The 45184-nt window shown below is 66.3% G+C and carries 42 protein-coding genes and 1 pseudogene (1 of these 43 cut by a window edge); 27 read left to right on the top strand and 16 right to left on the bottom strand.

The genetic code is table 11. From position 1 onward, the window contains the following. The 18 genes and pseudogenes from B3547_RS05475 to B3547_RS05390 all read left to right on the top strand — a co-directional run. Positions 1-141 (top strand): annotated as a pseudogene (locus B3547_RS05475) (NADH-quinone oxidoreductase subunit B); it begins 299 nt to the left of the window's first position. A gap of 10 nt (positions 142-151) precedes the next feature. Continuing rightward, the gene (locus B3547_RS05470) at positions 152-970 is read left to right on the top strand and encodes an NADH-quinone oxidoreductase subunit C (protein WP_292960989.1); all 819 of its coding nucleotides are present in this window, start codon (positions 152-154) and stop codon (positions 968-970) included. Beyond that, on the top strand, positions 967-2178 hold the full coding sequence (locus B3547_RS05465; protein WP_194920247.1) for an NADH-quinone oxidoreductase subunit D: 1212 nt from the start codon (positions 967-969) through the stop codon (positions 2176-2178). Before B3547_RS05470 ends, B3547_RS05465 begins: the two co-directional genes overlap by 4 nt. A gap of 38 nt (positions 2179-2216) precedes the next feature. Next, entirely contained in the window at positions 2217-2540 is a 324-nt protein-coding gene (locus B3547_RS05460) for a nuclear transport factor 2 family protein (protein WP_292961088.1), read from the top strand. Beyond that, positions 2540-3208 carry a complex I 24 kDa subunit family protein gene (locus B3547_RS05455; protein ID WP_124807921.1) on the top strand — a complete coding sequence of 223 codons (669 nt, stop codon included), beginning with the start codon at positions 2540-2542 and terminating at the stop codon, positions 3206-3208. The genes B3547_RS05460 and B3547_RS05455 overlap by 1 nt, the downstream gene beginning before the upstream one ends. Positions 3209-3211: 3 nt before the next feature. Continuing rightward, complete coding sequence (gene nuoF, locus B3547_RS05450) at positions 3212-4438, top strand: NADH-quinone oxidoreductase subunit NuoF (protein WP_292960985.1); 1227 nt, start codon at positions 3212-3214, stop codon at positions 4436-4438. Continuing rightward, on the top strand, positions 4438-6447 hold the full coding sequence (gene nuoG, locus B3547_RS05445) for an NADH-quinone oxidoreductase subunit NuoG (RefSeq protein ID WP_292960983.1): 2010 nt from the start codon (positions 4438-4440) through the stop codon (positions 6445-6447). The genes nuoF and nuoG overlap by 1 nt, the downstream gene beginning before the upstream one ends. A 118-nt stretch (positions 6448-6565) precedes the next feature. After that, positions 6566-7612 carry an NADH-quinone oxidoreductase subunit NuoH gene (gene nuoH / locus B3547_RS05440; RefSeq protein WP_292960981.1) on the top strand — a complete coding sequence of 349 codons (1047 nt, stop codon included), beginning with the start codon at positions 6566-6568 and terminating at the stop codon, positions 7610-7612. Continuing rightward, on the top strand, positions 7609-8094 hold the full coding sequence (nuoI, locus tag B3547_RS05435) for an NADH-quinone oxidoreductase subunit NuoI (protein ID WP_124807918.1): 486 nt from the start codon (positions 7609-7611) through the stop codon (positions 8092-8094). Before nuoH ends, nuoI begins: the two co-directional genes overlap by 4 nt. A gap of 12 nt (positions 8095-8106) precedes the next feature. Beyond that, entirely contained in the window at positions 8107-8724 is a 618-nt protein-coding gene (locus tag B3547_RS05430; protein WP_292960977.1) for an NADH-quinone oxidoreductase subunit J, read from the top strand. Further along, entirely contained in the window at positions 8724-9029 is a 306-nt protein-coding gene (gene nuoK, locus B3547_RS05425; protein WP_124807916.1) for an NADH-quinone oxidoreductase subunit NuoK, read from the top strand. Before B3547_RS05430 ends, nuoK begins: the two co-directional genes overlap by 1 nt. Before the next feature lie 10 nt (positions 9030-9039). Then, complete coding sequence (gene nuoL / locus B3547_RS05420; RefSeq protein ID WP_292960974.1) at positions 9040-11109, top strand: NADH-quinone oxidoreductase subunit L; 2070 nt, start codon at positions 9040-9042, stop codon at positions 11107-11109. Further along, a complete protein-coding gene (locus tag B3547_RS05415; protein WP_292960972.1) occupies positions 11106-12569 on the top strand; it encodes an NADH-quinone oxidoreductase subunit M in 1464 nt (487 codons plus the stop codon). The genes nuoL and B3547_RS05415 overlap by 4 nt, the downstream gene beginning before the upstream one ends. Continuing rightward, a complete protein-coding gene (gene nuoN / locus B3547_RS05410; protein ID WP_292960969.1) occupies positions 12569-14032 on the top strand; it encodes an NADH-quinone oxidoreductase subunit NuoN in 1464 nt (487 codons plus the stop codon). The genes B3547_RS05415 and nuoN overlap by 1 nt, the downstream gene beginning before the upstream one ends. 21 nt (positions 14033-14053) lie before the next feature. Beyond that, positions 14054-14785 (top strand): biotin--[acetyl-CoA-carboxylase] ligase, encoded by a 732-nt coding sequence (locus tag B3547_RS05405; RefSeq protein ID WP_292960967.1) that lies wholly within the window; start codon positions 14054-14056, stop codon positions 14783-14785. Next, positions 14769-15548, top strand: a complete 780-nt coding sequence (locus B3547_RS05400) for a type III pantothenate kinase (protein WP_125955072.1) — start codon at positions 14769-14771, stop codon at positions 15546-15548. The genes B3547_RS05405 and B3547_RS05400 overlap by 17 nt, the downstream gene beginning before the upstream one ends. Further along, on the top strand, positions 15545-17197 hold the full coding sequence (locus tag B3547_RS05395; protein WP_292960964.1) for a ribonuclease J: 1653 nt from the start codon (positions 15545-15547) through the stop codon (positions 17195-17197). The genes B3547_RS05400 and B3547_RS05395 overlap by 4 nt, the downstream gene beginning before the upstream one ends. A 7-nt stretch (positions 17198-17204) precedes the next feature. After that, positions 17205-17477, top strand: coding sequence for a DUF1467 family protein (locus tag B3547_RS05390; protein WP_124807909.1), 273 nt, complete (start codon positions 17205-17207; stop codon positions 17475-17477). 6 nt (positions 17478-17483) lie between these two features. On the opposite strand, the gene phoB is transcribed toward B3547_RS05390, so the two are convergent. From phoB to hpnI, 12 genes are all read right to left on the bottom strand, one after another. Next, positions 17484-18173, bottom strand: a complete 690-nt coding sequence (gene phoB / locus B3547_RS05385; protein WP_124807908.1) for a phosphate regulon transcriptional regulator PhoB — start codon at positions 18171-18173, stop codon at positions 17484-17486. A gap of 89 nt (positions 18174-18262) precedes the next feature. After that, positions 18263-18949 carry a phosphate signaling complex protein PhoU gene (phoU, locus tag B3547_RS05380; protein ID WP_124807907.1) on the bottom strand — a complete coding sequence of 229 codons (687 nt, stop codon included), beginning with the start codon at positions 18947-18949 and terminating at the stop codon, positions 18263-18265. Between the two features lie 4 nt (positions 18950-18953). Then, complete coding sequence (gene pstB, locus B3547_RS05375) at positions 18954-19772, bottom strand: phosphate ABC transporter ATP-binding protein PstB (RefSeq protein WP_124807906.1); 819 nt, start codon at positions 19770-19772, stop codon at positions 18954-18956. A 1-nt stretch (position 19773) separates the two neighbouring features. Then, the gene (gene pstA / locus B3547_RS05370; RefSeq protein ID WP_292960957.1) at positions 19774-21063 is read right to left on the bottom strand and encodes a phosphate ABC transporter permease PstA; all 1290 of its coding nucleotides are present in this window, start codon (positions 21061-21063) and stop codon (positions 19774-19776) included. A gap of 8 nt (positions 21064-21071) precedes the next feature. Beyond that, positions 21072-22454, bottom strand: a complete 1383-nt coding sequence (gene pstC, locus B3547_RS05365) for a phosphate ABC transporter permease subunit PstC (RefSeq protein ID WP_292960955.1) — start codon at positions 22452-22454, stop codon at positions 21072-21074. Between the two features lie 18 nt (positions 22455-22472). Then, entirely contained in the window at positions 22473-23504 is a 1032-nt protein-coding gene (locus B3547_RS05360) for a substrate-binding domain-containing protein (RefSeq protein ID WP_371432985.1), read from the bottom strand. A 122-nt stretch (positions 23505-23626) separates the two neighbouring features. Next, entirely contained in the window at positions 23627-24841 is a 1215-nt protein-coding gene (locus tag B3547_RS05355; protein WP_292960952.1) for a sensor histidine kinase, read from the bottom strand. Between the two features lie 152 nt (positions 24842-24993). Next, a complete protein-coding gene (locus tag B3547_RS05350; protein ID WP_292961083.1) occupies positions 24994-25941 on the bottom strand; it encodes a lysylphosphatidylglycerol synthase domain-containing protein in 948 nt (315 codons plus the stop codon). Between the two features lie 26 nt (positions 25942-25967). Beyond that, complete coding sequence (locus B3547_RS05345; RefSeq protein ID WP_124807900.1) at positions 25968-26882, bottom strand: ferritin-like domain-containing protein; 915 nt, start codon at positions 26880-26882, stop codon at positions 25968-25970. A 10-nt stretch (positions 26883-26892) separates the two neighbouring features. Continuing rightward, on the bottom strand, positions 26893-27723 hold the full coding sequence (gene hpnK / locus B3547_RS05340; protein WP_292960949.1) for a hopanoid biosynthesis-associated protein HpnK: 831 nt from the start codon (positions 27721-27723) through the stop codon (positions 26893-26895). 22 nt (positions 27724-27745) lie between these two features. Then, the gene (hpnJ, locus tag B3547_RS05335) at positions 27746-29191 is read right to left on the bottom strand and encodes a hopanoid biosynthesis associated radical SAM protein HpnJ (RefSeq protein WP_292960946.1); all 1446 of its coding nucleotides are present in this window, start codon (positions 29189-29191) and stop codon (positions 27746-27748) included. A gap of 2 nt (positions 29192-29193) precedes the next feature. Further along, entirely contained in the window at positions 29194-30351 is a 1158-nt protein-coding gene (hpnI, locus tag B3547_RS05330; protein ID WP_292960943.1) for a bacteriohopanetetrol glucosamine biosynthesis glycosyltransferase HpnI, read from the bottom strand. 180 nt (positions 30352-30531) lie between these two features. On the opposite strand from hpnI, the gene hpnA reads away from it, so the two are divergent. From hpnA to B3547_RS05295, 7 genes are read left to right on the top strand one after another with little or no spacing between them, the layout of a single operon-like run. Further along, entirely contained in the window at positions 30532-31536 is a 1005-nt protein-coding gene (hpnA, locus tag B3547_RS05325; protein ID WP_292960940.1) for a hopanoid-associated sugar epimerase, read from the top strand. Beyond that, complete coding sequence (locus B3547_RS05320; protein ID WP_292960937.1) at positions 31533-32663, top strand: glycosyltransferase; 1131 nt, start codon at positions 31533-31535, stop codon at positions 32661-32663. Before hpnA ends, B3547_RS05320 begins: the two co-directional genes overlap by 4 nt. Continuing rightward, entirely contained in the window at positions 32663-33484 is an 822-nt protein-coding gene (gene hpnC, locus B3547_RS05315) for a squalene synthase HpnC (RefSeq protein ID WP_292961081.1), read from the top strand. Before B3547_RS05320 ends, hpnC begins: the two co-directional genes overlap by 1 nt. Next, on the top strand, positions 33481-34323 hold the full coding sequence (gene hpnD, locus B3547_RS05310) for a presqualene diphosphate synthase HpnD (RefSeq protein ID WP_292960934.1): 843 nt from the start codon (positions 33481-33483) through the stop codon (positions 34321-34323). The genes hpnC and hpnD overlap by 4 nt, the downstream gene beginning before the upstream one ends. Then, positions 34320-35576, top strand: coding sequence for a hydroxysqualene dehydroxylase HpnE (gene hpnE / locus B3547_RS05305; protein ID WP_292960931.1), 1257 nt, complete (start codon positions 34320-34322; stop codon positions 35574-35576). The genes hpnD and hpnE overlap by 4 nt, the downstream gene beginning before the upstream one ends. 28 nt (positions 35577-35604) lie before the next feature. Further along, positions 35605-37524, top strand: a complete 1920-nt coding sequence (shc, locus tag B3547_RS05300) for a squalene--hopene cyclase (protein ID WP_292960928.1) — start codon at positions 35605-35607, stop codon at positions 37522-37524. A 10-nt stretch (positions 37525-37534) separates the two neighbouring features. Then, entirely contained in the window at positions 37535-38197 is a 663-nt protein-coding gene (locus tag B3547_RS05295) for a phosphorylase (RefSeq protein WP_292960926.1), read from the top strand. Here B3547_RS05295 and hpnH read toward each other — a convergent pair. Continuing rightward, positions 38117-39262, bottom strand: a complete 1146-nt coding sequence (gene hpnH, locus B3547_RS05290) for an adenosyl-hopene transferase HpnH (protein WP_194920278.1) — start codon at positions 39260-39262, stop codon at positions 38117-38119. The genes B3547_RS05295 and hpnH overlap by 81 nt on opposite strands. Positions 39263-39270: 8 nt before the next feature. Further along, entirely contained in the window at positions 39271-40245 is a 975-nt protein-coding gene (gene ispH / locus B3547_RS05285) for a 4-hydroxy-3-methylbut-2-enyl diphosphate reductase (protein ID WP_292960921.1), read from the bottom strand. Positions 40246-40432: 187 nt separating this feature from the next. On the opposite strand from ispH, the gene B3547_RS05280 reads away from it, so the two are divergent. Further along, the gene (locus tag B3547_RS05280; RefSeq protein ID WP_124807889.1) at positions 40433-41029 is read left to right on the top strand and encodes an ABC transporter substrate-binding protein; all 597 of its coding nucleotides are present in this window, start codon (positions 40433-40435) and stop codon (positions 41027-41029) included. Next, positions 41030-42028, top strand: coding sequence for an MlaA family lipoprotein (locus B3547_RS05275; RefSeq protein WP_292960917.1), 999 nt, complete (start codon positions 41030-41032; stop codon positions 42026-42028). Here the strand turns inward: B3547_RS05275 and B3547_RS05270 are convergent. Both B3547_RS05270 and B3547_RS05265 read right to left on the bottom strand, forming a co-directional pair. Next, on the bottom strand, positions 42025-44640 hold the full coding sequence (locus B3547_RS05270) for an MMPL family transporter (protein ID WP_292960915.1): 2616 nt from the start codon (positions 44638-44640) through the stop codon (positions 42025-42027). The two genes, B3547_RS05275 and B3547_RS05270, sit on opposite strands and share 4 nt — an antisense overlap. Positions 44641-44642: 2 nt before the next feature. Beyond that, positions 44643-45128, bottom strand: a complete 486-nt coding sequence (locus B3547_RS05265; protein ID WP_292960913.1) for a DUF2141 domain-containing protein — start codon at positions 45126-45128, stop codon at positions 44643-44645. Positions 45129-45184: the final 56 nt, after the last annotated feature.

Raw genomic sequence — 45184 nt, 5'->3', positions numbered from 1 at the left:
TATTCGGTGGTGCGCGGCTGCGATCGCATCGTGCCGGTCGATATCTACGTACCGGGCTGCCCCCCCACCGCCGAGGCGCTGCTTTACGGCGTGATGCAGCTGCAGCGGAAGATCCGCCGCGTCGGCACGCTCGAGCGTTGAGGAGAAGGGCATGACGGTCGTTCATTCCGCCCCGCGCTTCACCTCGAACGAAGGCGTACTGGACACGCTTTCGGCGGCGTTGGGCGCCATGCTGGTTTCGGCGAAGGAAGAGCATGGCGAAGTCCTGCTGACCGTCGTGCGCGACCGCGTGGAGGACGCGCTGCGCCTGCTGCGTGACGGGCACGAATACCAGCAGCTCATGGAAATCGCCGGCGTCGACTATCCGCAGCGGCCCGACCGTTTCGAGGTCTGCTACTGCCTGTTGTCGCTGACGAAGAACCATCGCGTGATCGTCAAGGTTTCGACGGACGAGGCAACGCCGGTGCCAACGGTGACGACGCTGTGGCCCGTTGCCGGCTGGTACGAGCGCGAGGTTTACGACATGTTCGGCGTGCTGTTCGCCGGCCATCCGGACTTGCGCCGCATCCTCACCGACTACGGCTTCCAGGGGCATCCGTTCCGCAAGGACTTCCCGCTGACCGGCTATGTCGAACTGCGCTATTCCGAAGAGGACAAGCGCGTGGTCTATGAACCCGTCGAGCTGGCGCAGGACCTGCGGCAGTTCGATTTCATGAGCCCGTGGGAAGGCGCGGAATACGTGCTGCCGGGCGATGAAAAGGCGGCGGCTTCGCCCGCGCCGGCGGCGCCCGCCCCTGCGCCCAAGGTCGATACGCCGAAGGTCACCGAAAAGCCCGCCGATACCGGCGCGGGCGACAAGGCCAATGCCGAAGCGGCGAAGCCGGTCGCAGGCGCGCCCAAGACGACGGCCAAGGACGAGCCCGGCGCTCCGGCAAAAGCAGACCGCAAGGTTGAAGGAGACGGCGCATGAGCTTCCAGCTCGAAGAATCGCCGACCACCGGCGACGAGGTCATCACCAACTACACGATCAACTTCGGCCCCCAGCACCCGGCGGCGCACGGCGTGCTGCGCATGGTCATGGAGCTGGACGGCGAGATCATCGAACGGATCGATCCGCACGTCGGCCTGCTTCACCGCGGCACCGAAAAGCTGATCGAGTACAAGACCTATACCCAGGCGCTGCCGTACTTCGACCGGCTCGACTACTGCTCGCCGCTGGGCATGGAGCACTCCTACGTGCTCGCGGTCGAAAAGCTGCTCAACCTCGAGGTGCCGCTGCGCGGTCAGTACCTGCGCGTGCTGTTCGCGGAACTGACGCGCATCTGCAATCACATGCTCAACATCGGGTCGCACGTCATGGACGTGGGCGCGATGACGCCGAACCTGTGGCTGTTCGAAATCCGCGAGGATTGCCTCAACTTCTTCGAGCGGGCTTCGGGCGCGCGGATGCATTCGGCCTGGTTCCGCCCCGGCGGCGTGCACCAGGACGTGCCGCTGAAGCTTCTGACCGACATCGGCGACTGGCTCGACACGCGCCTGCCGCAGCTGTTCGAGGACGCGATGAGCCTCCTCATCGACAACCGCATCTTCAAGCAGCGCAACGTCGATATCGCGGTGGTCAGCAAGGAAGACGCGATCCGCTGGGGCTTTTCCGGCCCGATGATCCGCGGCTCGGGCATCGCGTGGGATTTGCGCAAGGCGCAGCCCTATGACGTCTATGATCGCATGGACTTCGAAATTCCGGTCGGCACCAGCGGCGATTGCTATGATCGCTTCATGGTGCGCGTGGAGGAAGTCCGCCAGTCCGCGCGGATCATGAAGCAGTGCCTGGCCGAAATGCCCGAAGGCCCGGTCAGCTCGACCGACCGCAAGGTGGTCCCGCCCAAGCGTGGCGAGATGAAGAGCTCGATGGAATCGCTGATCCATCACTTCAAGCTCTATTCGGAAGGCTTCCACGTTCCGGCCGGCGAAGTCTATGTCGCCACCGAAAGCCCCAAGGGCGAATTCGGCGTCTATCTCGTCTCGGACGGCAGCAACAAGCCGTACCGCTGCAAGATCCGGCCGACGGCGTTCAGCCACCTTCAGGCGATGGACTTCATGTGCAAGGGCCACATGCTGCCCGACGCGACCGCGATCCTTGGCGCCATCGACGTGGTGTTCGGGGAGTGCGACCGGTGAGCAGCCCCGAAGAATCCAACCTGCGCACCGCGAAGGCAATGATCGCGGCCTACAACGCGCAGGATGTGGATACCTACGTCTCGCACATGACCGACGACGCCAGCGAGGCGAACTACCGTGGTGATGTGGTGCGCGAGGGCAAGGAAGGCACGCGTTCCGGCCTTGCCGCCGCGTTCGCCCGCTGGCCGCAGAACCATGCCGAGATCCGGGACGCGCAGGCGATCGGCGATTACGTGCTGATGCGCGAACACGTCACGCGCGGCCCCGCCACCGACGGATCGGCCCTGGTCGAACCGTTCGACGTGATCGCAGTCTATACTTTCGAGGGCGACAAGTGCTCTCGGGTGGAGTTTATTCGCTGATGGCTGACCGCTACATCGAACCGGATACCCCGGAACTGCGCGCCCGCTGGGGCGCCTTTGCCTGGACTGCCGAGAACGCGGAGAAGGCGAAAGAGATCGTGGCGCGCTATCCCGAAGGGCGGCAGCGCTCGGCGGTGATGCCGCTGCTCGATCTGGCCCAGCGGCAGGTCGGCGCGGAACTGAACACGCAAGGCTGGCTGCCGATCCCGGTGATGGAATACGTCGCCGCCTATCTCTCCATGCCGATCATCCGCGTGGTCGAGGTCGCGACGTTCTACACGATGTACAACATCGCGCCGATCGGCCGTTTCCACGTGCAGGTCTGCGGCACCACGCCGTGCATGTTGCGCGGATCGGACGACATCATCGCCGCCTGCAAGAAGCGCGGGATGAAGGCGGGGCACATCACCGATGACGGCCTCTGGTCGTTCACCGAGGTTGAATGCATGGGCAACTGCGCTTCGGCGCCGATGGTCCAGATCAACGACGACAACTACGAGGATCTGACCCCCGCCGACATGGAACGCATCCTCGACGAACTGGCCGCGGGCAAGCAGCCCAAGACCGGCACGCAGCTTCCCGGCCGCCACACGGTGGAACCGGCCGGCGCGCTCAGCAACCTGACCGCGATGGTCGGTGAAAACCACGATTATCGGGGGGAATGGTAAGCCATGGCTCTCGCCGACAAGGACCGCATCTTCACCAACGTCTACGGCTACCAGCCGTGGAACCTGCCTGCCGCGCAGGCGCGCGGGGACTGGGACAACACCAAGGCGCTGCTCGAACGTGGGCAGGACGGCATCATCGAGGAAATCAAGGCGTCCGGCCTGCGCGGCCGTGGCGGCGCGGGCTTCCCCACCGGCATGAAGTGGTCCTTCATGCCCAAGGAAAGCAAGGATGGGCGGCCCAGCTTCCTGGTGATCAACGCCGACGAATCCGAGCCGGGTTCGTGCAAGGACCGCGAGATCATCCGCCACGATCCGCACAAGCTGCTGGAAGGCGCGCTGGTCGCCGGCTTCGCGATGCGCGCGCGGGCGGCCTACATCTACATTCGCGGCGAATATATCCGCGAGGCCGAGACGCTGTTCGCCGCGCGGGACGAGGCCTATGCCGCCGGCCTGCTGGGCAAGAACGCCTGCGGTTCGGGCTATGACTTCGACGTCTTCGTCCATCGCGGCGCGGGCGCCTACATCTGCGGCGAAGAAACCGCGATGATCGAGAGNNGCCCGACCACGGTGAACAACGTCGAATCGATCGCGGTCGCGCCCACCATCCTGCGGCGTGGCGCTTCGTGGTTCTCGTCCTTCGGGCGCGAGAACAACAAGGGCACCAAGCTCTTCCAGATCAGCGGGCACGTCGAACGGCCCTGCGTGGTCGAGGAAGAGATGTCGATCCCGTTCAGCGAACTGATCGAGAAGCACTGCGGGGGCATTCGTGGCGGCAAGGACAATCTGCTGGCCGTGATCCCCGGCGGTTCCTCGGTCCCGCTGGTTCCGGCGGCGGAAATCTGGGACGCGCCGATGGATTTCGACGGGCTGCGCGCGCTAGGCTCGGGCCTTGGCACCGCCGCCGTGATCGTGATGGACAAGTCCACCGACATCGTCCGCGCGATCGCCCGCCTGTCGCACTTCTACAAGCACGAAAGCTGTGGCCAGTGCACGCCGTGCCGCGAAGGCACCGGCTGGATGTGGCGCGTGATGGAGCGCCTGCGCACGGGTGACGCGGCGGTCGAGGAAATCGACATGCTGTTCAACGTGACCAAGCAGGTCGAAGGCCACACCATCTGCGCCCTGGGGGATGCGGCCGCCTGGCCGATCCAGGGCCTGATCCGCCACTTCCGCCCCGAACTGGAACGCCGGATCGCCGAACACGGCGCCGTGCGGGAGGCTGCAGAGTAATGCCCAAGGTCAAAGTCGACGGCGTAGAGCTCGAAGTTCCGGCAGGCGCCACTGTCCTGCAGGCGTGCGAGCTGGCCGGCAAGGAAATCCCGCGCTTCTGCTATCACGAGCGGCTGAGCATCGCCGGCAACTGCCGCATGTGCCTGGTCGAAGTGAAGCCCGGACCGCCGAAGCCGCAGGCATCGTGCGCGCTGCCGGCCGCCGAGGGGCAGGAAATCCGCACCGACAGCGAGATGGTCAAGAAGGCGCGCGAAGGGGTGATGGAGTTTCTCCTCATCAACCATCCGCTCGATTGCCCGATCTGCGACCAGGGCGGCGAATGCGACCTGCAGGACCAGTCGGTGGCCTACGGCCGGGGCGGTTCGCGCTATCACGAGAGCAAGCGCGCGGTCACCGAGAAGTACATGGGGCCGCTCATCAAGACGGTGATGACGCGCTGCATCCACTGCACCCGCTGCGTGCGCTTCTCCGAAGAGATCGCCGGCGTGGACGAGATCGGCGCGCTCTATCGCGGTGAAAGCACCCAGATTTCGACCTATCTGGAACACGCGGCGAAGCACGAACTTTCCGCCAACGTGATCGACCTGTGCCCGGTCGGCGCGCTGACCAGCCGCCCCTATGCCTTCGAAGCGCGGCCGTGGGAGCTGAAGAAGACGCTCTCGATCGACGTTTCGGACGCGGTGGGCGCCAATATCCGGCTCGACAGCCGGGGCCGCGAAGTGCTGCGCGCGCTGCCGCGCGTGAACGACGACGTGAACGAGGAATGGCTGTCGGACCGTGGCCGCTACATGGTCGATGGCCTTACCCGGCGCCGGCTCGACAAGCCGTGGCTGCGCCGTGACGGCAAGCTGCAGGCGGCCAGCTGGGTCGAGGCGTTCGATGCCATCGCCCGGATCAACCCGGGCTCATCGGTCGCGGTGATCGCGGGCGACCAGGTCGATTGCGAAACGATGTTCGCCGCGAAGAAGCTGGCCGGCGCTCTGGGTTCCTCGCTGCTCGAAGGCCGCCAGACGGGCATGGCCTATGACACGTCGAGCCTGGCGGCGGTGAATTTCAATTCGACGCTGGCCGGGATCGAGGACGCCGACGCGATCCTGATCGTGGGCAGCCAGATCCGCGACGAGGCCCCGCTGCTCAATGTGCGCCTGCGCAAGGCGGTGAAGAAGGGCGCGAAGGTCTTCATCATCGGCCCGGCATGGGAACCGACCTATCCGGCGACCTTCCTGGGCGACGATGCCGCCATGCTGAACGCTTTGCCGGCCGATGTCGCCGATGTGTTCGCCAAGGCGGCCAAGCCCGCGGTCATCATCGGCGCCGCCGGCATCGTGAAAGGCGCGCGCGAGGCAGGCCTGGCCTTCGCCGAAAAGTTCAACCTGGTGCGAGAAGGCTGGAACGGCTTCAACGTGGTCCACATGGCGGCCGCGCGCATGGGCGGGCTGATGCTGGGCTATGCGCAGAAGGGCGGCCTTGCCGATATCGTCGCAGCCAAGCCCAAGCTGGTGATTTCGCTCGGCGCGGACGAAGTGGATTGGACCCAGTTCGCCGGCAGCATGATCGTCCACATCGGCCATCACGGCGACAAGGCGGCCCATGTCGCCGACGTGATACTGCCGGGCGCTGCCTACAGCGAGAAGGACGGCACCTACGTCAACACCGAAGGCCGCGTGCAATATGCCGAAAAGGCCGTCTTCGCGCCCGGCGACGCGCGCGAGGACTGGAGCGTCCTGCGGGCCATGGCCGATGCGCTGAAAGTCTCGGTCGGGTTCGACAGCTTCGACGAATTGCGCATTGCCATGATCGCGGACGTGCCGGCACTGGGTGCCGAGGGACTGGCCGATTACGGCGCGCTGCCCGCCGCTCCTGCCGGGGCGAAGGCGGAAGGCGTGATCGCCGGCTACCCGACCAAGGATCGTTACCTCACCAACGCGATCTGCCGCGCCAGCCCCACTTTGCAGCGCTGCTCGGCCGAACTGCTCCATGGTGAAAGCTTCGCGGAGGCGGCCGAGTGAGCACGTCCAACACCATTGCCCGTCATGCCAGCGAAGGCTGGCATCTCGCTCCGGATGGCGCTTCGCCTGAGGCACGGGACCCCGGCCTGCGCTGGGGTGACGGCTTGAGGGAGCCGTCATGACCGCTTTCTTCCAGACTCTTGGCCTGCCTTATGAATGGGCCTGGGCGATCTCGACCATCTGCGGGATTCTGCTGATCGCGCTGCCGCTGATGCTCGGCGTGGCGATGATCATCTATGCCGACCGCAAGATCTGGGCGGCGATGGCGCTGCGCCGCGGCCCCAACGTGGTCGGCCCGTTCGGCCTGCTGCAGTCGTTCGCGGACGGCCTCAAGGTCATGCTGCAGGAAACGATCATTCCTTCGACGGCCAACAAGGGCCTGTTCCTGATTGCCCCGATCATCACCTTCACGGTGGCGCTGATGGCCTGGGCGGTGATCCCGTTCAATTCGGGCGCGATCCTCGCCAACATCAACGTCGGCCTGCTCTATGTCCTCGCGATTTCGTCGCTGGGCGTTTACGGCACGATCATCGCCGGCTGGTCCTCGAACTCGAAGTACCCGTTCTTCTCGGCGATGCGCGCTTCGGCGCAGATGATCAGCTACGAAGTCTCGATCGGCTTCATCCTGATCTGCGTGGTGCTGTGGTCCGGCTCGTTCAACATGAACGAGATCGTCAAGGCGCAGCAGGGCCATGTGCTGGGGCTGTTCAACGGCTTCGTGTTCAACCCTCTGCTGTTCCCGATGTGGGTGATGTTCCTCATCTCCGGCATGGCGGAAACGCAGCGCGCGCCGTTCGATCTGACCGAAGCGGAAAGCGAACTCGTCGCCGGGTATCAGACCGAATATTCGTCGATGGCCTTCGCGCTCTACTGGCTGGGCGAATACGCCAACGTGCTGCTGATGTGCGCGCTCAACGCCACGCTGTTCTGGGGCGGATGGCTGCCGCCGCTCGACATTCCGGTGCTCTATCTGGTGCCGGGCGTCGTGTGGGTGCTGCTCAAGATCCTGTTCTTCTTCTTCATCTTCAGCTGGGTGAAGGCGACCGTACCCCGGTATCGCTATGACCAGCTGATGCGTCTGGGCTGGAAGGTGTTCCTGCCTGTCTCGCTGCTGTGGGTGTTCCTCGTCAGCGGCTACCTGATGCTTACGGGGCATTTCTCATGACCGTCGGACAGCTCATCAAGAGCTTCACCCTGTGGGAGTTCGTGAAGGCGCACTGGCTGACCTTGAAGTATTTCTTCAAGACCAAGGCGACGATCAACTACCCGTTCGAGAAGAACCCGCTTAGCCCGCGCTTCCGCGGCGAACACGCGCTGCGCCGCTATCCCAACGGCGAGGAACGCTGCATCGCGTGCAAGCTGTGCGAGGCGGTGTGCCCGGCCCAGGCCATTACCATTGAAGCGCAACCGCGCGAGGACGGCAGCCGCCGCACCACGCGCTACGACATCGACATGACCAAGTGCATCTTCTGCGGCTTCTGCCAGGAAGCCTGCCCGGTCGATGCCATCGTCGAAGGGCCGAACTTCGAATACGCGACCGAAACGCGCGAGGAACTGCTTTACGACAAGGCCAAGCTGCTGGCGAACGGCGACAAGTGGGAGCGCGCGATCGCTGCCAACCTTGAAGCCGACGCACCGTACCGGTAGGGGCGCGAAACCATGATCCAGGCATTTGCCTTCTATCTCTTCGCGACGCTCATGATTGTCTCGGGCGCCGTCACGATCCTGGCCCGCAACCCGGTCCATTCGGTTCTCTGGCTGATCCTGGCGTTCTTCAACGCCGCCGGCCTGATGATCCTGGTGGGGGCCGAGTTCATCGCGATGCTGCTGGTCATCGTCTATGTCGGCGCGGTCGCGGTGCTGTTCCTGTTCGTGGTGATGATGCTCGACATCGATTTCGCCGAACTGCGCGCCGGGTTCGTGAAGAACTTCCCGCTCGGCATGCTGCTGGCGGCGGTGCTGTTCGTGGAGCTGTTCGTCGGCATCGTGGTGCGCAGCGCCGGCGCGATGCAACTGGGCACGCCCGACGGTACGGCCGCGCCGCTGGCCGGGGCATCCAACATCGAATCCATCGGTGCGCTGCTGTACACGCGCTACCTCTTCCTGTTCGAAGCGGCGGGCATCCTGCTGCTGGTGGCCCTGATCGGCGCCATCGTGCTGACGCACCGCCAGCGTGGCGGGGTGCGCGGCCAGAACGTGGCAAAGCAGGTGGCGCGCCGTCCGGAAGAGGCGACCATCAACGTCAAGCCGGAAGTGGGCAAGGGGGTCAGCCTCTAATGATCGGCATCGAACACTATGTCGTCGTCAGCTCGATCATGTTCGTGCTCGGCGTGCTCGGCATCTTCCTCAACCGCAAGAACGTCATCATCATCCTGATGGCGATCGAGCTGATCCTGCTGTCGGTGAACCTCAACCTGGTCGCCTTCAGCGCCTTCCTGCACGACCTTGTCGGCCAGGTCTTCGCGATGTTCGTGCTGACCGTGGCGGCGGGCGAGGCGGCGATCGGCCTTGCGATCCTGGTCATCTACTTCCGTGGCCGCGGCACCATCGCCGTCGACGACGTCAACCGGATGAAGGGCTGAGTACGCGATCATGTCTGCCATCCACATCATCGTCTTCCTGCCGCTGCTGGCGGCGATCATCGCCGGGCTGGGCAACAAGCAGCTGGGCAATGTTCCCGCCAAGGTGGTGACGACCGGCGCGCTGTTCATCTCGTGCGCGCTGTCGTGGCCGATTTTCCTGTCGTTCCTGTCGGGCCATGCCGAGGCGCATGTCTCGCCGGTGCTGCACTGGGTGACCTCGGGCAATCTCGATTTCGCCTGGGCGCTGCGCGTCGATACGCTGACGGCGGTCATGCTGGTGGTCATCACCAGCGTCTCCGCGCTCGTGCACCTCTATTCGTGGGGGTACATGAGCGACGAGCCGGACCAGCCGCGCTTCTTCGCGTACCTGTCGCTGTTCACGTTCGCCATGCTGATGCTGGTAACGGCCGACAACCTGGTGCAGATGTTCTTCGGCTGGGAAGGCGTGGGCCTCGCTTCGTACCTCCTGATCGGCTTCTGGTTCCGCAAGCCCAGTGCCAATGCCGCCGCGATGAAGGCTTTCGTGGTCAACCGCGTGGGTGATCTTGGCTTCATGATGGGCATCTTCGGCACCTTCTTGGTGTTCGGCACGGTTTCCATTCCCGCGATCCTCGAAGCCGCGCCGGGCATGGCCGGATCGACGATCGGCTTCCTCGGCCACCGTTTCGATACGATGACGGTGCTGTGCCTGCTGCTGTTCATCGGCGCGATGGGCAAATCGGCGCAGCTTGGCCTGCACACCTGGCTGCCGGACGCGATGGAAGGCCCGACCCCGGTTTCGGCGCTGATCCACGCCGCGACGATGGTCACCGCCGGCGTGTTCATGGTCTGCCGCCTTTCGCCGATGTTCGAAACCAGCCCGACGGCGCTGGGCTTCGTGACCTTCATCGGTGCGGCGACCTGCTTCTTCGCGGCGACGATCGGCACGACGCAGACCGACATCAAGCGCGTGATCGCCTATTCCACCTGTTCGCAGCTGGGCTACATGTTCTTCGCGGCGGGCGTCGGCGCCTATGGCGCGGCGATGTTCCACCTGTTCACGCACGCCTTCTTCAAGGCACTGCTGTTCCTGGGCGCGGGTTCGGTGATCCACGCGATGCACCACGAACAGGACATGCGCTATTATGGCGGCCTGCGGAAGCACATCCCGATCACCTTCTGGGCGATGACGGCGGGCACGCTGGCGATTACCGGCGTCGGCATCGTCGATGTCGTGGGCTTCGCCGGCTTCTATTCGAAGGACGCGATCCTCGAGGCCGCGTTCGCGCGCGGGACCGAGCTTTCGCACTTCGCCTTCTTCATGGGCATCTTCGCCGCGCTGCTGACCAGCTTCTATTCCTGGCGGCTGGTGTTCCTGACCTTCTTCGGCAAGCCGCGGTGGGAACAGTCCGAACACATCCAGCACGCGGTGCACGACGCGCACGGCCATGGTCATGATGATCACGGCCACGAAGGGCACGGACACGACCATCACGGGCACGACGACCACGGGCATCATGGCCATCACAGCGATGGCACGGCCGGCTATCATCCGCATGAAAGCCCGGCGGTGATGCTCACGCCGCTTGTCATCCTGTCGATCGGCGCGATCTTCGCGGGGCTGGTGTTCAACCACGCCTTCGTCAGCGAAGGCACGGGTGAGTTCTGGAAGGGCAGCCTCGTGTTCAGCGAGCACCTGATCCACGCGATGCACCACGTGCCGCACTGGGTGAAATGGGCGCCGTTCACGGTCATGGCTACCGGCCTGCTGATCGCCTGGTACGCTTATATCAAGAACACGAAGTTCCCGGCGGCGTTCGTTGACCAGTTCGGCTTCCTCTACCGGTTCCTTCTCAACAAGTGGTACTTCGACGAGCTTTATCACTTCATCTTCGTCCGTCCGGCAATGTGGCTGGGCCGGGTGTTCTGGAAGGTGGGCGATATCGGCATCATCGATCGCTTCGGCCCCAACGGCGCCGCCTGGGTGGTGGCCAAGGGCAGCCGCGCGGCGGTGAAGCTGCAGTCCGGGTATCTCTATAGCTATGCGCTGGTCATGCTGATCGGCCTGACGCTCGCAATCAGCTGGGTGATCGCACAATGACCGGGTTTCCGATCCTTTCGGTGATGTTGCTGGTGCCGCTCGTAACGGCGGTGGCCTGCCTCCTCGTCGATCGCGAACAGGCGCGCACCGTGGCGCTGGTGGGGACGCTGATCGATTTCGTCCTTGGCATGTTGCTGTGGGCGAACTTCGATACCGGCGGCGCGCAGTGGCAGTTCACCGAACACGCCGCGCTGTTCGCGGGCTTCGAATGGAAGCTGGGCATCGACGGCATCGCGCTGATGCTGATCGCGCTGACGGTGTTCCTGATGCCGGTGTGCATCGGCGCCAGCTGGCTGTCGATCGACAAGCGCCAGGGCGAATACTACGCCGCGTTCATGCTGATGGAAACGCTGATGATCGGCGTTTTCGCGGCGCAGGACCTGTTCCTGTTCTACATCATGTTCGAAGCCGGCCTGATCCCGATGTNNGGCTCGGTGCTGATGCTGATCGCGATGTTCTGGATGGTGAACGAGGCGGGCACGACCGACATCCCGACGCTGATGGTCTACAACTTCCCGGTCCACGCGCAGACCTGGCTGTGGCTGGCCTTCTTCGCCAGCTTCGCGGTCAAGATGCCGATGTGGCCGGTCCACACCTGGTTGCCCGACGCGCACGTGCAGGCGCCAACCGGCGGCTCGGTGATCCTGGCCGGCGTGCTGCTGAAGATGGGCGGCTATGGCTTCATCCGCTTCTCGCTGCCGATGTTCCCGGAAGCCTCGGCGCAGTTCGCGCCGCTGATCTGGGGCCTGTCGATGGCGGCGGTGGTCATCACCTCGCTGATCGCGCTGGTCCAGCACGACATGAAGAAGCTGATCGCCTATTCCTCGGTCGCGCACATGGCGATCGTGACGATCGGTCTGTTCGCCTTCAACGAACAGGGCCTTGAAGGCTCGATGATCGTGATGCTCAGCCACGGTCTGGTGGCGGGCGCGCTGTTCCTGTGCGTGGGCGTGATCTACGATCGCCTGCATACCCGCGAGATCGACCGTTATGGCGGCCTTGCCATCAACATGCCGAAGTACGCGCTGTTCTTCTTGCTGTTCACCATGGCCTCGATCGGCCTGCCGGGCACCAGCGGGTTCGTCGGCGAATTCCTGTCGCTGTTGGGCGTCTATCAGGCGTCGAGCTGGGTGGCGCTGATCTGCACCACGGGCATCATCCTGGGTGCGGCCTACATGCTCTATCTCTACCGCCGCGTGGCCTTTGGCGAACAGAAGAACGCCGATGCCGCCGCGATGCCCGATCTCGATGCGCGCGAATGGGCGATGATGGTTCCGCTGGCGGCCGTGGTGCTGTGGATGGGCGTCTATCCGCAGTCGTTCCTCGATCCGATGAAGAAGGACATCGCCGCGCTCGATGCGCGCCTTGCCCAGGCCCGGCCCAAGGGAGATGCCGACGTGAAGATGGGGGCGCCCAAGCCTGCCGCCGAACATGAAGCGCACGAAGGGGAGGCGCACTGATGGAACTCGTTCGCTCCCTTCTGATCGTTGCGCCGGAAGAAGTGCTCAGCATTTCCGGACTGCTGCTTCTGCTGGTCGCCGCCTGGGGCGGTGACAAGGCGGCCCGGACGATCTCGATCCTGTCGGTCTCCGCGCTGACGGTCTGCGCGATCCTGGTTGCGCCGGCGCTGTGCGGCGGCGCGATGGGGCCGGATACCGAGGCATTCGGCGGGCAGTACAAGGCGGACGCCTTCTCGGCCTTCGCCAAGCTGCTGGTCTATGCCGGCGCCGGCGTGACGCTGATCGTCGCGCCCGCGTTCTTCGACCGGGTTCGCGCGATGCGGGCGGAATTCCCGCTGCTGGTGCTGTTCGCGGCGCTGGGCATGGGCATGATGGTTTCGGCGGGCGATCTGCTGACGCTCTACATCGGCCTCGAACTCAACAGCCTTGCCTCCTACGTCCTGGCCGCGTTCCTGCGCACCGATGATCGTTCGGCGGAATCGGGCCTGAAGTATTTCGTGCTCGGCTCGCTCGCCAGCGGCATCCTGCTGTTCGGCATGAGCTTGACCTATGGCTTCACCGGCACGACCAGCTTCGAAGGCATCCGCCTGGCCCTGTCGGGCTCGCTGTCGACCGGCGCTACGTTCGGCATCGTGTTCGTGCTGGCCGGCCTGGCCTTCAAGATCAGCGCGGCGCCGTTCCACATGTGGACGCCGGACGTCTACGAAGGCGCGCCGACGCCGGTGACGACGTTCTTCGCCACCGCGCCCAAGGCGGCGGCGCTGGCGCTGCTGATGCGCGTCAGCCTCGAAGCGTTTGGCTCGCAGCCGGGGGCGTGGCAGCAGATCGTGATCTTCGCGTCGCTGCTGTCGATCGTGATCGGCGCGCTGGGCGCGATCGGGCAGGCGAACATCAAGCGCCTGATGGCCTATTCCTCGATCAACAACGTCGGCTTCATGCTGATCGGCCTTGCGGCGGCGACGCCCAGGGGCGCGTCCGCCATGCTGGTCTATCTCGCGATCTATGTCGCGATGTCGATCGCGGGCTTCGTGGCCATCCTTTTGCTGCGCGACGAGAACGGCGATGCGGTGGAAGCCATTTCCGACCTCGCCGGCCTGTCGAAGACCCGGCCGATGCTGGCGCTGGCGCTGGCGGCGGTGATGTTCAGCCTTGCCGGCATTCCGCCGCTGTTCGGCTTCTGGGGCAAGTTCGTGGTGTTCCAGGCCGCCGTGCAGGCCAATCTCGTGGCCCTCGCGGCCATCGGCATCGCAGCCAGCGTGATCGGCGCGTTCTATTACCTCAAGGTCGTCAAGGTCATGTACTTCGACGAGGCAGCGGGCCGGGTGAAGGGCGAGATCGATCTGGCGCATGGCGTGTTGCTGGCAGCGTCGGCGCTGTTCATCTCGCCGCTGGGCTATCTGCTGACCAAGTGGATCGGGACGCTGGCCGACAACGCCGCCACGGCGCTGTTCCACGTCGCCTGACCGCGCGAAGGCTGTCCAGCCTTGATCGAAACCGTCGCTGAAATCCCCTCCACCAACGCCGCTCTGCTGGCGCGGGTGAGGGAGGGGGAAGCCGTGCCGGAAGGGCACTGGCTGGTGGCCGACCGGCAAAGCGCCGGGCGCGGGCGCGCCGGGCGCGTGTGGTCCGATGGCGCCGGCAATTTCATGGGATCGACCGCGGTGCAGCTGCGCGCGGGCGATCCACCCGCGCAGACGCTGGCGCTGGTGGCCGGGGTCGCCGTGTTCGATGCGGTGAAGGCTTGTGCCCCCGCGATCGCCGATCTGCGGCTCAAGTGGCCCAACGATGTGCTTGTGGGCCATGCCAAGCTGGTGGGCATCCTGCTCGAACGGCAGCGCGAAGCGGTGGTGGTTGGCATCGGCGTCAATCTGGCGCAGGCGCCAGAGGTGCCCGGCCGCGCTACTGCCAGTCTTGCCGCGCTGGGCTTTCCCGTGGCGCGCGATGCGTTCGCGGAGCGGCTGGCGGTGGCCTGGGCCGATGCATTGTTGCGCTGGCACCGGGGGGAATGGCCGCTGCTGCGGGGCGAATGGCTGGTGCGCGCGCATCCCGTCGGAACGCTGGTGACGGTCAAGGACCGCGATCAGGGCGAGATCATGGGCGCGTTCGGCGGCATCGACGAGGAGGGTGTGGCGCTTCTGCGCTTGGCGGACGGCTCCACCCGTGCCATCCACGCGGGCGATATTGAAATGGTGGGAACGGATGCTGCTCGCGATTGATGTAGGCAACACCAACGTTGTCTTTGCCCTCTATGCCGGACGGACGATCAAATCGCGCTGGCGCGTGGCGACCGACCCGCGCCGGACGGCGGACGAATACGCGGTTTGGCTGCTCCAACTGATGCAGTTGCAGGGCTTCGCGGCCGATGATGTCGATCAGATCATCGTTTCCACGGTCGTTCCGCGCGCGCTGCACAACCTGCAGGTGCTGGCGCAGAAGTACTTCCATCGCGATGCGCTGATCGCCGGACAGCCGCCGATCGAATGGGGCATCGATATCGACGTGGACGAGCCGCGCTCGCTGGGGGCCGATCGCGCCGTGAACGCCATCGCCGCGCACGCCAAGTATCCCGGCGATCTGATCGTGGTCGATTTCGGCACGGCAACGACGTTCGACGTGGTGGATTTCAACGGTGCCTACAAGGGCGGGATCATCGCGCCGGGCATCAACCTTTCGCTGGAAGCGCTGGTCAATGCCGCCGCCAAGCTGCCGCGCATCGCCATCGCGCCGCCCAGCCGCACCAACAGCGTGATCGGGCGCAATACCGAGGATCAGATGCAGATCGGCGTGTTCTGGGGCTACGTTTCGCTGATGGAAGGGCTGATAGCACGGATGCGGGCGGAAGTGGGCCGGCCGGCCAAGGTGATCGCGACCGGCGGCCTTGCCGTGCTGTTCGGGGATCACACCACGATCTTCGATCATGTGGATACCGATCTGACGCTGGACGGTCTCGCGATCCTTGCGGAGCGTGCTCCCTCGTGAAGCCAGGAAAGGAACTGCTTTTCCTCGCCCTGGGTGGTTCGGGCGAGATCGGGATGAACGTCAACCTCTACGGGTGCGACGGCAAGTGGCTGATGGTCGATCTGGGGATGACCTTCGCCGACCCCTATTATCCCGGTGTGGATCTGGTTTTCGCCGATCTCGAGTTCATCGAGGAGCAGCGCGAAAACCTGCTGGGCGTGGTGCTGACCCACGCGCACGAGGATCACATCGGCGCGGTGCCCTATTTCGCGCAGGAACTGGGCGTGCCGCTCTTTGCCACGCCGTTCACCGCGCGGCTCGTCAACGAAAAGCTGGTCGAGGCGGGCATCGACGCGGACATCGAACTGAATGTCATTCCCAACGAGGGAGCGTTCTCGCTGGGGCCGTTCGATATCCGGTATGTGCCGCTGGCGCACTCGATCGCCGAAGGCAACGCGCTGCTGATCGACACGCCTTACGGCCGCGTGTTCCACACCGGTGACTGGAAGCTGGACGACGAACCGCGCATCGGTACGCCGGCGACCGAAGAGGAACTGACCGCGATCGGCGACGAGGGCGTTCTGGCACTGGTGTGCGATTCGACCAACGTGTTCAACCCGGCCGCATCCGGTTCCGAAGGCGCGGTGCGCGCCGGCCTGCTGGAGACGGTCAGCCGCCAGCGCGGGCGGCGCGTGGTGGTGACGACGTTCGCCTCGAACGTGGCGCGGCTGCAGACGCTGGCCGAAGTGGCGCAGGCGACCGGGCGGCAGCTTTGCGTGGCCGGGCGATCGCTGGACCGGATCATTTCGGTGGCGCAGGCATCGGGCTATCTCGAGGACTTCCCCGAAACGGTCAGCATGGACCGGGCCATGGACCTGCCGCGCGGCGAGATCATGGTGTTGGCCACAGGCGGGCAGGGCGAACCCCGCGCCGCGCTGGCGCGCATCGCCGCCGAACAGCACCCGATCCGCCTGGAGGAAGGCGATGTCGTGCTGTTTTCCAGCCGGCAGATACCGGGCAACGAACTGGCCATCGGCCGCGTGCAGAACGCGCTGGTGGCACGCGGCGTGCGCATCGTGACCGACCGCCAGAGCATGATCCACGTTTCCGGCCATCCGGGGCGGCCCGAACTCGTCGCGCTCTATGACTGGCTGCGGCCGGAGATCCTCGTGCCCGTGCATGGCGAGATACGCCACATGGCGGAGCAGGCCCGGCTGGGGCTGGACGAGGGCATCCCGAAGGCGATCTTGCAGAAGAACGGCGATCTGCTGCGGCTGGCGCCCGACGGGCCGGTGAAGCTGACCGAGGTGCGCGCCGGGCGGCTCGTGCTGGATGGCGACATCATCGCGCCGGCGGATGGCGAGGCCATGGCAGCGCGGCGCAAGCTGGGGCTGAACGGGCTGGTTTCGGTGGCGCTGGCGGTGACGCCCGAGGGCCGGCTGGCCTCTTCGGTCGATATCGGCAGCATCGGCCTGCCGCTAGACGAGGACATGGACCAGTTCGTGCAGGAAGCGCAGGCGGACGCCGCGCAGGCGGTCAAGGATCTGAAGGGCGATCGCAAGCGCGACAGGCTGGCGGTTGCCGAAACGGTGCGGCTGGCGGTAAGGCGGGCGGCGCAGCGCTGGTCCGGCAAGAAGCCGGTCGTCCAGGTCCTGCTGCGGGAAGGATAGGCCTGCCGTGCGCTGGACGTCGATCGTTGCGATCTATTCGCTGTTCTGGGTGTTCGCCGCCTTCCTGGTGATGCCGTTCGGCATTCGCACGCACGACGAACTGGGGATGGGCAAGGTGGACGGGCAGGCGCACAGCGCGCCCGGCAATTTCCGGCCCAAGCGGGTCGCGATCCGCGCCACCATCCTGGCGGCGATCCTGTTCGGGCTGTACTACGCGAACTACGTCAATCAGTGGGTCACCATCGACGATCTCGACTACGCCCGCAAACTGGGTGTCTGACCGGGTTTAGGCGCCTTCCAGCGCGTAACCCGCGGAACGCACCGTGCGTACCGGGTCGGCCGCTCCGGGGAGCGCGATCGCCTGGCGCAGGCGGCGGATGTGAACGTCCACCGTGCGTAGTTCGATGTCGCTGCCGCTGCCCCACACCGCATCGAGCAGTTGCCCGCGCGAAAAGACGCGGCCGGGGTGTTCCATGAAGTGGCGCAGCAGGCGGAATTCGGTGGGGCCGATCTTTATCGCCTGCCCGCGCCGCATGACGCGATGGGCGGTGGGATCGAGCGAAAGATCGCCCACGGTGATGGTCTCGCCGGCCAGTGCCGGGCGCACGCGGCGCAGCACGGCGCCCACGCGGGCAATCAGTTCGCGCGGCGAGAACGGCTTGGTGACATAATCGTCCGCGCCGGTTTCCAGCCCGCGCACGCGGTCGTCCTCATCGCTGCGGGCGGTGAGCATGATGATCGGCACATGCGCCGTGCTCTTGTTGCGGCGCAGGCGGCGGCAGACCTCGATCCCGCTGGTGCCGCCGATCATCCAGTCCAGCAGGACCAGATCCGGCGTATCCTCGGCGGCGAGAAGCAGGGCCTCGTCGCCGTCGTCGGTGGTGCGCACGTCGTATCCCTCGCCACGAAACCGGTATTCGACCAGTTCGGCAAGCGCGGTATCGTCTTCAACCAGAAGCAGTTTCGGGGCAGACACGGCGAACCTCCATGACAGGCAGGTTGCGAAAGCACGACTAATGTTACGGTGTCATTACGTCAGGCCGGATTCCCTCGGGCGGCATTACGTCAGGCAGGCGGAATCACATCCTCGCGTTCGGGCAGGTAGGCGCCGGTGGCGGCGTAGTGGACCATTTCGGCGATATTGGTGGCGTGATCGCCGATCCGTTCGATGTTGCGCGCCACGAACAGCAGTTGCGCCACGCTGGTGATGGTGGCGGGATTTTCGACCATGAACGACACGAAGTTGCGGAATACGCTGTCATAGAAGGCATCGACCGTGGCATCGCGCGCGACGATCTCCGCCGCGGCCACCGGATCGCGCGCGGCGAAGGCGGTCAGCACATCGTGCACCATTTCCGCCGCCAGTTCGTTCATCGCGGGCAGCAGCGTCAGCGGTTCGAAGCGCTTGCGGCCCTCGATGTGGCCGACGCGCTTGGCGATGTTCTTGGCATAATCGCCGATGCGCTCGATCACCCCGGCGATCTTCAGCGCGGCGACCACTTCGCGCAGATCGTCGGCCATCGGCGCGCGCAGGGCGAGAACGCGGATCGAAAGGCGGTCGACTTCCGCCTCGAGCTGGTCGATCCGCTTGTCGCGGGCGATCACGGTATTGGCGAGTTCCTGATCGCCCCGGACCAGCGCGTCCATCGCTTCGCCCACCGAAAGTTCCGCCAGGCCGCCCATTTCCGCAACCAGGCCGCGCAGGCGGGTGATGTCCTCGTCGAATGCCTTGACGGTATGTTCTGCCACCATCGTCCTATCCGTAGCGCCCGGTTATGTAGTCCTTCGTCCGTTCCTCACGCGGGTTCGTGAAGATGTCGGAGGTTTTCCCGTACTCCACGATCCTGCCAAGGTGGAAGAACGCGGTGCGCTGGGATACGCGGGCGGCCTGTTGCATCGAGTGTGTCACAATCACGATCGCATAGCGACCGCGCAGTTCGTCGATCAGTTCCTCGATGCGGGCGGTGGCGATGGGGTCGAGCGCGGAGCACGGCTCGTCCATCAGGATCACTTCGGGATCGACGGCGATGGCGCGGGCGATGCACAGGCGCTGTTGCTGGCCGCCCGATAGCGCGGTGCCGCTGTCGGAGAGGCGGTCCTTAACCTCGTCCCACAGGCCGGCGCGCTGGAGAGATTGTTCGACGATCGCGTCCAGTTCGGCGCGGCTGCCGGTCAATCCGTGGATGCGCGGGCCATAGGCGATGTTCTCGTAAATCGACTTGGGGAAGGGGTTGGGCTTCTGGAACACCATGCCCACGCGGGCGCGCAACTGCACCACGTCCATCCTGCTGCGGTAGATGTCCTCGCCGTCGAGCAGGATCTCTCCTTCCACGCGGGCGCCGGCGATCGTGTCGTTCATCCGGTTGAGCGCGCGCAGGAACGTGGACTTGCCGCAGCCCGAAGGGCCGATGAACGCGGTGACATAGCGCTGGGGGATGTCGATCGAGACCTGATCGATCGCGCACTTGTCGCCATAGAACACGGAGACGTCGCGCGCGCGCATCTTGGGCACCGCCTCGTCCCCGCCATCGGCTTTGGCGGCGCGCGGATCGGCGCTGATGGGCTGGGTATTCATGTTACCACCGTTTCTCGAAGCGGTTGCGCAGATAGATGGCAAGGCCGTTCATCAGCAGGAGGAAAGCGAGCAGGACCACGATGGCGGCGCTGGTGCGCTCCACGAAGCCGCGATCGATCTCGTCCGACCACAGGAAGATCTGCACCGGCAGCACGCTGGACGGCGATGTGAGGTCGCCCGGCGGCGTGGCGACGAAGGCGCGCATGCCGATCATCAGCAGCGGCGCGGTTTCGCCCAGCGCGCGCGCCATGCCGATGATCGTGCCGGTGAGGATGCCGGGCAGGGCCAGCGGCAATACGTGGTGGAACACCACCTGCACCGGGCTGGCGCCCACCGCCAGCGCGGCATCGCGGACCGATGGCGGCACGCCCTTGATCGCGTTGCGGCCCGAAATGACGATCACCGGCATCGTCATCAGCGCCAGCGTCATGCCGCCGATCAGCGGGGCCGAACGGTAATTGGGGAACAGGCCGAGGAAGACGGCCAGCCCCAGCAGGCCGAAGATGATCGAAGGCACAGCGGCGAGGTTGTTGATCGAGATCTCGATCAGGTCGGTCCAGCGGTTGCGGGGCGCGTATTCCTCCAGATAGAGAGCGGCCAGCACGCCGACCGGGAAGGCCAGGACCAGCGTGACCAGCATGGTCAGGATCGATCCCTTCAGCGCCCCCCAGATACCCACGCTTTGCGGGCTGGTCGCGTCCGAGCGGGTCAGGAAGCCGAAATCGAACGCGCGGACGAGTTTCCCCTCGCGCGCAAGCCGCGTCGCGATCACCCGCAGGTCCGGATCGCCATCGCCGCGCTGGGCGGTCGCCAGCTTGTCGCTGGCGGGCAGCGAAACGTTCAGCACGGCGTTGTTGAGCAGCGAGGGGTCGGCGATAAGCATGTCGGCGACCTCGCGCCAGGCATCGTCCGCCAGCAGGCGTGCGCCGCCTTTGCCGAAAGCGGCGTTGGCGGCAGTGTCGATCACGTGGGGCAACCCGGCCAGTTCCAGCCCGCCGGCGGGATCGGGCTGACCCAGCCGTTGCGCGTCGATCTGCATCGAACCACGGATTGGCACGGCCATCCGCAATTCGCTGCGCTTGAAGCCGCTGACGCCGTTGGCGGTCATCGACACCAGCAGGAAGGCCAGCACCAGCGCGGAGAATACCACGGCGGAAAGGCCCGCCAGCCGGAACAGCCGGTCGACCGCGTAGCGACGGGCAAGGCCGGTTTCCATGCGCGCGCGACGAAGAGCGCGGATGTGTTCCTGCTCGGTCGCGCGGCTATCGGCCGCTGTCCTCGCTTCATCCATCGGCGGCATCATTCATAGGCCTCGCGATAGCGCTTCACCACGCGCAGCGCGATGAAGTTGAGCGCCAGGGTGACCAGGAACAGCACCATGCCCAGCGCGAAGGCGCTGAGCGTGGCCGGATGGTCGAAGCTGCCTTCGCCGGTCAGCATGGCAACGATCTGGAAGGTGACCGTGGTCATGCTCTGGAACGGGTTGAGCGTGAGGTTGGCCGTTGCGCCGGCGGCCATGACCACGATCATCGTTTCGCCGATGGCGCGGCTGATCGCCAGCATCACCCCCGCGACGATGCCGGGCAGGGCGGCGGGAATCAGCACGAGCCGGATGGTCTCGGCGCGGGTCGCGCCCATGGCCAGGCTGCCATCGCCCATGGCCTGCGGCACGGCGGCAATCGAATCATCGGCCATGGAAGAGACGAAGGGCACGATCATGATGCCCATGACCAGCCCCGCCGCGATCGCGCTTTCGGTGGAAGCGTTGGCGATGCCGATGGCCTGCGCGGCATCGCGCACCGCAGGCGCCACGGTCAGCGCCGCGAAATAACCGTAAACCACGGTGGGAATGCCGGCGAGGATTTCCAGCAGGGGCTTCATCAGCTGGCGCACACGCGGGCTTGCGTATTGGGTCAGGTAGATAGCGCTCAGCAATCCCAGCGGGATCGCCACGATCATGGCGATCACCGCGCCGATGTAGATCGTGCCCCAGAACAATGGCAGCGCGCCGTACTTGCTGCCATCGGGCGCGCTCGTGCTCATCGGGTCGGGCGACCAATGCGTCCCGAACAGAAAATCCGTGGGCGAGATCATCCCGAAAAAGCGTATTGTTTCAAAGATCAGGCTGATGATGATGCCAATCGTGGTGAGGATCGCCACCAGCGAGGCGAGCAAAAGCACCGCCATGACCGCCCGTTCCACGCGTGTTCGCGCGGTGAAATCGGGGCGCAGGCGCAGGAACGCGAAGGCCCCGCCGGCAAAGGCGATCAGCACTGTGATGGCCAGCCCGATCGACTGGAACTTCAGCAGCGCAGCGCGGAACGGTTCGACCAGTGCCTGCGCTTCGGCATTGAAGACCCCGTAAGCGCGCCCATCGGCGACGGCATAGGCTTCCGCCAGCATGGTATCACGCTCGAACCCTGTCGGCGGCAGGATCGTCGCGGCGGGATCGGACAGAACCTGGTGCGTGATCAGTGCCGGGCTGATCGTATTCCATGCGAGCGCGAACAGCAGGGCCGGCACGGCGATCCACAGGGCCACGTACCAGGCGTGAAAGCCGGGCAGCGAATCGATGCGGCCGCGCGGCGCGGTCCGGCGGAACGCCCAGGCGCGTCCGCGCGCGGCCAGCCATCCGACCAGGCCCAGCCCGAAGGCAAGCAGAAGAAGCACGGCGGAGGGCATGAGGCCGAACGGTACTCCCTACTTCAGCGGCGCGCCATCCAGCGCCGGCATCTCTTCCACGATCCTGCGGCTCTGCGCGAGCACCGCGTCCGGCGCCACCACCATGCCGAGCCGGGCAAGGGAACCGTCCTTGCCCCACAGCCTTGACCATTCCGTGACATAGGCCTTGAGGCCGGGAATGGCGCGCAGGTGCGCCTTCTTCACGTAGATGTACAAGGGCCGGGCGCCGGGATAGCTGAAGTCCGAAATGGTCTGGTAGCTGGGCTGCACGCCGTTCATGGTCAGCCCGCGCAGCCGGTCGGCGTTCTCCTCCAGATAGGAAAAGCCGAAGATGCCGATCGCCTTGGGATTGGCCTCGATCTTCTGGACGATCAGGTTGTCGTTTTCCCCGGCATCGACGTAGCCGCCGTCCTCGCGCACTTCGCCGCAGATCGCGTCGTGGCGGGCGGCGTCGCTACCTTTCAGCGCGGCCATCGCCGGATCGGCATCGCAGCCTTTCACCAGAATCAGTTCGCGCAGCGCATCGCGCGTGCCCGATGTGGAGGGCGGGCCATAGACCAGGATCGGCATGGCGGGGAGGGCGGGGTTCACGTCCTTCCAGGTGCGCGCCGTGTTCGGACGGCCATAGGGATTGCGGGCCAGCGCGCGATAGACGTCCTGTGGCGTCAGCGCGATGCCGGGGCCGTCACGCCCTTCGGCGAAGGCCACGCCGTCCAGCCCCACCTGGATCTCGACGATATCCTTCACGCCGTTGCGCCGGCAATCCTCGAATTCGGACTTCTTGATCCGGCGCGACGCGTTCTCGAGATCCGGGAACTGCGGACCAACGCCACCGCAGAACAGCTTCATGCCCGCGCCGGTGCCGGTCGATTCGATGATCGGGGATTTGATACCCGTTTGCGCGCGCGCCAGCGATTCCGCGACAGCCTTGGCAAAGGGGTAGACCGTCGACGATCCCACGGCGCGAACCTGATCGCGCGTGGCCATCTGCTGGCCGCAGGAGGACAGCAGAAGGACCAGCAAAGGCAAAGCAATCCGCCTCGTCATCATCGAACCGCTTTCCTTCGAGGCTGCCGCCACGGACTCCTGAGGCGAACACCCGGCTTTCCGGCCACCTACCCCCTTGCGGTGGTTTTGTGACAGTTATGTGACGGTTGTCCGTTGTGGCTGCGTTAGGCCACCGCCTCCGCCGCTTCAAGGTCGGGCGCGATCGAGAAACGCACGGTTACAGTCGTGCCTTCGCCCAGCTTGCTGGTGATATCCAGCCGTCCGCGGTGGCGTTCGACGATGTGCTTCACGATGGCGAGGCCAAGGCCGGTCCCGCCGGCGGCGCGGCTGCGGCTGGGATCGGTGCGGTAGAAGCGCCGCGTCAGATAGGGAATGTGATCGGGGTGGATGCCTTCGCCCTTGTCGGTAACCGTCAGCACCGCTTCGTGCCCCTGGGTGTGGACCCCCACGCGCACCGGCGCCTTGGGATCGCCGTATTTCAGGGCGTTGTCGATCAGGTTGCGGATCAACTGGTCCAACTGCTGGCGATCGCCGATCACGACCGCCTCGGTGCTGTCGACTGCGATCCGGCTTTCGCCCACGGTAAAGCCCACTTCGCCCCCGATGCTGGCGGCCAGCTGGCCCAGATCGATGCGTTCCTTGGGCGGTTCGTGCTTCTCCGCTTCGATCCGGGAAAGCGACATCAGGTCTTCGACCAGCGTCTGCAGCCGCTTCGCCTCGCGCAGCACGGTGTTGTGGAAGCGCGCGGCGGTGGCTTCGTCCACCTTGGCGTCTGGATCGGCCAGCGTCTCGATATAGCCGATGATCGAGGCCAGCGGCGTGCGCAGTTCGTGGCTGGCGTTGGCCACGAAATCGGTGTGCGCGCGGCTGATGTCTGCTTCGGCGGTGCGGTTGACCAGCTCGATCAGCGAATAGCGTTCGTCGATCGCCACGCGCGAAACCTGCCAGATGCTGCGCGATCCGGTCAGCCCGCGCACCAGCGCGCGGCCTTCCGGCTGATCGAGCAGGGTGATCGCTTCGGGGTGGCGCAGCGCCACGCGCGCGTCCTGGCCCACGACATGCGGCCCCAGCGCTTCGCGCGCGGCGGCGTTGGCGGCGGCGATACGCTGCCCGTCCAGCATCATCACGGGCACGCCGAACGGCTCGATCAGTTCGATCATCGCCTGGCGCGAAACGCTGCCGTCGTCAGGCGGGAGCGCTTCCACCACGGGTTCGGGCCGGGCCAGCCACAGGCTGGCGAGCCAGACCACCAGCACGGCCAGCGTCAGCCAGAAGCCTGCCCCGGCGAGCAGCATCGCGCCGGACGCGCACAAGGCAATGATGATGGCCGGAACCATGCTGGGCGCAAGACCGGGCCAAGGCGGAGCGGAACCCTTCATCGAATGGCGTATTCCGAAAGAGAGATGGCATCCGAATCCCGGCCGCGCGGGTGCGACCAATTCGGGCATAGGTCAGGCCGCGATGACGGCGCAAGTGGCTCACTGCGTTGTCACAAACCGGTGCGGGGATGCTCGCGTTTCCGGTCAGGGCTTCAGGCGCTCCGCGCAAGCCCGCGCACTTCGCCAAGCTGCCATCCCAGCAGCGTGACGAGACCCATCAACAGTTCGCGCGCACGCTTGGCGAGCGACAGCGCCAGCGCGGTTTCCGGGGGCAGGCCGAACAGCGGTGCGGTCAGCGCATAGCCTGCTTCCTGCACGCCGATGGCGCCCGGAATGACGAAGGCCACGCTGCGCAGCGTGAAGATCAGGCTTTCGAGCGAAAGTACCTCCCAGACCGCGATGCGCACGCCCATCAGGTGCAGCACCAGCCACGCGCCAATGCCGCTCGCGACCCAGGCCGCGAGATTGAACACGAAGGCCAGCCCGACATGCGTGCGGCGCGCGTAAATGCGCGAAAGCTCGGCGCGAACATCGGCCAGCGCGGTCGATCCCGGCAGGAAGCGCTCGGCCATGCGGCCGGCAAGGTCCAGCGCGGCGCGCTGCATGGTGAAGAACAGCAGGATGACGATGATCATCACGCCGGTGCCGCCCAGGATCATCGGGCGCAGCCGCACCGCCGCGCCATCGCCGATCAGCAGCGAGGCCATCATCGCCAGCCCGAACAGGGTATAGACCAGCTGGCTGGCCATCTCCGTGGTCATGTCGACCACCATCGATCCATAGACGCGCGTCGCGGGAATCGATGTCTGGGTGAGCATGCGGGTGCTGACAAAGATCCCGCCAAGCTGAGAGAACGGCAGCAGATCGGACACGGCCTCGCGCACCAGCCGCGCCCACGTGAACAGGAACAGGCTGCGCGGCGGTTCGCCCGGCGCGGCGGCGAGCCAGGCCGCGCCCAGCAAAACGAACACGCCCAGAGTCCACGCGCAATAGAGCGCGAAGCCGCCGGCTCCCATCCGCGCGGCGGTGCCGATCACGTCGGTCAGGCCGGCGCTGCCGATCGTCCAGATGGCAATGCCCAGCCCCGCAACCGTTGCCAGCAGGATGCCCAGGCGGCTCCAGGATTTCAGGCGGCTTCTCCCGCGGGGGCGGGCGTCTTGATGAACCGCAGCGCCAGCCGGATCATCGCCGGCACGAAGCGCGGACGGATCAGGCGTTCGTCATAGGGGGCAAGCCGACGGTCGTTCTCCGCCAGGCAGATGCGCGCCAGTTCCGGAAACGTGATTTCAACGCCCAGTTCCTTGGACCCGTTCAGCGTGAAGTTGTTTTCCTGGGCCTTGGTATTGTCCTTGCCCATGCCCTTGGCGGTATCGATGCGTTCCAGGATCAGCGCGATCCACACCGCGATCACCTTGAGTTCGAACCACGGCCGCCGCCACCACGGCATGTTGCGCCGCCACCACGCCACCCAGTTCACGAAGAACAGGATATGGCGGCCTTCCTCGCGCATCACCGGCTCGAACGTATCGACCAGTTCGGGCGGGAAGAAGCCCGAATCCCGGGCGATCTTGAACAGGCCGAAGCCGAAGAAGCTGTCGATGCATTCCGAATAGCCGGTGCGCATGAACGCGAATTCCGGGTCCTTCGGGCGCAGGTATTCCGGCTCTGGCGCCAGTTCGATGCCATAGGCGCGCACCATGTCCGCCAACACGACCTTGTGGCGCGCTTCCTCGAACCCGTCCATCTCCACCGCCGCCTTGAGCAGCGGATCGTCGATGTATTCGGCGTAGGTCTTCACGTTCATGCCCGCGCGGCCCTCGGTGGCCACGGCGATGTCCCAGATGGGCAGCGAAACGATCTTGTCGCGCGTTTCGTCATCGAGCTTGGGCCAGTCGATCACGGCCGGGCGATAGGGATCGTGCGTGTCGAGCAGCGTGCGGCTCATCAGCATGAGATGATCCTTGCTGCCAAGCTTCACGCGGCCTTTGGGGAGCGGGGCGGCTTCATCGTATTCGCCCCAGGTGCGGACGAGAGTCGTCATGGGGTGGTCCTCACTTGAAATCGGCAAACTTTCCAAGGCTCACGCCATTGCGCGCGATGGCCTGCTTGGCAAGCGCATCCGTCAGCGCGGCGAGTTCCTCGGCATAGCGATAGCCCGGCGCGGCGCCCTGATAGGGACCGGTCGCCGGATGCGCATAGATTTCGGTCAAACCGTCGGGCAGCTGATCGAGCAGCCCGCGCAGGCGGTCGGCGGTCAGCGCGCCCGACCAGGCGAGGCCGAAGACCTGATCCGGCACGACCAGGCCGGCCGCGCGCATCCGCCGCCGGACAAGCCTGGCCCACCACCGCTCGATGCCCGGCCCGGCGCGTGTGCCGTCGATCGCGGTCAGGACGGCGCGCGGTTCGATGGGCGCACGGATCGCCTTGATGCCATAGCGCCGGCCGACTTTCAGGATGGTTCCGGCGATGGTCGGATGCAGGTGGAAGTGCTTGTGGGCGTTGACGTGGTCGAGCGGCAGGCCGGTCTCCGCGAAGGCGACGAACTGTGCATCCACTTCCGCGGCCAGTTGCTGCCGCGCCGCGGATGACGCGAAAATCGTGATCCCCGCGCGCACCATGTCGGTACGGAAGCAACCGTCTGCATCGACCAGCGCGGGCACCCGTTCCGGTGGCAGCACCGGCCGGCCATCGACCAGCACGACATGGAGGCCGACGCCCAGCGCCGGCAAACGGCGCGCGCGCGCCACCGCATCCTGCGCCGCCGCGCCCCCCACCATCAGGCTGGCGGCGCTGAGCACGCCTTCACCATGCGCCTGTTCGACCGCATCGTTGACTTCGGTCGAAGCGCCGAAGTCATCCGCGGTAATAACCAGCCTTTTCAAAGTGGATGGTCCGTGCGCGCGGTCAGGCGGCTTCCTTGCGCCGGCGCAGGAAGTCGAAGAATTCCACGCCTTCGCGCAGGCGGCGCTTCATCATGTCCCAGTCACGGATCATCTCGCCCATGATCGCGCCGATCTTGCGCGGGCGGAAGTAGAAGCGCTTGTAGAACTCCTCGACCTTGTCGAAGATCACGCTGGCCGGCAGGTGCGGATAGCTGAGCTGGGCGATCTGGTTGCCACCGTCGGTCAGCAGGTGATCGCTGCCGTCGAACCAGCCGTTCTCGGTCGCCTGCTTGTAAAGGAACGTGCCCGGATAGGGCGCCGCCAGGCTGACCTGGATGGTGTGCGGGTTCAGCTCGATCGCGTAGCGGATCGTCTCCTCGATCGTCTCCAGCGTTTCGCCCGGCAGACCGAGGATGAAGGTGCCGTGGATGGTCAGGCCCAAGGCGTGGGCATCCTTGGTGAACTGGCGCGCCACGTCGGTGCGCAGGCCCTTCTTGATGTTGTGCAGGATCTTCTGGTTGCCGCTTTCATAGCCGACCAGCAGCACGCGGCATCCGCCTTCCTTCATCGCCTTCAGCACCGGCTGGGGCACGTTCGCCTTGGCGTTGCAGCCCCAGGTGATGTCGAAGCCTTTCTGGCCAAAGCCGAGCTTGGCCAGCTCGCCCGACAGCTCGACCACGAAATCGTGCGCGTCGGCCAGGGTATCGTCGTCGAAGAAGATCTCCTTCACCTCGGGCATTTCCTTGAGGATGTACTTCACCTCCTCGATCACCTTGGGCACGGTGCGGTGGCGATAGCGGTGGCCGCTGATCGTCTGCGGCCACAGGCAGAAGGTGCAGCGGCTCTTGCACCCGCGCCCGGTGTAGAAGCTGACATAGGGGTGGCGCTGGTAGCCGCCGTAATACTTGGTCAGGTCCAGATCGCGCCGGTAGATCGGGGAGACCATGGGCAGCACGTCCATGTCCTCGATCATCTCGCGGTCCTTGTTGCGGATGAACGCACCGTCCGGCCCGCGCCAGGTGATGCCATCGACTTCGGCCAGCGGCTTGCCCTGCGCGATCTCCACGATCGTGAAATCGTATTCCTCGCGCGCGACGAAATCGATGTCGGCGCTGGCGGCCAGGCTCTTGTCCGGCTCGACCGCAACCTTGGCGCCGACGAAGCCAATCACGATCTTGGGATTGCGCTGCTTGATCAGCGCGGCGGTGCGGATGTCCTGGTTGAAGCTGGGCGTGGAGGTGTGGAGGATGACCAGATCGCGTTCGTCGAATTCGTGCGCGATGTCTTCCCAGGACTGGTCGTGCGCCGGGGCGTCAATCAGCTTCGATCCTTCGACCATCGCTGCCGGCTGGGCAAGCCAGGTGGGATACCAGAAGCTCTTGACCTCGCGCTTCATCTGGTAGCGCGCGCCCGCGCCCCCGTCATAACCATCGAAAGAGGGGGCCTGGAGGAAGAGGGTACGCATCATGGTCAAGTCATCTCCGAGGGCGCTGCGACGCGCCCGTTGTCGAGCATTGTAAGTTCTGTTCCGCGCCAATCAACCGAGCGGACGAAGAAGCTGGCGACGAACACGGCGAAGCTGATGCCGTCGCGCAACGGTAGCGTCCACAGCGGAGCGGTCGGCTCGCCGGCGTGACGATCGACCACCCGGACCGTCGCCACCCGCACTGCCAGCGCAGCCAGCGTGATGGCAAGCCCGTAATTGGGATGAATCGCCATTCCGGCCAGCGCCATGGGCAACGGAATGCCGATGAACGATCCGGCATAGCCCGCCGGCGATACCCCGCGCACCGTGGCGGCCCAGCGCAGTTCGTGCTTCCACAGCTGCGCGAATGCGGTTTCGGTGGAAGCGTGGACCAGCAGCAGCGGCGGGATGGCGATGGCAAGCCCGCGCGCCCGCACCGCCTGCCCGATGGCGTGATCGTCGGCCAGCACATCGGCAAAAGCCGTGAACCCGCCGATCGCGTCGAGCGTCTCGCGCCGGAGCGCGATGGTGGAGCCCATGCAGGGATCGGCCAGCCCGCGCGTCTTGGCGAAGACCAGGCCGACCAGGAACTGATAGCTTGGCCCTGCCGAGGCAAGGCGCGACCAGAATCCGGCATCGCCGCGCCCGCGATAGAGGCAGGTGACCGCGCCGGTGCCCGGCTGGTCGAGTGCGGCCAGTACCTGCGCGATATAGTCGCGCGCCACCGCCATGTCGCTGTCGCTGAGGATCAGGACGTCGTGCGCGGCCTGCCGCATCATGTTGATCAGGTTGCCGACCTTGCCGTTGGAGCCGTGCGGCGTTCCGTCGATCACCAGATCGATACGGGCGGCGGGATAGCGCCGTTGCAGGGCGCGGACGGCGGCGATGGCGGGATCGTCGGCCCTTTGCACCCCGAACAGCACCTGCACCGGTCCCTCGTGATCCTGTTTCAGGAAGGTGGCGAGGTTTTCGGCCAGCTTCGGTTCGGCGCCGTAGAGCGGCTTCAGCAGCGTGACCGGCGTGGCGCGGGGCGAGGCGGGCGAGTGCTGGACCAGAAAACGCGCCAGCACCCGCGTCGCGAAGGCCATGTAGGCCGTGCCGATCGTGGCGAGCGCCAGCAGCACCCAGCCAGTGGCCGAAAGGAGGAGCGCGACTCCGGGCATAAGCGGGCTCCCTAGCCGTTCGGCCCGGCGCTGGCGACCCCGGCGAAAGCCCGATCCTGCCCCTAGCGACGAAATATACGGAAAGCGCGCGCCGGGGGCTTGCCTCCACGGCTTGCCGCCATATGGAGGGGCCATGCTTGCAGCGAGCGAGATACGGACGATGCCATGGTGGGCGAAGCCATGAGCGATTCACGCGGTCTGGTTCTGGTAACCGGCGTCTCGGGATTTGTCGGCTCGGCCGTGGCGCGCGCGCTCGCGGCGGAGGGCTGGCAGGTGCGGGGCCTCGTCCGCGCCACCAGCCCCCGCGCCAACCTCGCGGATTTTCCGGGCGAACTGGTGGAAGGCGATGCGCGGGACGCAGCCAGCATGGCGCGCGCGCTGACCGGCGCGGGCACGCTGTTTCATGTGGCCGCCGATTACCGCCTTTGGGCGCCCGATCCCGAGGAAATCGTCCGCAACAACCTCAACAGCACCGACACCGTGATGCGCGCGGCGCAGGCGGCGGGGGTCGGCCGGATCGTCTATACCAGCAGCGTGGCCACGCTGAAGCCGTCGCATGATGGCCCGGTGGACGAACGCAACGCCGCCGCGCCCGACGAAGCCGTGGGTGCCTACAAGCGCAGCAAGGTCGTGGCCGAACGGCTGGTCGAACGCATGGTGGCCGAGGAAGGGCTGCCCGCTGTGATCGTCCAGCCATCGACGCCGATCGGTCCGCGCGACGTCAAGCCCACGCCCACCGGCCGCGTGATCGTGGAGGCCGCCAACGGCAAGATGCCGGCGTTCGTCGATTCCGGGCTGAACCTGGTCCATGTCGATGACGTGGCGGCGGGGCATCTTCTGGCGCTGGCCAGGGGGCGGATCGGGGAACGCTATATCCTGGGCGGCGAGGACGTGATGCTGGGCGACATGCTGGCGGAGATCGCCCGGCAGGTGGGCCGCAAGGCTCCGAAGGTCCGCCTGCCGCGCGGGCCGCTCTATCCGCTGGCCTGGGCGAACGAGGCGTTGTGTCGCCTGACCGGGCGCTCCGACCCGTTCCTGACGCTCGATTCGCTGCGCATGTCGCGCTACCGGATGTTCTTTTCGTCGGCCAAGGCAGAGGCCGAACTCGGCTATAGCGCGCGGCCATGGCAGGGCGCGATCGGCGACGCGATCGCATGGTTCCGGCAGGCGGGCATGATCCGATGACCGAATTGATCCTGGGCGGCCTGTCGCTGGCGATCTGGCTGGGCCTGATCTTCGCGCACCATGGCTTCTGGCTCACGCGCGAACGCGATACGCTGGGGATGCCGGCGGAACCGGCGGTGTGGCCCGATGTCGTCGCCGTGGTGCCCGCGCGGGACGAGGCGGACGTGATCGCCCGGTCGATCGGCAGTCTGGTAGCGCAGGACTATCCGGGGCGTTTCCGCGTGATCCTGGTCGACGATTCGAGCAGCGACGGCACCGGCGATATCGCCCGCGCGCTGGGTTCCGACCGGCTGGAGGTGCTGACCGGCGCGCCGCTGGCGAAAGGCTGGACCGGCAAGCTCTGGGCCGTATCGCAGGGCGCGGCGCGCGCCGGGGCCTCCCCCGCCTATCTCTGGCTGACCGATGCCGATATCGAACACGCGCCCGATACCCTGCGGATGCTGGTGACGCGCGGCGAAGCGGGGCGGCTGGCGCTGGTGACGCTGATGGCCAAGCTGCGCTGCGAAGGCCTTGCCGAGCGGATGCTGGTGCCGGCCTTCGTGTTCTTCTTCCAGATGCTCTATCCCTTTGGCCGCGTGAACCGGCCGACCGGGCAGGGCGCCGCGGCGGGCGGCTGCATGCTGGTGCGGCGTGAGGCCTTGGAGGCCGCGGGCGGAATCGCCGCGATCCGGGGCGCGCTGATCGACGATTGCACGCTGGGCGCGCTGCTCAAGAAGCAGGGGCCGGTCTGGCTGGGGCTGACTGATCGCTCGCGCAGCATTCGCCCCTATGACGGGTTCGAGCCGATCGCGGCGATGATCTCGCGCTCCGCCTACGCGCAACTGCACTATTCGCCGGTGCTGCTGGCGGGCACCATTGTCGGGCTGGCGCTGGTCTATGGCGTGCCGCCGGCCTTGGCGCTGTTCGGGCATGGCCTGCCGCGCGGACTGGGTTTGGCGGCGTGGGGATTGATGGCGCTGTCGTTCCAGCCGATGCTCCGCTTCTACCGGCGCAGCCCGCTGTGGGGGCTTGCCTTGCCGGTGATCGCGGCATTTTACGCGGGCTGCACGGTGCTTTCGGCCTGGCAGCATGGCCGGGGGCGTGGTGGAATGTGGAAAGGGCGCGCTCAGGCCGCTACGGGAACGTGATGGACAACACCGGCCTCGCTTCGGGCAAGGGGCATCGCGACGAGAACTTTCCCGTCGCCAGCTTGCTCATCAAACCGGAATACCGCCCGCCGGTGATGGCATATTACCGCTTCGCGCGCGCGGCGGACGACGTGGCCGATCATCCGACGGCGAGCGCCGACGAGAAGCTGGCGCGGCTGGCGCGGCTACGCGCCGGGCTGGACGGGGAGGGTGCGCCCGAAGCCATGGCGCTGCGCGCGGTGATGGCGGAGCGGTCGATCGACCCGGTCAACGCGCACGATCTGCTCAACGCCTTCGAACGCGACGTGACGGTCAACCGCTATGCCGACTGGGACGATCTGATCGGCTATTGCCGCTATTCGGCGATGCCTGTCGGGCGCTTCGTGCTCGACGTGCATGGCGAAAGCCGGGCGACATGGGCGGCCAATGACGCGCTGTGCGCGGCCTTGCAGATCGTCAACCACCTGCAGGATTGCGGGAAGGATTACCGCACGATCAACCGGGTCTATATCCCGCTCGACACCGGTCTGAGGGTCGAGGATCTGGCGGCAGACCGGGCCACTGCGGAACTGCGGGCGATCATCGCCGGGCTAGCGCGGCGCACGCGCGGGCTGCTCGACGAGGCGGCGGGCTTTTCCGCAATGATCCGAGATCGCCGGCTGGCGGCGGAAGTGGCCGTCATTCATAGGCTTGCGCGTGATCTTTGTGATCGTCTCGAACAGCGCGATCCGCTGAGCGAGCGCGTCCACCACGGCAAGGCCGAAGCGCTGTTCATGGCGCTGGGCGCGGCGATCCCCACGCTGTTCCGGCGGGTGGCATGAGCGATAGCGCCGTCAATACCGTGCCTGGCGCGCCTGCCGCCGCGCGCAGTTCGTTCTACGCCGGGATGCGCGTGCTGCCCAAGGCCGAGCGCGAGGCGATGTACGCGGTCTATGACTTCTGCCGGATCGTGGACGACATCGCCGACGACCAGCAGGGTGACCGGACCACGCGCCGGGCGCAGCTCGACCGGTGGCGGCACGATCTCGACGCGCTCTATGCCGGCGGCGATGCCGGGCAGGCGGCGTTCCTGGCCGAACCGGTGCGGCGCTTTGCGCTGGAGCGGGCGGACTTCGAGGCGGTGATCGACGGCATGGCGACCGATGTCGATCACGATGTCCGCTGGCCGACGGAAGCCGAGCTTGATCTTTATTGCGACCAGGTGGCGTCGGCGGTGGGGCGGCTCTCGGTCCATATTTTCGGCATGGAGCGCGAACCTGGCGTGGTGCTGGCGCACCATCTTGGCCGGGCGCTGCAACTGACCAACATCTTGCGCGATATCGACGAGGATGCGGCAATCGGCCGCGTCTATATTCCCGCCGAAGCGCTGGCCGAAGCGGGGATCGTGCCCGAAACGCCCCTGCAGGTCGCCGCAGATCCGCGCATGGACGCAGCGGCGCGGCGCGTGGCGGCGCGGGCGCACCGGCATTACCGCGAGGCGGCGGCCCTGCTGGCGACCAGGCCGAAAGGGCACCTGATCGCGCCGCGTCTGATGGAACACGCCTATGCGGGCGTGCTGCGGCGGATGGAGCGCGTGGGCTGGGCACCGCCGCGCCGGCGCGTGCGGACCAACAAGCTGGCGGTCATCTGGACGGTGCTGCGCCTGCTGGTGACAGGATGAGCGCGCGCAAGGCGATCGTCGCCGGGGCAGGGCTGGCGGGCCTGTCCGCCGCCGTGCGGCTGGCGGAAGCCGGCTTTGCCGTGCGCATCGCGGATTCGGCGGCGCAGGCCGGCGGGCGCTGCCGGTCCTATCACGATCCGCAGCTGGGGCTGACGATCGACAACGGCAACCACCTTGTCCTTGCCGGCAACACCGCGGTCGCGCGGTTCCGGGCGACGGTCGGTGCGCGCGAGCCGCTGGCCGGGCCGGCGCAGGCGGATTTCGCCTTCGCGGACCTTGCCACGGGCGAGCGCTGGACGATCCGCATCAACGATGGTGCGATGCCGTGGTGGGTGCTGGCCAAGAACCGGCGCGTGCCGGGGACGGGGCCGTCCGATTATCTCGCGCTTGCCCGCCTCCTTTCGGGCAAGGCGGAGCAGACGGTGGGTGAGCGCGTGCCGGTCAGCGGCGCCTTGTGGGAGCGCCTGCTCGAACCGGTGCTGCTGGCGGTGCTCAACACCGATCCCGCGATCGGATCGGCGCGGCTGACCGCCGGCGTGGTGCGCGAATCGCTGGCACGGGGGGGCAGGGCCAGCCTGCCGCGCATCGCAGAACCGACCCTGGCGGCGGCGTTCATCGATCCGGCGACGGCGTGGCTGGCCGCGCGCGGCGCGCCGGTTGCGCTGGGGCGCCGGTTGCGGGCCATCGTGACGGAGGGCGACCGTGTCGTCGCGCTCGACTGGGGCAACGGGCCGGAAGCGGTCGGCGAGGATGAAACCGTGGTGCTCGCCGTGCCGCCCTGGGTGGCGCGGGCGCTGCTGCCCGGGATCGACGCGCCCGATGCCTTCCACGCGATCGTCAACGCGCATTTCGCCTTGCCGCCGCCGCCGGGCGCGCCGCCGATGCTGGGCGTGCTGGGCGCGACGGCGCAGTGGCTGTTCGCCTTCCCCGATCGCATTTCGGTGACCGTTTCGGCCGCCGACGCCATCGTCGACGAGGATCGCGAGGCTCTGGCCCGGCGCTTCTGGGACGAGATCCAGCGCGCCTATGGCTTTGCCGCGCCCTTGCCGAAATGGCAGATCGTCAAGGAAAAGCGCGCGACCTTTTCCGCCACGCCCGCGCAGGACGCCAAGCGTCCTCCGGCGCGGACCCGCTGGACCAACCTGTTCCTGGCCGGTGACTGGACGCAGACCGGCCTGCCCGCGACGATCGAGGGCGCTTTGCGATCCGGCGAGACCGCCGCACGGCTGGCGGTTGCTGCCGCGCAACGTTAAGAGGACGCCCATGGCAACGCTTTCGACAATGACCGATCCGCTCGCGGCCGTTGACGCGGCGGTGGACCGTGCCGCTTCGGCGCTGTCCGGTGCGCAGCGCGCCGATGGCCACTGGGTGTTCGAGCTGGAAGCCGATTGCACCATTCCGGCCGAATACGTCCTGCTCCGGCACTACCTCGGCGAGCCGGTCGCGGAGGAGCTGGAAGCGAAGATCGGCCGCTATCTGCGGCGGACCCAGTCCGCCGAGCATCACGGCTGGGGCCTGTTCCACAAGGGCGCGTTCGATGTCAGCGCCACGGTGAAGGCCTATTACGCGCTCAAGATGATCGGCGACGATCCCGCTGCGCCGCACATGGTGCGGGCGCGCGAGGCTGTGCATAAGGCCGGCGGGGCGGAGGCGGTCAACGTCTTCACGCGCATCCAGCTGGCCCTGTTCGATGCCGGGCCGTGGTCGGTCGTGCCGACGATGCCGCCCGAACTGATCCTGCTGCCGCGCTGGTTCCCGATCCATCTGTCCAAGATGTCGTACTGGGCGCGCACGGTGGTCGTGCCCCTGCTGGTGCTGTGCGCGAAGAAGCCGGTGGCGCGCAACGCCAGGGGCATCAAGGTGGACGAACTCTACACGCGCCGGCCGATCGACCGGAAGACGCAGGCGGCGGACCCCAAGTGGGTGTGGACCAAGAGCTTCAACGCGCTCGACAAGGTATTGAAGGTGGCCGAGGGGCGTTGGCCCAGAACGCTGCACCAGCGCGCGATCGATACGTGCGCAGCGTGGGTGACCGAGCGGCTCAACGGCGAGGACGGGCTGGGCGCGATCTACCCCGCCATGGCCAACAGCGTGATGATGTACGACGTGCTGGGCTATCCCGAGGATCACCCGGCGCGGGCCATCGCCCGCCAGTCGGTCGAGAACCTGCTCGTGATCCATGAGGACGAAGCCTATTGCCAGCCCTGCGTTTCCCCGGTGTGGGATACCGCGCTGGCCGCGCATGCAATGCTGGAAGCGGGCGGGGCAGACAACGTGGCGCGCGCGGAAGCGGCGCTCGACTGGCTCAAGCCTCGGCAAGTGCTCGACGTGGAAGGCGACTGGGCGGAGGAGCGCCCCGGCGTGCGGCCTGGCGGGTGGGCGTTCCAGTACAACAACGCGCACTATCCCGACCTCGACGATACGGCCGTGGTGGTGATGGCGATGGACCGCGCGCAGGTGGCGGACCGAATGCCGATCGATCGCGGCGTGGAATGGACCGTCGGCCTGCAATCGAGGAACGGCGGCTGGGGCGCGTTCGACGCGGACAACGACTACGATTACCTCAACAACCTGCCCTTCGCGGACCATGGCGCCTTGCTCGATCCGCCCACGGCCGACGTTTCGGCGCGCTGCGTCTCGATGCTGGCGCAACTGGGCGAGGGGCTGGACAGCCCGCGCATGGCTGCCGCGATCGCCTATCTGCGCAAGGAGCAGGAGCCGGAGGGCAGCTGGTTCGGCCGCTGGGGCGTGAACTATATCTACGGCACGTGGTCGGTGCTGTGCGCGCTCAACGCGGCGGGACTGCCGGCGGACGACCCGGCGGTGGCGCGGGCGGTCGGCTGGCTCAAGGCGATCCAGAATCCGGACGGCGGCTGGGGCGAGGATTGCGACAGCTATGCGCTCGATCGCAAGGGCCATGTTCCCGCGCCGTCCACCGCTTCGCAGACCGCCTGGGCGCTGCTGGGCCTGATGGCGGCGGGCGAGGCCGATTCGGAAGCCGTTGAACGCGGCGTGGACTGGCTTGTCGCAAACCAGGAGGCCGATGGCCTGTGGGGGCAGGAATACTACACCGGCGGCGGTTTCCCGCGCGTGTTCTACCTGCGCTATCACGGATACCCGAAGTATTTCCCGCTGTGGGCCGTGGCGCGCTATCGCAACCTCAAGCGGTCGAACACGCGGCAGGTGGCGTTCGGCATGTGACCGAGCTGCGGTGAACTGGATCGTCGCCTGTGGCCTGAAGCGCGAAGCGGACCTGATCCGGCGCGGCGGGGCGTTTCACATCATTGCCGGCGGCGGGGATGTCGTCCGTCTGGAGCGCGAACTGGACGATAGGGCGGAGTTGTTCCCCGCCGTGATCCTGTCCAGCGGCATCGCCGGAGCGCTCGATCCAGCTTTGAAGGTTGGGGACGTCGTGCTCGATGGCGATGCGGCGGTGGTCGAAAAACTGCGCGCGATCCTGCCGGAAGCGGTCGTGGGCGCGGTCGCCGGGCGTGACGTCATGACGCCGACGGTGGCGGGCAAACGGGCCTTGCGGGCCGAAACCGGCGCGCTGGCCGTCGATATGGAAAGCCATGTCGCCGCGCGCGTGGCGGCGCGACGTGGCCTGCCGTTTGCGGCGGTGCGGGTCATTTCCGATAGCGCCCACGAAGCGCTGCCGCCGGCGGCGCAAATCGGCATGAAGCCCGATGGGAGCGTGGCGCTGGGCGCGGTGCTGGCCTCGCTCGCCCGGAACCCGGCGCAATTGCCCGCGCTGATCCGCACGAGCCGCCACGCCGGGCTGGCGTTCCGGACGCTAGGCCGCGTTCACCACGCGCTTGGCCGCGGCGGGGTTTTCGGCCTTGATCTTGGCGAGTTCGCGCTCGACGTGGCTTGAATAGACGTCGTCGGCGGGGCGCGCCTTCGAGAGATCGACTTCAGGAGCCATCGGCCCATCGGTCTTCACGCCCTTGCGCGCGACCTGCATCATCTTCAGCGGATGGCGGATCGCGTCGGTGGCGGCGGTGCCTTCGAAGCCGCAATGCGTCATGCAGTTCGAGCACTTCTCGTACTTGCCGACGCCGTACTTTTCCCAGTCGGTGCCTTCCATCAGTTCGCGGAAGCTGTCGACATAGCCTTCGCCCAGCAGGTAGCAGGGCTTCTGCCAGCCGAACACGGTGCGCAGCGGCATCGACCACGGCGTGCATTCGTAAGTCTGGTTGCCGGCCAGGAAATCGAGGAACAGCGGCGAATTGGTGAAGGCCCAGTTCTTGCCCTTGTTGCCCCGGCTGAACACGTCGCGGAAGAACTGCTTGGTGCGTTCGCGGTTGAGGAAGTGCTCCTGGTTGGCCGCGCGTTCATAGGCGTAGCCCGGCGAAACCGTGATCTCCACGTCGCGGCTCTTCATCTCGTCGAAGAAGGCGGCCAGGCGATCCGGATCGGCGCCATCGAACACGGTGCAGTTGACCTGGACGCGGAAGCCCCTGGACTTGGCCAACTCGATCGCTTCCAGCGCGACCTCGTAGGTGCCGGGCAGATCGACCGCGTGGTCGTGCATCTGCTTGTCGCCATCGAGGTGAATCGACCAGGTGAAGAACGGGGACGGCTTGTAGTCGTCGATCTTCTTCTTGAGCAGCAGCGCGTTGGTGCAGAGAATCACGAACTTCTTGCGCGCGATATAGCCTTCGACGATGCGCGGCATGTCGCGATGCAAAAGGGGTTCGCCCCCGGCGATCGACACGGCCGGCGCGCCGCATTCCTCGATCGCTTCCATGCACTGCTCGAAGCTGAGCCGCTGGTTGAGGATGGCGTCAGGGTAATCGATCTTGCCGCAGCCCGGGCAGGCGAGATTGCAGCGGAACAGCGGTTCCAGCATGAGAACCAGGGGGTATTTGCCACCCTTGATGTGCTGGCGAAGCGTATAGGCGCCGATACGGGCGACCTGGGAGAGCGGAAGGCTCATCAATATTCCTATTCAGCGGCCCTGGGGATCGCGGGCGCGGGACGTCGTAGCGCAGAAGGCAGACTGAACTCAATGTCTTCCCTTACGCCATCGAGTTGCGAGACGGTGACGGGGCGCAACCGGCCAAGGGCGGTGATCACGCTGTCCACCAGTACATCCGGGGCCGAAGCGCCGGCGGTGACGCCAACGGTGCCGACACCTTCCAGCCATGCCGGATCGATATCGTCGCCGTTGTCGACAAGGTAGCTCCGCACGCCGAGTTCGGCACCGATCTCCCGCAAACGCGAGGAATTGGAGCTGTTGCGCGCGCCGACCACGATCAGCACGTCGCTGAGCGTGGCCAGTTTCCGCACGGCGGTCTGCCGGTTCTGCGTGGCGTAGCAGATGTCGTCCACATCCGGCCCGGCGACATCGCTGAAACGCTGGTGCAGCGCAGCGATGACGGTGCGCGTATCGTCCACGCTGAGCGTCGTCTGGGTGATATAGGCGATCGGCTGATCCTGGGCGATCGGCAGCGCGGTGACGTCGTCCGCGGTCGACACGAGATGGACTGGCGAATCGATCTGCCCGATCGTGCCGATCACTTCGGCGTGCCCGGCATGGCCGATCAGCACCAGCGTCCGCCCGGCCCGCGCATAGCGCCGCCCCTGACTATGGACCTTGGTCACCAGCGGGCAGGTGGCATCGATCACGGGCAACTGCCGGATCTTTGCCTCTTCCTCCACCGTGCGGGCGACGCCGTGGGCGCTGAAAATCGTCATCGCGCCCGCCGGAATATCCGACAGTTCGTCGACAAAGACCGCGCCCTTGGCCTTGAGCTGTTCGACCACGTGCTTGTTGTGAACGATTTCGTGCCGCACATAGACGGGCGCGCCGAAGCGTTCGAGGCTTTTCTCCACGATGTCGATGGCGCGCGTTACCCCGGCGCAGAAGCCGCGGGGATTGGCGAGAATGATATTCAGCGAATGGACGGGACCTGGCATTCGATTATCCGGAAAAGCCTTATTCATTGTGCGGCTGCTAACATGATAATGCTTAGGTGCAGCTCGCGAAAGTGGTCCCGAACCGTTCATAGAGCGTTCTTGCGCAGAAAGGTACCGCCTTTGTGCGTTCGCGGTAGACGGCTGCCGCGCTGACGCGATAAGCGAACCGGAATATCAGGAGTTCAAAATGCATCGTCCGATCCTTGCTGCGCTGGTTATCGCGCCTTTGTTGCCGGCCATGGCTTCGGCCCAGTCCGTCGATCCGGCGCGCGCCACCGTGCAGCAGCTTAACGACGGACTGATCAGAATCATGCGCGCCGGCGGCACCATTTCGTCACGATCGGCGGCAATCGGCCCGGTCGTGGACCGGACCTTCGACCTTCCGCTGATGACCCGCCTTTCGGTCGGCCCGGCCTGGACCACCATCGCGCCGGCCGACCAGCAGGCGCTGACGGCGGCGTTCCGGCGCATGACCGTGGCCCAATATGCCCGCAATTTCGATAGCTGGTCCGGGGAAAGCTTCACCATCGATCCCAATGTTCAGGTGCGAGGCACCGACAAGCTGGTGCGGACGACGCTGAATGTGCCGAAGCAGGCGCCGGTCGCGATCAGCTACAGGCTGCGGCAGAATGGCGGTAGCTGGAGGATCGTCGATGTTTTCTATCGCAATGCAATCAGCCAGATCGCGACGCGACGTTCCGATTTTGCCTCCATCCTGCAACGCGGGGGCGCGCGTTCGCTGGTCGCGCACATGGATGCGATCGCTGCCAGAGGTGATAAATAGTTGATCTCGCCATTGCTTGTTCCCGCGGCGCTGGCATTCGCGCCGGTTACGGCCGAGCCGGCGATGCCGGTGCCGCAGCAGGCGATTGCCGGCCCGGTGGTATCGGGCGCGGCGGACCCGGTGTCTGCGTCTCCCGTGGTTCTCGCGTCTCCCGCACAGCGGCAGGATGCGACGGTCCCGGCGACGCAACCCGCTGAAGAACGCCACCATCACGCCAAGGGCGATCCGCTCGAAGGCTTCAACCGGACGATGTTCGGCATTCACCAGGGGATCGATCACGCCGTCTTCCGCCCCGCGGCGATGGGCTACAAGCAGGTGGTGCCCCGGCCCTTGCGTTCGGGCCTGCGCAACGCGCTCAGCAATCTTACCGAACCCTTCATCTTCGTGAACTTCCTGCTTCAGGGCAAACCGGGCAAGGCGGTTGAAACGCTCGGCCGGTTCGTGGTCAATTCGACATTCGGCGTTGGCGGGCTGTTCGATGTGGCCAAGACCAAGGACTTCAAGCTGCCGCATCGCCCCAACGGATTCGGCACGACGCTGGCGTTCTATGGCGTGGGGCCGGGGCCATACATCTTCCTGCCGTTCATCGGCCCCACCACGCTGCGCGACCTGCTGGGCAATTCGGCCGACGATGCGCTCCTGCCGCTGGTCGCGGGCAAGCCGTTCAATTCGATGGAATACCAGCTGATCACCGGCGGCATTGGCGGGCTGGACCTGCGCGCCGAATCGGACGCGGATTTGCGCGCGCTGTTCGATGGCGCGGTCGATCCCTATGCCACCCTGCGTTCGGTCTATCTCCAGAATCGCGCGGCCGAGGTCGAGGAAGCCAAGGGGCATGCCGCAACCGCTCCCCAGCAGGCCGCGCCGGAACTGACCGATCCGCTGAACGATCCGGAACTGACCGGCACGCAGCCCGAACCGCCGGCGCCTCAGTCCGACGCGCCCGAGTTACGCGATCCGCTGGACGATCCGGAAGCGACGCCCGCGCCGCAGCCTTAACCGCGCTTCGCTTTTGCGCGCGGTTGGGCTTTCGCGCGAGGCGGGCCGAGCAGCGCCGGTTCGAATACCAGCGCGCAGATCAGCGTCCAGATCAGCGAGATCATCAGGATCTTGCCCATGCTCGCCGTGCCGGGGTGGTGCGACAGCCACAGGCTGCCGAACGCGGTGCCGGTGGCGAAGGCACTGAACAGCACGGCGCGAGCCAGGCTCGATTGCAGCAGCCCGGTCGCGCCATCGCGCCAGGCCATCACGAAATAGATGTGGAACGCCACGCCCACGCCGAACAGCAACGGGAAGGCGATGATGTTGGCGAAGTTGATCGGCTGGCCGATCACCACGCAGCTGCCCAGCGTCAGGAAGATCGACAGCACCACGGGCGCCAGCGTGAAGGCCACTTCCTTTGCGTCACGCAGCACGAGGAACAGCAGCACGCTGACCAGCAGGAACGCGATCACGCCGGCCTGCACGAACGCGCCGGCCACAGTCGAGGCGGCGGCCTGCGTTGCCACCGGCAGGCCCGAGATTGCCGGCGTCACCGCTGCCACCGCATCGCGGAAGCGGTGGATCACGCGGTTGTCGTTGGCATTGCCGCTGGGGAATACCTGCAGGCGCACGCGGCCATCGGGTGCGATCCAGTCGCGCGTGATCTCTGCGGGAAGGCTGGCCCGGTCGACGGGAGCCGCCTGCAATGCCAGGCGCATCTGGTCGAGCATCACGCCGAGCGGTTGCGACAGCATGGCGTTGACCTGTTCGCGCTGCGCCGGCGTGGCCTTGGTCAGCCGATCGAACGCCGTGGCCAGTGCGCGGGCGTCCGCTCCCTCGGCGCCGGGATGTTTGGCGGCAACGGTCTGCAAGCGTTGCGCGGTGGCCGAGACGGCCGCCTGCATCTCGGCATCGCCCGGAGGTGGGGTGATGTCGAAGGGGTTGAGCGTAAGATCGAGCAGCGTCGAGGCATCCTGCACCAGCGCCAGCTTGGGTGCCTGATCCTCCGGCACGAAGCTGTCGACCGAGATCACGCGGGCCACTTCGGGCAGCTTGGCCAGCTTCTGCGTAAGTTGGCGTGCTTCGTCTGCGTTGCGCGCCAGCACGTCGATGGTGTTGGGCGTCCGGTCCGGATCGCGCGTCAGGTCACCCAGTGCGCGCATGGCGGGGGCTTCGGGATCGCGCAGGTGCAGCGGATTGAAGTCGAACGCCACCCACGGCAGCGTCGCGATGCTGGCGGCCATGGCGAGCGTGAACGCCCACAGCACCGCGCCGCGCCGCCGTTCGAGGAAACGATCGGCCGGGGCAAGCTGCGCAAAGCCTACGTCGCCGCGCGGGCTGCCGGGCTTCAGCAGCAGGACCAGAGCCGGCAGCAGCGTCAGGCTGAACAGCAGCGCCACCACCATGCCAAGGCCCGCGATCACGCCGAGTTCGGCGATGCCGACATAGGCGGTGGGCAGGAAGGCGCCAAAGCCCAGGAAGATCGCGCCAGCCGCGAGCGTTAGCGGCGCGGCGAGCGCGGCGGCGGCCTGGCGCAGCGCGGCGGCCGGTTCGGCGCCTTCGGCGCGCTCCGCGTTGTAGCGCACGCAGATCTGGATGCCGAAATCGACGCCCAGCCCGACAAACAGCGGGATGAAGGCCACCGAAATCAGGTTGAACCGCCCGATCGCCAGCAGGCCGACCGCCGTGGTGACGATAAGCCCGGCGATGATCGTGATCATGATCGCGCCGACCAGCTTGACCGAGCGCGTGGCCAGCCACAGCGTCAGCAGCATCGCCCCTAGCATGACGATCGCGACCAGCCCGATGTTCTCCTGCAGCGTGGCGAACTCCTCGTCCGCCAGCGGCACTTCGCCGGTGAGCTTGACCGAAACGCCATGTGCCGAGTCGAGCGAGAGCGCCTTGGCGGCGGATTGCACCGCCGCGCTCGCCGCTTCGCCGGGCATCAGCGCGGAATGGTCGAGCACCGGTTGCACCAGGATCAGGCGGCGCGTGGGGGGCGCGACCGCGCTGCCATCCTCCGCAAAGAGCTTCTGCCACGAAAAGCCGGGCTTCTTGCCGTCGAGCGATCCGTTGATCGCGCTAGTCAGCGCCTTGAACGGCTTGCTAACGCGAGGGAGCGAGGTTTCGCCGGCGTCGACGCCATCGAGCATGGTCGAAAGCGCGCCCGAAACGCCGCGCAGGCTGGGGTCGGCGGCCAGCGGGCCGAGCAGGGGCTGGGCATCGACCATCGCCCGGGTGGCGCTACGGACTTCGTCAGTCGAACCGTAGAGCAGGCCTTCGCGGGCGAAGAAATCGCCGCCGTCAGGCCGGGTGACGCGGCGGAAATGGGCGCTGTCTTCCGCCAGCTTCGCCGCCAGTTGCACCGTGGCGCCCTCGGCGCGCTCGGGCGTGTCGCCATCGACGATGATCAGCATGGCGTCGCGCAATTGCGGGAACGCCGCTTCCATGCGCTGTTCCTGCTGGCGCCACTCCACTGATGACGAGATGAGCGCCGCGGTGTCGGTGGTCATCGCCATGCGCTGGGCGTTGACGAACAGCGAGCCCAGCGCGAGTACGAGGCCGATCGCAAGCGTGAGCCAGGGCCGGCGAACGCTCGCCGTAACGAGGGAGGTGGGGGTAGGGCGCATGGTCAGCGTCTTGCCGGCGGGCCTTTGGCACCTAGGAAATAGCGGAGATTGAAACGGATCGCTTGCGACGGGCCGTTGAAGGTGAACACCGCGTCGGCGAACTTCGGCGGACCGAAGCCGATCTTGGCGTCGTTGGAGAAACCGACGCCTTCCTTCGGGATGCCGAACAGCGCGCGATCGACTTCCTTGTTGTTGTTCTCGTCAAGAAAGGCCTGCGCGGCATAGCGGCCCGGCGGCAGGTGCCGCACCACCAGCCGGGTCACGCCCACTTGCGCGGGGGCGTCGGCCGCCCAAGGGCAGTTGTCCTTGAGGAACTGCGCCTGCGGGCAGATGTCGATATGCACGGTGCCGCGCGCGACGCGCACGTTGCCGACATCGATCGTCAGCACGCCTTCCGCCTGCTGCGATCCCGCCGTGACGGGAATTGCCAGCACGGCGATGCTTGCCGCCAGTACGGCCGCGCGCGTGAAGGGGAAGGGCAGCGGCACCCGTTTCCTCAGGCTCTCGCCTCGAGCGTATCGTGCTCGACGCCTGTGGAGTTGTG

Origin of the sequence: Novosphingobium sp. UBA1939, from assembly GCF_002336885.1 — a bacterium.
In the GTDB taxonomy this organism is placed as follows: domain Bacteria; phylum Pseudomonadota; class Alphaproteobacteria; order Sphingomonadales; family Sphingomonadaceae; genus Novosphingobium.
Note: the sequence above shows the minus strand (reverse complement) of the source record. Positions and strands in the feature narration are given on the sequence as shown.

Coding starts and splice junctions, on each gene's coding strand:
- B3547_RS05280 (WP_124807889.1), top strand. CDS start 40,433: ATGCATCGTCCGATCCTTGCTGCGCTGGTTATCGCGCCTTTGTTGCCG.
- nuoG (WP_292960983.1), top strand. CDS start 4,438: ATGCCCAAGGTCAAAGTCGACGGCGTAGAGCTCGAAGTTCCGGCAGGC.
- B3547_RS05320 (WP_292960937.1), top strand. CDS start 31,533: ATGACCGAATTGATCCTGGGCGGCCTGTCGCTGGCGATCTGGCTGGGC.
- ispH (WP_292960921.1), bottom strand. CDS start 40,245: ATGCCAGGTCCCGTCCATTCGCTGAATATCATTCTCGCCAATCCCCGC.
- B3547_RS05455 (WP_124807921.1), top strand. CDS start 2,540: ATGGCTGACCGCTACATCGAACCGGATACCCCGGAACTGCGCGCCCGC.
- phoU (WP_124807907.1), bottom strand. CDS start 18,949: ATGGTGGCAGAACATACCGTCAAGGCATTCGACGAGGACATCACCCGC.
- B3547_RS05355 (WP_292960952.1), bottom strand. CDS start 24,841: ATGAAGGGTTCCGCTCCGCCTTGGCCCGGTCTTGCGCCCAGCATGGTT.
- hpnD (WP_292960934.1), top strand. CDS start 33,481: ATGAGCGATAGCGCCGTCAATACCGTGCCTGGCGCGCCTGCCGCCGCG.
- pstC (WP_292960955.1), bottom strand. CDS start 22,454: ATGCCCTCCGCCGTGCTTCTTCTGCTTGCCTTCGGGCTGGGCCTGGTC.
- B3547_RS05400 (WP_125955072.1), top strand. CDS start 14,769: ATGCTGCTCGCGATTGATGTAGGCAACACCAACGTTGTCTTTGCCCTC.
- B3547_RS05270 (WP_292960915.1), bottom strand. CDS start 44,640: ATGCGCCCTACCCCCACCTCCCTCGTTACGGCGAGCGTTCGCCGGCCC.
- pstB (WP_124807906.1), bottom strand. CDS start 19,772: ATGAATACCCAGCCCATCAGCGCCGATCCGCGCGCCGCCAAAGCCGAT.
- nuoI (WP_124807918.1), top strand. CDS start 7,609: ATGACCGTCGGACAGCTCATCAAGAGCTTCACCCTGTGGGAGTTCGTG.
- hpnI (WP_292960943.1), bottom strand. CDS start 30,351: ATGCCCGGAGTCGCGCTCCTCCTTTCGGCCACTGGCTGGGTGCTGCTG.
- hpnJ (WP_292960946.1), bottom strand. CDS start 29,191: ATGATGCGTACCCTCTTCCTCCAGGCCCCCTCTTTCGATGGTTATGAC.
- hpnE (WP_292960931.1), top strand. CDS start 34,320: ATGAGCGCGCGCAAGGCGATCGTCGCCGGGGCAGGGCTGGCGGGCCTG.
- nuoN (WP_292960969.1), top strand. CDS start 12,569: ATGGAACTCGTTCGCTCCCTTCTGATCGTTGCGCCGGAAGAAGTGCTC.
- nuoL (WP_292960974.1), top strand. CDS start 9,040: ATGTCTGCCATCCACATCATCGTCTTCCTGCCGCTGCTGGCGGCGATC.
- B3547_RS05460 (WP_292961088.1), top strand. CDS start 2,217: ATGATCGCGGCCTACAACGCGCAGGATGTGGATACCTACGTCTCGCAC.
- B3547_RS05470 (WP_292960989.1), top strand. CDS start 152: ATGACGGTCGTTCATTCCGCCCCGCGCTTCACCTCGAACGAAGGCGTA.
- B3547_RS05360 (WP_371432985.1), bottom strand. CDS start 23,504: ATGATGACGAGGCGGATTGCTTTGCCTTTGCTGGTCCTTCTGCTGTCC.
- shc (WP_292960928.1), top strand. CDS start 35,605: ATGACCGATCCGCTCGCGGCCGTTGACGCGGCGGTGGACCGTGCCGCT.
- B3547_RS05430 (WP_292960977.1), top strand. CDS start 8,107: ATGATCCAGGCATTTGCCTTCTATCTCTTCGCGACGCTCATGATTGTC.
- nuoH (WP_292960981.1), top strand. CDS start 6,566: ATGACCGCTTTCTTCCAGACTCTTGGCCTGCCTTATGAATGGGCCTGG.
- pstA (WP_292960957.1), bottom strand. CDS start 21,063: ATGGATGAAGCGAGGACAGCGGCCGATAGCCGCGCGACCGAGCAGGAA.
- B3547_RS05345 (WP_124807900.1), bottom strand. CDS start 26,882: ATGACGACTCTCGTCCGCACCTGGGGCGAATACGATGAAGCCGCCCCG.
- B3547_RS05465 (WP_194920247.1), top strand. CDS start 967: ATGAGCTTCCAGCTCGAAGAATCGCCGACCACCGGCGACGAGGTCATC.
- nuoK (WP_124807916.1), top strand. CDS start 8,724: ATGATCGGCATCGAACACTATGTCGTCGTCAGCTCGATCATGTTCGTG.
- hpnA (WP_292960940.1), top strand. CDS start 30,532: ATGAGCGATTCACGCGGTCTGGTTCTGGTAACCGGCGTCTCGGGATTT.
- hpnH (WP_194920278.1), bottom strand. CDS start 39,262: ATGAGCCTTCCGCTCTCCCAGGTCGCCCGTATCGGCGCCTATACGCTT.
- hpnC (WP_292961081.1), top strand. CDS start 32,663: ATGGACAACACCGGCCTCGCTTCGGGCAAGGGGCATCGCGACGAGAAC.